The organism is Psychrobacter sp. NPDC078501 (genome assembly GCF_044900935.1).
Classification (GTDB): domain Bacteria; phylum Pseudomonadota; class Gammaproteobacteria; order Pseudomonadales; family Moraxellaceae; genus Psychrobacter.
Genome location: NZ_JBJDOS010000006.1, coordinates 115,344 through 166,628 on the forward strand (window position 1 = coordinate 115,344; position 51,285 = coordinate 166,628).

Genomic DNA, 51,285 nt, shown 5'->3' on the forward strand with positions numbered 1-51,285 from the left:
CTAGTGCCAAACGAGTATCGCTGACTACCAATTGTGGAATAGCATTTGGGCCGGACAACGAGATAGGACGCGAGACAACAGCGGCAACTGCGCCTTTTGATATTGCTGTCTCGATATAATCGTGACCATCAAAATTATCGCCGCTTAACGCCAAAAATATATCGCCTGGCTTTATCGTGCGGGTATCGGTGGCTATACGTTTACTGGACAAGGCCGTCTGTTCTGCATGGCCTTGTGGTAGTTGCCACTGCCCATCGAGCGACGTGGTCGCTGCGAGCAGATTGTCCATTTGCCAGACATAGAGCCCTTGCGACTGGGCAGTATTATCGGTGTCGGCTGTCATAATGATTACCTTATATGATGACTACTTAATTTTTATATTTAATGATCAATTTTTACTAATGCATGTATCGAAAGTCAATCAACTACACGCGGCCAGCTTGACTCAATGCCTGCTGCAAAACAACACTGTCATCGAAATCATAACGAACGTTGTTAATCTCTTGATAGGTTTCATGACCTTTGCCTGCGATGACAACGATATCATCCACACCTGAGTGACTAACTGCATATTCAATAGCAGTTTGGCGGGCAGGCTCAATATGGGTTCGTTGATATTGCTCAGCTGTCATACCAGCCTGCATATCTTGCAAAATCATCTTGGGGTCTTCGGTACGTGGATTATCCGCAGTCAAAACAACTTGATCAGCACCTGCCAGACCTGCTTGCGCCATCAACGGTCGCTTGCCTGCATCGCGATCTCCGCCGCAACCAAATACCGCCCAAAGCTGACCTTTACAGTGGGTTTTTAAACTTGCAAGCACTTGGCTTAAAGCATCTGGAGTATGCGCATAATCAACGATAAAGCAGCCATCATTTGATGGTACACGCTGCATACGCCCAACCGCACCTTGCAACTTTGCAATAGCAGGCACAATACGCTCGATATTCATAGCCAAGTCATCATCAAGTGCTACGACAGCCGCTATCGCTGCGAGCAAATTGGCAACATTGAAGCGACCTAATAATGGACTGACAATCTCTATGTTGTCAGTTCTCTCATTACCAAACTCAATACGCAGATTGATTTGGACGCCTTGCAGACTCGGCGTAATATCAGCGGCAACAAAAGTAGCAGCTTTTGATGAATCCAAACTGTATGTCCATACCGTTAAACCGCTGGCATTTGCCATATCTAACATAACCTGAGCGTGCTCATCATCGATGTTGATAATGGCATGGGTCAAATCTGGGAAATGAGCTTTATCGAACAGCTTTGCTTTGGCAGCGGCATATTCTGCCATATCGGCATGATAGTCTAAATGGTCACGACTCAAATTGGTATAAATCGCCACAGTGACTGGCATACCTTGTAGACGTTGCTGATCCAACCCATGAGAGCTGGCCTCTAATGCCAATATTTCTGCTTGCTCTGTTCCCATTTGATATAGGAACTGCTGGACAGCTAACGCATCGCCCGTGGTATGGCTGGCTTGCACCAGAGCGCCAAGTCTACCATTACCTGCAGTACCCATTACTGCGCTACTCTGACCCATCAACTGGGTAAGCTGTGCTGCTAATTGGCTGATGGTTGTTTTGCCATTCGTACCAGTCACCGCAACCACGGTCGGTAGAGTCGCTGGCTGCTGATATTGCAGGCGCGCTTGAATTAAGCTACCTAAAAAGTCGCGGATATTGGGAACGTATAAGACAGGGCATGGCAATGCTGCTAGTTGCTGCATACTAGCGATACTATCTGTCTGCGGTTCATTAGTGGTATTTGAGGAATTATCTGCTTCGCTAAGCGAAACACTAGGGTCAATTTCTGAGAGAATAAACGCAGCTTGTTCAGCGGCTTGTAGTAGATAATCGCGACTTTTTTGAGGGTTGGCTGTTTGACTTTTTAACAGGACAAATACGTCATTCGCTTCCAGTTGGCGATTGTCTAAGCGAAATTGTTGAAACGGAATATGGGCAATAGATTGGGCTTGAGCTAAACCCGCCTGCTTGAATGCTTCCTGAATCGATGTTGCTATCATCGCTGTAAGCTGCTCAGCCAGTTTTTGCTGTTGGCTTTTATTAGCATCTATAAGCTGTTGTAAAGTCACAGTAGCGCTATCTAGCGATGATATAGTCATAGATAAATCCTAAACAGTTAAAACGTGTCAGCTCAGTAGAACTGGACATTTAAAATAATTGAACGCTTACTGCGCTTCCGTTTTTAGTGGCTTATCCAAAGGCACATTATACAATCGCAATGCTTCTTTCATCACATTATGGAAGACAGGGGCGACCGTTAGACCAGCATAAATCTGACCACGTGGGTCTTCGATAAGCATTACGCCTACCAGCTTTGGATTGGATGCAGGTGCCATGCCAGCAAAGACGTTACGATACTGATCGGTATAGTAACCACCGTCTGGATTGATGCGGCGTGACGTACCCGTCTTACCTGCCACGCGATATCCGTCAATGGCAGCGGCTTTTGCCGTACCACCAGGCTCAGTCACGCTCTCAAGCATCTGTACAATCGACATTGCCTGCTCATGCGCCATAATACGTTTGCTTGGCTGCGACTTGTCATCTTTAATTAAAGTTAATGGATGCATGACCCCACCTGCTGCTAGGGCTGAGTACGCCTGTGCAACCTGTGCCAATGTCACTTGTAGACCATAACCATAACTGACCGTTGCACGGCGCGAGGTTTCTTTCTCTTTTGGCGTGACGATCAAACCACTACCCTCACCTGGGAACTGCAAAGGTGTCTTTGAGCCGAAGCCAAACTGTCGTTGCATATTACTAATAGCATCGGCTGGCAGTGATAGCGCAATCTTGGTAGAGGCAACATTACTAGATTTCTGTAGTAGCGTGGCCATGTTAATCATGCCCAAGTTGTTATGATCTCGAATGGTATAGCCACGTACGCGAATCGAACCAGGATTGGTATCAATCAAGGTCGTTGGCGTATATTTACCCGAGTCTAGCGCTGCTGCAACAGTAAACGGTTTCATCACCGAGCCTGGCTCAAACACATCTAGCAGTGCGCGGTTACGCTGGTTTTCACCCGTCATCTCATTAAGGTTGTTTGAGTTAAACGACGGCCATGTTGATAATGCCAACACTTCACCAGTCTGTACATCAACAATCATACCCGTTGACCAACGTGCTTTTTGCAAACGCCCAGCTTTTTCTAGCTCTTTATACAGCAAATACTGTAAACGCGAATCAATCGTTAACGCCACATCCTTGCCAGGTACTTCTGGCTCGATTTGTTTGATTTCTTTTAGGCTATTTTGTTTGGCGTCTTTTAGAACTAAAACTTTTCCGTCATCACCTGCCAGATCTTTTTCGTACTGACGCTCAATACCAGCACGGCCTTCGTAACCGCCTTCAGGATCTTTGGCGTTTTGACCCATAAAGCCCAGCAGCTGCGCATTAGATTGTGGCTGTGGATAATAACGCTGAAAGAAATTCTTTTCGTAGACACCAGGGAAATCAAGCGAGCTGACGCTTTGGGCAATCTCAGGTGTGACCTTATTAAGTAGTGGCAAATAGTGTGAGCCCGCACCAGATGGCAAAGCTGCTTTTACGGCTTTCTCATCGGTCACATCGATACTGTCATCAATAGCAGTGACTTTTTTCAGTTCATCGACCGAGATATTGGCAGCAGCGGCTAGCTTTGTCAGGTCCATATTATCTAGGCGCTTTTGCATACGCGCCTGTAATTGTGGACTGCTAGGGTTGGTGATGATAATGCGCTTTAGCTCGTAATATTCACGCGAATAATCATGCGGACTAAACGAAACCGTCGCGAGCGGTGCACTGACCGCAAGCGGTAGATTATTGCGATCGGTAATCATACCGCGATAAGACTTTTGGGTGCGCTCACTGGTAATGAGCTCATTACCTTTGTCTTGATAGAACTGTGCGTTAGCAACCTGAATATAATAAGCGCGGCTAATCAGTAGCGCTAATATGACCAGCGCTAGACCCCAGACCATACGAAAACGGTTTTTGTCTTGTTCGAAACCACCGAGAGCAGAAGCACCTGACGCTTTGCTCGAAAAAACCATTTTACTTTTGCGGTTTTTTACACTGGTATAAGCGCCTTGGGTGTCGCTTTTTTTGATGCGACCAAACAATTTAGCCTTACGATTACTTGCAGCTTTATCAGGCTTGCTACTTGTTTGACCAGACTTAGCAGCACTGGCTCGGCGGAGAGGTTTGGTTACCTTGCCGCTGGCTGGTTTCTTGCTAGTGTTTTTTACGGTGGATTTAGGCTTCTTCTCACTCATTGTCCTGCCTCCGTCGCTGGTTCTTCAGGAGAGATGTCCGTAGAGGCCCGTGGCCCAATCACGTCAGACATATCTTCATCTGAGTCTTCCGTAACCACTGGCACCAAGGCAGTAGCGACACCAGGCTGGATAATCAGCTTATCCTTTAATGTTGGCGAATACATACCCAATTCAGCAACCGCTCGACTGGCAATCTGCGGAGTGGCGCTAAAGGTTTGTTGCTCAATCAATAGACGCTGATGCTCTACTTGTAGCTTACGTTCTTGTTTTTTCATGTCTTGCAAGGTTTTGTAGTCCTGATGATATTGCTGAACTTCTTCGGCAGTTTTGATACCACTCCATACAATCGTGGCTGCCAATAGCAGTAGCACGACCACATAAATGCTCACCACATTAAACCGGCGCACGAACAGCTCGCCGACATCGGTATTATAAGGTGTAGCAGTGCGGCGATTCGCAGGTTTGTCAGATATTGCCATGACGATCTCAAAAAGGTGAACGTAAACGGTAGAGTAGATAACGGATTGCGAAAGATGAACGTGTCATTATTCGGTCATACCATTGATAAATATAAAACCAAAGACACTTATAAATGTACAAACTAAACTTAAAAAACCGAACATAGAAAATATATTCGATAGCTAATTTATTCAGGAGCCATAAATCATTACAACTCATGGCTATCAATAGGTCATACCACAACCAAACACGTTGCATGGCTATACTACATATAAATCTGTGCAACTATCATGCAGATAAAAAACCAACTGCTGAGCCTAACAGACAATATTTACAGATTTTTAACAGTGGCGTAGCCATTAGGACATTTGCGCATCATTTAGACAAACATTAGCAATCTTAGACAACTCACCAATTTTATTCGACTATGATTTGTGGCAGCATGATGTTCTATGGTGCTGTTATCTGCTCATAAGCTGTGTCAGTACGCGTTGCCATACGCAACCATGCGCTACGCGCGCGCGGGTTTTGACTCGTCTCAGCTTTACTTGGGCCAACACGTTTTGGTTTGCTAAAATAGCGCGGACGATTCGGCGGCATTGGCAGGTTTTCGTCTTCTGGATACTGCCCTTTGCTATGTCGCTGCAAGAACTGCTTGATACGGCGATCTTCTAATGAGTGAAAACTAATGACCCCAAGCTGTCCGCCTGACTTTAAGATAGGAATGCTTTGCTCTAAAAAGTCATCAACATCGCCCAGCTCATTATTAATAAAAATACGCATGGCTTGAAAGCTTTGCGTCGCTGGATGTTTACCGCGTTGCCAGTTGGGATGCGCTACTTTAATCACTTCTGCCAACTCAAGTGTAGACTCGTAGCTCTCCATCTGTTTGATAGCTCGCGCAATACGGCGGCTGTGACGCTCTTCACCAAACTCATAAAGCACATTGGCCAACGTTTCATCATCGACTTTCTCGAGCCATTCGGCAACTGACTGGCCACGACTGGTGTCCATACGCATGTCTACTGCCCCGTCACGCATAAAGCTAAAGCCGCGACTACCATCGTCGATCTGCGGTGATGAAATGCCTAAATCTGCCATTAAGCCATCAACTTCACTGATACCCATAGCAGCCAGACTGTCGGTCAACGTCGCAAAACTATCGTGAACCACACGCACACGGCTGTCTTTGCTTGCCAGCTCTTGCGCCACACTAATGGCTGTTGGATCTTTGTCGAAGACAATTAGTGTGGCGTCATCGGCGAGTTGACTTAATAGTAGTCGGCTATGGCCACCACGGCCAAAAGTTGCATCAACGTAGATACCACTTATATTTAAGCTATTTTGGTCGCCTTCTGTTTGCTTAGGCAAGGATTTTACGCCGAGTACCGCAGCGACAGTCTCTTGCAGCAGCACCGCATCATGGACAAAACTCAATTCATCAGACGTGATATCGCCCTCATGACGGGTGTGAGTAACATCCAGATCGACATCTTGCATAGACGTATCCTTTACAGCAGAAGGATTAGACGCTGACTCAGAGAGGTCAGCGGCGGCAGAAGGACTGGCTTTCGATTTTGGCTTAGACTTTGATAGGGACACAAACAACTCAATAGATGACGACCGTACTGGCCAGTAATTAGATGAAAATAAACAAGTTATGACTTGCTTAGCATTATTATCGCAAGGATACACCTGTAGTCAAGCACTAGAAGGGCTTTTCATTAAAAATATCACATGTCTCTGTTATACTAGCGCTATATTTTACGCTATTTCTTAACATCGACTTCATATCTTTCATCGCTATTTATACTGATAGCTTATATCGATAGCAAACTTTGAGACTTTTATCATGCAAACCTCTACTGACAGCACGCGCCCTGTACGTACGCGTATCGCCCCATCACCAACTGGCTTCCCGCACGTAGGTACTGCCTATATTGCTCTATTTAACTTGGCTTTTGCCAAAGCTCACGGCGGCGAATTCATCTTACGTATCGAAGACACTGATCAGACTCGCTCGACTGAGCAATCAGAACAAATGATTTTGGATGCCCTACGCTGGGTTGGTCTAGATTGGAGCGAGGGCCCAGATATTGGCGGCCCACACGCCCCTTATCGTCAGAGCGAACGTAGCGATATCTACAGAAAACACGCTGAGATACTCATAGAAAAAGACCATGCGTTCCGCTGTTTTTGTACCAGTGAAGAGTTAGATGCTATGCGTGCTGAGCAAATAGCCAATGGCGAGACCCCTCGTTATGATGGTCGCTGTGCCCATCTTGCACCAGAAAAAACTGAGCAATTGGTAAGCGAGGGCAAGCCGCACGTGATTCGTATGCGTGTACCGACCGAAGGCACTTGTCAGGTACAAGACATGCTGCGCGGTACGGTTGAGTTCCCTTGGACTCAAGTCGATATGCAAGTACTGCTAAAAACAGACGGCATGCCAACGTATCATTTAGCCAACGTCGTCGATGACCATCTGATGGAAATCACTCATGTGATGCGCGGTGAAGAGTGGCTGAACTCTGCGCCTAAGCATCAACTGCTGTATGATTATTTTGGTTGGGAAATGCCGACCCTCTGCCATATGCCGCTCCTACGCAACCCTGATAAGTCAAAACTGTCTAAACGTAAAAACCCAACCTCTATCACCTACTATCGTGATGCAGGCGTGCTACCTGAAGCGCTGCTAAACTATCTTGGTCGTATGGGCTACTCAATGCCCAATGATGCTGAGCAGTTTACGCTAGAAGAAATGATTGCCAGCTTTGATATTCAGCGTGTGTCGCTTGGTGGCCCTATCTTCGATATCGAAAAGCTAAACTGGCTCAATGCCGAATGGCTACGTGCGCTTAGCCCTGAAGAATTAAAGAATAAAATCCTTGAATGGGCCAGCAACAGTGACAAACTGACCGCGATCGCAGCGGCGATTCAGCCACGTATCGAGCTATTGTCTGATGCGGTTAATTGGGGTGGTTTCTACTTCCAAAACCTACCTGACATCAATGCTGAGAGCTTCACTCATAAATCGCTCACCCCTGAGCAAATTATCGAGATGCTGCAATTAGCGCTTTGGCAGTTAGAAGTCTTGCCAACGTGGTCAGAAGAAAACATCTATGCCACGCTAAAAGGCCTTGCTGCTCATCTTGATATTAAGATGCGTGACTTTATGGCGCCGTTCTTTATCGCTATCGCTGGTAGCACCTCATCGACGCCAGTCATGAACTCTATGGCGATTATCGGCGCTGACATGACATTGACTCGCTTGCGTCATGCAATTGATGTATTAGGCGGCCTCGGTAAAAAGAAACTGAAAAAACTTGAGAAACAAGCGGCAGAATTGCCAGATTTCTTAGCTGCTGCTGAATAGTTTAGAAGCTGAACAACTTATCTACTAAACAGTTAATTAGCTCAACTTGTCGAGTGTAAAAGGGTCAGACCATCTCTGACCCTTTTTTCGTTGTTAATAAGTATTACTACTCTCAGAATATAAAAACCTCTTACTCAATATTTTAATTGGAAATAAACATGGCCGCCAAAACCGTCACGATAGAAAGCAAAGACTATGTCTTTAATACCCTAAAAGAAGCACAGAAATACTATGATGCCATTGTAAAGGAGCTTTTTGATGCAACTTTGACCCTGACCAAGGGCCAAGACTTCGAGGATTTAAAATGGATATACAGCACTTACTGTGGTTACACCAAGCATAATCTAGATAAATTGGGCAAATATGACATCATTGGCGTCAAAGGCATAAGAACGATCCGAGAAAAAGGCGGTCAATATATGCCAACTGAATGCTGTGCGATTATTTTTTCTGATGGTAGCGAAGAAGAGTTTTATACCGATAAAGCCATCAAAGAGATCGCCCTTAAGCAAAATCCACGCTAATTTGGTCTTATTGAGCCTTTAAAATAGGCTAAATCGCTTTTTTTTGCATATTTATGAATTATTTTTAAAATAGTGGTTGACAAGACTGCCGCTCTTACATAAAATACGCACACTCTTAGCGAGGGGCTATAGCTCAGTTGGTAGAGCACTTGCATGGCATGCAAGGGGTCAACGGTTCGACTCCGTTTAGCTCCACCATACTTATTTATAGCAACGCTCAGTATTACTGAAACGTAATAATAAATACTCGCTAGTAGGACGATATCAGCACCTAGGCAATGCTTATTTACTAAGCTATCTGATATTGTGAAGTACCGTTGTAACCACTGGTTATAACACTCTATGCGTCCCCATCGTCTAGAGGCCTAGGACACCGCCCTTTCACGGCGGTAACGGGGGTTCGAATCCCCCTGGGGACGCCACTATTCGGCGTCACTTATTAGCACTTTTGCTTAGCATCAGGTTAGACTAATAAGCGAACAATAAAAAAGCCCAGTCATCATACGGTGACTGGGCTTTTTTATGTCTATCGTTTCTCAAAACCCTCTATTCTGTTGTCGTTAGCTTATTATTAATAGCTGCTAGCTTACTGTTGATAGCGCTATTGCCAACCTACCTAATACTCGCTAATATCGACCTGACGAGCGTATTTACAAAGTGCAGCCACATACTATAAATGATGGGCTTAGCGTAATTAAAGGGAAGTGATTGCGATGTTTGGTATCGAGAATTATCTGGGGTTTATCTTAGCGGCTATTTTGTTAAACCTCACGCCAGGTACGGATAGCATGTACATCATCACCCGTAGTATTTCACAGGGGCAAACAGCAGGATTTTATTCTGTTCTTGGCATTACTTCGGGTATTTTGGTACACACCCTATTGGCGGCGCTAGGATTGTCCGTATTGCTTGCCAATTCCCCTACTGCTTTTATAATTGTCAAATATATTGGGGCCAGCTATTTGTGTTATTTAGGCTTTAAAATGCTGACGAGCAAAAACTCTAACTCGATTGCAAACAATTTATCCAAAGATCAGGACGTGACTAACCAAAAGGCTGTAGATGGTTGGCAAATATATAAGCAAGGTGTATTGACCAATACTTTTAACCCAAAAGTCGCTTTATTTTTCTTGGCGTTCTTTCCTCAGTTTATCGACGCTAGTTATGCTTATGGCATGCTGTCATTTTTGATGTTGGGACTGACTTTTGCCACCACAGGCTTTATATGGTGCTTGAGTTTGGCACTGCTGGCGTCAAAGTTCAGCAAAAAACTAAGAGAGAATCCAAAAGTTGAATCCATGATGAATAAAATAAGTGGTGTCGTATTTATGGGGCTAGGAATTAAGCTGTTGACTGAAAAGGCTTAAAAAGTAAAGTAACAAGAAGAAAAAACGTCTTCCATAGAAAAGCCCAATCCCCTACTTTAAAGGAGATTGGGCTTTTTTCATACTAAGTCTAATACATTACTAGCCTGCTTCTTTGCTCTCAGCAGCCAATTGACGTAGTACATAGTGCAATACGCCGCCATGACGTACATATTCGCGCTCTTTTGGCGTTTGTAGACCGACATTTACCTCAAAGGTTTCTGCCGAACCGTCAGCACGTGTAGCCGTAACCGTGGCTGTTTTACTCTCGCCATTATCTAGCCCTGTAATGCTCAGCACTTCAGCACCATCTAGTTTGTAAGTCTCCGCATTTTGACCGTCTTTAAACGTCAATGGCAATACACCCATACCGACTAGGTTTGAACGGTGAATACGCTCAAACGAACTGGTTAACACGGCTTTTACGCCTAGCAGGATTGTACCTTTGGCTGCCCAATCACGGCTCGAACCAGAACCATATTCTGACCCACCAAGCACGACGAGCGGACGCTTATCTTCTTTATACTTCATCGCTGCATTATAGATAGGCATTTCTTCGCCATCTTGTAGCGTAGCGCTGTCATCTTTGAAATAATAGGTATAACCGCCTTCTTTACCACCCATCATAGTATTTTTGATACGGATATTAGCAAAAGTACCACGGGTCATGACTGCATCATTACCACGGCGTGAACCATAGCTGTTGAAGTCTGCTTCCATTACACCGCGCTCTTGCAAGTACTTACCTGCTGGTGAGTCTGGATCGATATTACCTGCTGGTGAGATATGATCGGTGGTGATTGAATCACCGAACAGACCTAGGATACGCGCGCCTTCGATATCAGGGATACCTTCTGGCTCCATGGTCATACCATCAAAGAACGGTGGGTTTTTAATATACGTTGACCCTTCATCCCATGGATACAGTTGGCTATCCGCTGAACTAATTGCGTTCCACGCTGCACTACCGTCAAATACTTCGCCGTAGTTTTTGCGGAACATATCAGCATCGATATTGTTGGCAATTAACTCGTTAATTTCTTCTGAAGTTGGCCAGATGTCTTTTAGGAATACATCGTTGCCATCTTGGTCTTGACCTAGTGGATGAGTAGTCAGATCGATATCGACTGTACCTGCTAGCGCATAAGCAACGACCAACGGTGGTGATGCTAAATAACTGGCTTTGACATGCGAGTGAATACGACCTTCAAAGTTACGGTTACCAGACAGTACCGCTGCCGCGACTAAGTCGTTTTCTTCAATGCCTTTTTCGATCTCTTCTGATAATGGCCCTGAGTTACCGATACAAGTCGTACAACCATACCCTACTAAGTAGAAGCCTGTTTTTTCTAGCTCATCCATTAGATGGGTTTTTTCTAAATAATCGGTTACGACTTTAGAACCCGGTGCGAGCGATGTCTTAACCCAAGGTTTGGCTTTAAGCCCTTTGGCAGCCGCTTTTTTGGCCACTAGACCTGCACCAATCATTACTGCTGGATTGGAAGTATTGGTACAAGAAGTAATAGCAGCAATAACTACCGACCCGTCTCGTAACTTGTGCTGCTTATCATCGATGCTAACATTTGAGAAGACATTGTTTGCTGGCGCATAACTTGCATTGTCATCACTGGTATCAACTTCGATATTCGGTTCAGCTGCCAAGTGTTCAGCTTGCTCTTGCTCGCCGCCTTCTTGATCAAAGCGTACTTTGCCTTCTACTTCTGACTTGCGATCTTTGGTCATTTTTTCTAGCGTTTCGCCGAACTTCTCATGCATATCAGACAAATTGATACGCTGCTGTGGCAAGTTCGGACCAGCAAGTGCTGGCTGTACTGACGACAGATCTAGTTCTAATTTGCTTGAATAAGTCGCCGCAGGTGTATCGGCATCGTGCCATAAGCCTTGCGCCTTAGCATATTTTTCAACCAGCTCAATCTGTTCTTCTTCACGGCCTGATAGACGCAGGTAATCAATCGCCATTTGGTCAATAGGGAAGATACCGCAAGTCGCACCGTACTCTGGTGACATGTTGGCAATGGTAGCGCGGTCCGCTAGCGGCATACTGTGTAAGCCTTCGCCATAAAACTCGACGAACTTACCTACCACACCATGTGCACGCAACATCTCAACCACACGTAATACCAAATCGGTTGCCGTGACGCCTTCGGTTAGCTTACCTTTTAGCTCAAAACCGACCACTTGTGGAATCAGCATCGAAGACGGTTGACCTAGCATCGCAGCTTCAGCTTCGATACCGCCCACACCCCAACCAAGTACACCGATACCATTAATCATCGTGGTATGACTATCTGTACCAAACACTGTATCTGGATAAGCTGTCAGCTCGCCATCGACGTCCGCTGCCATCACGACACGGGCTAAATACTCAAGGTTCACCTGATGCACGATACCTGTCGCTGGCGGTACCACGACGAAGTTTTCAAAGGCTTGCTTGCCCCAATGCAAAAACTCATAGCGCTCATTGTTACGCTTAAATTCAATCTTCTCATTCAAATCTAGCGCATCTTCGCGGCCATAAGCATCAACCTGTACAGAGTGGTCGACGACCAGCTCACTAGGGATAAACGGATTGATCTGCTCAGCCTTACCGCCAAGCTCGACCACTGCATCACGCATCGCAGCCAAATCAACTACCGAAGGTACACCAGTGAAATCCTGCAATACCACACGCGCTGGCATAAAGGCGATTTCTTTTGATGCCTCAGCCCCTGCATCCCAGTTGGCAACCGCTTCGATATGGTTTTTACCAACCGACTGGCCACCGTCTTCGTTACGCAATAGGTTTTCTAATACCACTTTCATACAAAATGGTAGTGTCTTGATATGCTCATAAGTTTCGGTCAGCTTTGGCAGGCTGTAGTAGGCATGTTCCTTGCCAGCAACCGAAAGGGTGTCTTTTACATCAAAAATATCACTCATGATAGCTTCCTTATCGTTGTTATAAATCCTGGACATAAATTATTATAAGTTTATGTATGACTGGTGGCTCAATAAATGATTGATCTGTCTTGAATCAATATCGCAGTTTCGCAAAACTGTCTGATATAAGCCTGTGTTAACAAAAGAGATAATCATATCTGTAGTGATTAACAGAAACTCCCTTTTACCATAACAAACATACAAGGCTTTGTTAACGTCTGGACGTTGTCGAATCGTGGCACAATCGTAAACGTAACAACGGTTTAGCGAGCTATTGTTAAATGATTTATTCCTATTCAATTTTTATCTTTTTTACGTCGTCCACTGCGGAATACATAGTTGTCCTCATAAAAGTCAGTATCGGCATTCTCTGTCCAAAAGTGCGGCACCCCCAAAATTGGTAACGGCGCAAGCTGGCGCGGTTTGACATCATTATTTGATAATAATGTATCCATGTATTCGGCAACTTTGTCATCCAAATAGCGCATACGTTCAGCTAATGATAAGGTAAAGAATTCTTGTGCAACGTGAATGACAATGCTATGAGCGCATAGAGGTTTGCGTGGGTGTACCAACTGTTCAAGCAGGGCATGGCCAAAGATATAGACTGCGGCTTGAGCGCTGTTATCAGGCTGGGTTGGGTTGTCCCATTTAGCACGTGGTTTCACCAAACTTGCCTGCCAGTCAAAATCAACTAATGCCTTACCTATACTAGCATCTGAAGTTACTAGCACTGCGCCATTTTCATCAAAGACAGTAATAGTGTCGCGCACACGTCCTCGACGCTCACTAATACCCTGCTTTGCGATTTCTAGCATATGGTAGTAATTGAGCATAGCTTTAGTCTTCGGAAAGGTCAGCCAAATACTGCCATTAAACAAGTCATGCAAATTATCTCGCGTCGGGATGTTGCCAGTTGTGCCGATGAAATGCTCATAGGCCTCCCCTTCAGGCAATGCATTTTGAGAGACGAACTGTAGCGTCTGAGATTTGTGGTCATGAGCAGGTTTAGTATGTGGTAACGGCTGTTTCAAATGTTCAGCCTGCTGTACCATCGCCGTTTTTAAGACCTTAGCAATCGTGTCAGGCGTATTGATGTCAGAAGCATTTATATCGTGCTTATTTAGACTTTTCACATTATCCAAACTTTCTGAATCACCCAAATTACCTAAACCATCCAAGCTATTTCTCTGTGATTTCGAACGACTAAGGTGTTCAATCGTGTTGCTGATATAACTCAATTGAGTGATATGCGATAACCAAGGTACTTGCCAGTCAATGGTAGCAAAGCTGTTATCAAGCTGACCTTCTACTACAGGCAGCTGCTTAGTATGAGTATCAGAGTTAAGTGTGGCGGGTAAATCACTGGCAGGCATAGAAGCTCTCTCTTACAGGCTATCTCTATTAGACGTATGGACGGTCTATGGTATCATGGTGCGCTTTTTTACTGCTAGATACGACGCTCGAAAGGACTTTTTGAGCGCTATGGATGAATGAGTTTTATGGCAAATTTTAATACCCACTTAAATGTCGCCTTTATGGTCAGCGGCACACTGAGTTTGACGGTTTATAAAGCTGGATTGATTGATGATTCAGGGTTTTTGGTGTGCGTGGCGCTTGGTACTATCGGCGGGTTGCTGCCAGACTTGGATTCTGATAATTCAACACCGATTAAGCTCGGTTTTAATATCACCTCGTTTATATTTGCCTTTGGGCTAGTCATGCATTGGCGGAGTGATTTAAGCTTACTGGCATTGATAGTATTGTGGCTAGCAGGCTACGGTTTTATGCGTTATGTGGTTTTTCATATTTTTACTACTATGACGGTGCATCGCGGCGTCATCCACTCTGTGCCGTATATGGCAATACTGGGATTGGGTCTGACGTGCCTAAGTTACTATGGCTTGCACCTGCCACTGACGACCAGTTGGTTTTATGGTCTGTTTTTATTTGGTGGCGCGATGGTGCATTTGTCATTGGACGAGCTGTATAGCGTCAATTTGTCCAATATGAAAATGAAACGTTCATCGGGTACAGCGATGAAGTTTTATCAGCCAAAAGACAAATGGTGGTATCTGCTTTTATATACTATCCTTGCGCTACTGGTGTATGCCGCCCCACCTTTTGAGATGTTTTGGTCACGATTAAGTGATCCTTCTGCATGGGCGCAGCTCAAAGTCGGCATATTGCCAGAATTAATAAAAAGCATGCTGCAATAAAGTTATCATAAGACCACTGAGCCTAAACGAATAAGCCCAAACAAAAATTAGAGTAAAACATGCAATCTTACCCAGATACTTGCCCTTGCCAAATCAATCCAACAGCAGAGACGGCAAGCTCTGCTTTATCCTATCAAGACTGCTGCCAGCCATATCATGATGCTTTTTATAATGATGAGGTTGATAAAGCAGATGGTATAAAAGCGGAGACAGCCGAACGGCTTATGCGTACACGCTATAGTGCCTTTGCATTGGTGAAACCAGAGTATATCGTCAAGACCACAGTGCCTGCTCAGCAAGCACTATTTGATGTTGCAGCGATTGAAAGTTGGGCAAAAGAGACAGATTGGGCAGGATTAGAGATTGTAGAGCACACGCCAAAACTCGGTAAACGTCATGCACAGGTTGAGTTTAAGGCTTATTTTAAAGGTTCTGAGAAAACAACAAGTGGTTTAGCAGTAGAAGTACAAGCGCATCATGAGCTGTCCACCTTCGTAAAGGTTAAAAACAAGGCTAATAACGATGTGCGCTGGTATTTTTTAGACCCGACGGTTGCGATGACTGTCAGCCAAAAGCAACCATGTTTTTGCGGATCTGGTGAGAAGTTTAAGCGTTGTTGTGGGAGTTATATTTAAACAGTATTGGATATTCATTAACCGCTAAACACTCGCTCCAACGGCTCGTGCGATTGTAATGCCTTCATCAACCGTCAAAAACTTGCGCTGGCTTGGGCTATCTTTATAAATGACATCACCATCTTGAAAGATTAAGCATTCATTGACAGCCAATTGCTGCCATTTCTCATTTTCAGTAAGTGGCACAGTGACTAAGATAGTGACTTTATCTGTGTCTGTGGTCACATCGCCAAAGTTAATCGCCATATCATCATCAGCCAGTTTAGCTTCACCAAATGGCGCTTTACGTGTGAGATAAAACAGTAAGCTACCGGCATAAGCCAGTTGCCACCTGCCATTCGATATCAAGCAATTAAACAACCCATTGGCAGAGAGATAGCGACACTGCGTGGTCAAAAAATTAAACAGCGTTTTGTCATCAGGGCGTGACTTAAAGCTACTCTTTAGACGGTTGACCAAATAACAAAATGCCATTTCAGAGTCAGTTGAACCGACTGGCTGACAGTGTGAGGCATTGCCGTTGTCTTGTAGGCGCTGACAGCGTTTGATAAATTCGCTATTCATCTGTCCATTGTGCGCAAATACCCACTGCTCGCCCCAGACTTCACGGACGAATGGATGCGTGTTTGCCAAACAGTTCTGCCCTTGCGTCGCCTTACGAATATGCGCAATGACATTCATGGCTTTGATTGGATAGTTATTGACCAAATCAGCGACTGGCGACAGATGGCTTGGACGATTATCATGAAACAAACGCAGACCCGTTGAGTCATTTGCCGTCTCATCGTTGGTTTTGTCATTATTGCTGCATTCGCTGCGCTCAAAAAAGGCAATGCCAAAGCCATCCTCATGACTGTCCGTCATCCCGCCGCGCTTGCGAAACCCTGCAAAGCTAAAGCCAATATCCGTTGGGGTATTGCAGTTCATTCCTAAGAGTTGACACATTTAATCATTACCGCCGTTATTGTCGTCTATTATCGAGTTACCTTGAATAGGATTGCTTTGAGCAGCAGATAGCGCATCAAAGTCAGCATCACTCATTTCATCAAGCAAAGCGGCACCATCAGTTGGGATGGTATCCAAAATGCGCTGAGCTTCTGCCAGTTCAGTACTTTCTACCCAGAGAACGATACCCGAGTTCATACCTGGGATAGCGCTAAGCGGCTGCAAGGACGCGGTAATGCCGTTATTACGTAGTAGGTTGGCGTGCAGCTCACCTTGCATATTGGTATCGTAGCGCGCCAGTTTGTGCCAGTTATCAACTTGATCGGTCATGGGGTCGCCTCTAAGGTTTCGGTGCTAAAATTGGTACTAGAATAAATGAATCAGTAATGCTTAAGACAATTGATCTAGCGTATATTCTTTGATTGCAAACTCACTACTATTTAATGTTTCCTGCGCTTGCTCAGCTTGGGTAATACTGCTAAATACACCAACTATTTGATTATCTGGTTTGCTTAATAGTACAAATACGGTATTTTGCGACTTTTCAACATGCGCCCAATGGTAAGCAGCCAAACGTTTCATCAAGTCAGGGTTTTTGACCATGATGTTATCACCCGTACGACCTTCAGTACGGTTGTAGTGAATCACGTTTAGGCGTAATAACCAGAAAATCACTGCCGCCTTTGCCAGCATAACAGGTAGTGCACGGTTTTCATCGTTATTTAACGGGCGTATCGATTCATAACCTTGTAAGAACGCTGCCATTTTACTACGGTCAAAGTTAACGGATTCACCTTGTTCTGCAACGCCCCACGTGGTACAAAAATCATTGATAGTAATGGCAATATCCATCACATAGTGCTCGACACTGACTTCGGTAAAGTCCAACAGGCCCGTCAAACGCGCTTCGCCTTTTTGTAGATTCCATAAGGTATTGTCGGCAAACATATCTAAATGGCACAGGCCTTTTGGCAAGGTTGCCAGTGGTAATTCTGAATAAGAGCGCCAGATATCGCTCATCAGCTTGGCTTCGTCACTTGGCATGAACTGCATTTCACGGTCGCGCACATCTGCCCATGGGTACAAAGGCACGCCGTACTGCTCACTTGGCTGCAATGCTTGTAGCGTTTCATGCAACATTGCTAATGCCGCGCCAATGTCATGACACATCGCTTGCGTGGTTTGATCAGGATGTGAACCTGCTAAACACGGTACTAAAGTAATGGCTTTGTCTTCATAATGGATGACATAGCGCTTATCGTCGCCGTCCGTTTGCGAACCATTTGATTCGATAACGGCTAGCGGCGCAGCGACTGGTAACTTGCCATTTAATTGATTGAGGATAACGGCCATTTTTTCGATATCAGCAGGCGGACGCTCTTCAAATAAAGTAAACACGTAAGAGTATGTGCCATCTAAATCGTCAGTCGTTTGAATAAACCAGTTTGAGTTTTTAATACCTTGAGTGATCGGAATCGCGCGGGCAAACGACACGCCAAAGCTTTGGCAAAAGGCGGCAAACTGGTCATCGGTTAACTGGGTATAGACGGACATGACATCTCACTTATAGCAATTGGATAAGAAGTTAAATAGGATAAATTTATTCGGTAATGACAGCAATTGTACCGCGCATGATAAAACTATGGTGAAAAGCGTAATAATCTTGCGAAAACCTGCCTGAAATAGCAGTGATTTTGCTAGACTAGCGCCTATGAATTGATTATAAGGTGAAAGACCCTATGTTAGCAAAGCGTATCATTCCTTGCTTGGACGTTGACAATGGCCGTGTGGTCAAAGGCGTGCAATTTGTCGATATAAAAGACGCAGGCGATCCTGTCGAAGTAGCCAAACGTTACAACGAACAGGGCGCTGATGAGATTACTTTTTTGGATATTACTGCGACCAATGATGAGCGCGATACCACTTATCATACTGTTGAACGCATGGCAGAAACGGTATTCGTTCCGCTGACTGTTGGCGGCGGCGTGCGTAAAATCGCTGATATCCGCAATTTGCTCAATGCTGGCGCGGATAAAGTCGCGATTAACTCAGCAGCCGTATTTACGCCAGAGTTCGTTGGTGAAGCCGCGCAGAAATTTGGTAACCAGTGTATCGTCGTTGCTATCGATGCCAAACGTGTCGCTGATATCAATGTCGATGGTATTGTCGTGCCACGTTGGGAGATTTTCACTCATGGTGGTCGTAAGCCAACGGGTATCGATGCTGTTGTTTGGGCGAGCAAAATGGCAGAGCTGGGCGCTGGTGAATTACTGGTCACCTCGATGGACGGTGACGGTACCAAAAAAGGCTACGACTTGGCGCTCATGCAGCAAATTACGAGCCGCGTTAATGTACCAGTTATCGCTTCAGGCGGCGTCGGTAACCTACAACATTTGGCAGAAGGCATACTAGAAGGTGGCGTAGATGCCGTACTTGCCGCCAGTATTTTTCACTTCGGTGAGTACACGGTATTGGAGGCCAAAGAGTACATGGCAGCGCAAGGAATACAGATGCGTCTTTAGCACGCTCGTAATATACAAATAAAACCCAAAAAAATGCTATCATAGCGCTAACCATTTATTTTCGTTCAATTAACTAGGGCAACGCCAAAATAATAGGCGACCGAGTCGATTGAACGCATCAGACTATTTAGCTATTTATTGACGCCTATATTTCAATTGAACGCTTATTAAGCAAAGGATTTTTTATGTCGAACTTACAACAGCAGCGCAACGACGTGACTCATATCGATGGTAACCTACATCAAAACGCTGATGCTCGCATTGGTATCGTTGTTGGTCGTTTTAATGGTTTTGTCGTTGAGTCATTAGTCGATGGTGCAATCGATGCCCTACTCCGTCATGGCGTATTGGGTAGCAACATTACTGTTATTCGTGTGCCTGGCGCATTTGAGCTACCACTTGTGGCCCAACGTGCTGCTGAATCAGATCGTTTTGACGCAGTTGTGGCACTGGGTGCAATCATCCGTGGCAGCACGCCGCATTTTGATATTGTAGCTAGCGAGTCGGCCAAAGGTTTGAGCGCTGTGGCAATGGATTATAATATCCCTGTTGCTAACGGTATCATCACTACTGACAGCATCGAGCAAGCTATCGAGCGCTCTGGTACTAAAGCGGGCAACAAAGGCTCTGAAGCTGCGATGGTCGTACTAGAAATGATCGCTGTTTTGTCACAGCTAGATATTGATGATATCGATGAAGCGTAAGCTTTAAAGCTCAAATTTATTAGTTTAACTGGTGCTGCTATTTAGTAATAACAGTACCTCATAGCACTAGCCAGCTATCGAAACAATTGGCTACTTTTTGAATTTTCGCCGTATTTCTATACCCTTTAAAGATTTGAATCAGCATAGCTAAAAAACTACTTTGCTAATCTATATTTTGACTGGGTATCATCTCAAAAATTTAGGTACAGACCCCCTATGACTGACCAACTCAAGCGCGCTATTAGCGCTGCGAAAACCGCACAAGCCAATGATGGACAAGCTGAAGCTACCCGTATAGCGAGCAGTAGTGCGGGTGATCAAACATTCGATATGAGTGAGTCTTCTTACAAGACCAGTCACACTGCTATCCGTAAGGCACGTCGCTTTGCTATGCAAGGCCTATACGAATGGCTCGTTACTGATCGCCGCTTTGATGTAGATGGTAAGCTTGGCTGGAAAGCCAATGCTCCGCACGATATTGCTGCTCGCACGCGTGCAACCAATGCCATGCATACCGTCCATATCGGTTATTATCATGAAATGATGCGCGACATCCCAGAGCAAATTGAAGCTCTCGATGCGCTTATCAGTCAGCATCTCGATCGTGAGGTTGATAAGCTAGATACTGTTGAGCACGCGATCTTGTTGATTGGCGCGTATGAGTTACAAAACCGTGTAGAGATTCCTTATAAAGTCGTGCTTGATGAAGCGATGAAGCTAAATAATCACTTTGGGGCGACTGACGCTCACAAACTGATTAATGCGGTACTGGATAAAATGGCCGGTGAGCTGCGCGCTTTAGAGGTGCAAGCAGATACCAATGCCAATCTACGTACGTCACAAAAAGCGGCGGCTAAACAGTCTGAAGCAAATCCAGTCGATAGCATCGAAACTGCTGCTGAAACAGAAAGCGCGATCGTCGATGAACCGACTGCATCAAACAAACCGCGTATCAGTGCTAATAAAGCCAACGTTAAACGCAGTAGTGCTAGTAAAGCCAGTGCAAATATCAGTGACTTTAAGGCGAGCAAGAAAAACGCTAACGATACTAAAGATTAAGACTAGCCATGAACGAGTTTGAGCTGATTGAGCGTATATTCTCACAGATGCAGGCCACGCATGCACCATCAACTGGTATCGAAAAGGGTATCGGTGACGATGCAGCTGTGATGGCATTGCCAGCAGGATCACGCTTGGTTAGCTGTATTGATACATTGGTTCAAGGTCGTCACTTTCATGCTGACTGGCAAAAAGTTGATGAACTAGCATTTGCCATTGGCTATAAATCAGTGGCGGTTAATGTCTCAGACATCGCTGCTATGGGTGCATCGCCACATAGCATTATGCTAGCGTTGGCACTACCTGAACGTCTGGCAAAACACGAATGGCTTACTGAATTTGCCAAAGGGCTGTTTCATGCGTGCCAGCTGTTTGGCGTGACGCTGATAGGTGGTGATACGACTCGCAGTGAGCGCTTAGTGCTCAGTGTCAGCGCGCAGGGATTACTGGCCACAGATACACCAGCCATTTACCGCTCAGGTGCACAAGTGGGTGATAAGGTTTATGTGTCAGGCACACTTGGTGATGCCGCTTTCGCCTTAAAGTATCCTGACAGCGCACAAGGTATCGAGTTGGCGCATCGTCTACATATGCCAACGCCGCGTATTGCGCTAGGTGCAGCATTGGCAAAGATGGGTGCCACAGCGATGATAGATATCTCTGACGGCCTTTCTCAAGATCTTGGTCATATCTGTCAGCAAAGCTCTGTCGGCATGCGCATTCATTTAGATAAGCTACCGAGTAGCGAATCATTGTCTACTGTCGATTTGTCTGATCGTTTGTTAGGTCAACTAGCGGGCGGGGATGATTATGAATTGGCATTTACTTTGCCTGCTCATATCAAACCGCCTATAGGCAACACACCTGTCACTTGTATCGGCGAGGTAGTTGCACTAGCAGACCCTATAGCGACAGATACTAAGTCTTCTGATAACTCACGTCTTGAACTGTTTTATAAAAATCAGCCAGTGACGCCAACTCAGCCCGCACCGTTTGCAATATGGCCCAATCTTACTGGCTACCAACACTTTACAGGCTAATCCATGACTGATCACGACTTATCTAAGCCTGACATTCGTAAAGCAAATGACTGCCCACCATTACCGGTCGGTGCCAGTATGCTTGACCGTGTGGTTTATTGGCTTGGGCTAGGTTTAGGTAGTGGTCTGCCGCGCCGTGCACCTGGTACTTGGGGTACCGTTGGTGGGCTGATTGTGGGCGTGCCCCTCATGAGTCTAGGTTTTATTCCTTTTTTACTGCTGACTATTTTATCTTGTTTGGTTGGTATCTGGATCTGTGGGCGTACTTCTGAATTAATGCAGGTGCATGATGATCCACATATTGTGTGGGATGAATGGGCAGGCATGTGGATTACCTTATTACCGTTATCTTACATTTTGTCTTATTTATTTCCTAAGCCTGAAAACACATTGTCGTTAATGATGATGCCTATGTTTTGGGGCTGGCTACCGACCGCCTTTATCCTATTTCGCGTATTTGATATCTTGAAGCCGCCACCGATTGGCTGGGCAGACAAAAAAGTTGCTGGCGGTCTTGGGGTAATGTTAGATGATATTATTGCAGGCATCATGGCAGCGGTCATTTGGTTGGTTATTTACATCATTGTGATGATGTTCATGTCTTTTTGATATTAGCGCACAGAAATATTTACTACAGTTTTAGCTGTCTTATATATTTGATTTTACTTACTTAAGTTATTGGTATTCAAATTACAAAGCCTGCACATCACAGCGTTTTTATAAATGAACATTTGCGCTATAATCCAATATTATATTTTGTTACATTTGTGAGCCTATTATGACATCTCCTCTTTCTGTGATTATTTTAGCTGCCGGTAAAGGCACACGTATGCAGTCGGCAAAGCCAAAGGTATTGCAGACATTGGCTGGGAAGTCTTTATTAGGCCACGTGCTAGATACTTGTCATCAGCTAACTGTTGATGAAACCATCATTGTTCATGGCTTTGGTGGTGATCAAGTAAAGTCAGAAATTACCAATCAATATACACAAGCATCGATTACTTGGGTTGCTCAAACTGAGCAATTGGGAACTGGCCATGCGGTCAAGGTGACACTGTCTGATTTACCTAAGTCAGGACAAAGTCTTATTCTTTACGGTGATGTACCATTGGTCAGCTGTGAGACACTAACAGCATTAAAAACTGCCAATACTGATGGTATGTCGATGCTGACGCTGACAGTCGATAATCCATTTGGCTTGGGTCGTATTAAACGCGACCAAGCGGGTAATATTGAAGCCATCGTTGAGCAAAAAGATGCCAATGCTGAAGAGCAAAGCATTAAAGAAATTAACAGCGGTATTTACTGTGTCGACAATGCGCTACTGCACAAATATTTGCCTGAGCTCTCTAACGATAATGTACAACAAGAATATTATCTGACGGATATCGTTAAAATGGCAGTCGCCGATGGTATTACTATCGCGGCGATTGAGCCTGAGCATACGTTTGAGATTGAAGGAGTTAATAATCGTCAACAGCTTGCTAGTCTAGAACGCACTTGGCAGCGCAAGCTAGTTGCTGACTTACAAGAAGCTGGCATACAGTTTGCCGACCCTACTCGTGTCGATATTCGTGGTACATTAACCGCTGGTCAAGATGTGTTTATTGACGTTAATGTGGTATTTGAAGGTGACTGTACCTTAGGTGACAACGTCTATATCGAAGCGGGCTGTGTTATCAAAAATGCCAAGATTGGGAATGCTTGCTATATCAAACCTTACTGTGTGATCGATCACGCTGATATCGGTGCTGGTGTTGATATCGGGCCTTTTGCGCACTTGCGTCCTGATACCGTACTATCTGATAACAGCAAAGTTGGTAATTTTGTCGAAATTAAGAAATCCACTATTGGTCAAGGCAGTAAAGTAAATCACTTAAGCTATGTCGGTGATGCAACTGTCGGTACAGGCGTGAATATCGGCGCTGGTGTCATTACTTGTAACTATGACGGTGCCAATAAATCGCAAACCATCATTGAAGACAATGCGTTTATCGGCTCTAATGCTAGCTTAGTCGCGCCAGTGACGATTGGGAATACAGCGACCGTTGCCGCTGGTTCTGTGATTACCAAAGATGTTGATAGTAGTGCATTGGCATTTGGTCGTGCGCGTCAGGTACAAAAAAATGACTTTCAACGACCAACTAAAAAATAATTGCTCATTGGTGTTTTAGCCAACCTCAGTCATTTTTGAACCAATTTAAGCAGTGCGGCAATTTTTGTGGTACTGCTTCACTATATTTGTCATTTGATGATTCATCATTAATGACCAACCAAATTTTTTGGTCTTGCACCATTATATATTGAACTACTAAAAATCGAATCTAAGGAATAGCCATGTGTGGAATTGTAGGCGCCGTTGCTGAGCGAAATATCGCTAATATCTTACTTGAAGGCCTAAAGCGTTTAGAATATCGCGGCTATGACTCAGCTGGCCTGACGGTTATTCGTGATGGTGAACTACACCGTGAGCGCCAAGTAGGTAAAGTACAGGCACTGGTTAATGCCGTCGCTATCAATCCAGAGTTTTTTGATGGTCATATTGGTATTGCTCATACGCGCTGGGCAACTCATGGTGAGCCAGCACAGCGTAATGCGCATCCACACGTATCAGGCAAAATTGCAGTCGTACATAACGGTATCGTCGAAAACTACGCTGAACTAAAAGAAGAACTAATAGCCAAAGGCTACGTGTTTACTTCACAGACAGATACTGAAGTTGTGGCGCATCTAATCCATGATATCTACAAAAAAACGCCTGACTTGTTGGAAGCGGTCCGCACCATTATCCCGTTACTGCACGGTGCTTTTGCATTGGGTATTGTACACGTAGACTGCCCTGATGAGCTTATTACTGTACGTCTAGGCTCACCTTTAGTTATTGGTGTCGGTATCGGTGAGAACTTTATCGCGTCAGATCAGTTGGCGTTGCTGCCAGTGACTAACCGCTTTATGTACCTAGAAGAAGGTGATATCGCCAAATTAACTCGCAATAGCATTCAGGTTTATGCAGATGGTGTTGAAGTCCAACGTCAGATACATGAAATTGATGCAACCCAGCACAATGCTGATAAAGGCGAATTCAAACACTATATGCTCAAAGAAATTTACGAGCAGCCAGATGCCGTCGCTCGTACGATAGAGATGGCTTTGGACAATGGTGAAACGACTCAACTACGCGACGATTTTTTACAGCGTCATGAGACACTGTTGGCAGGTATTCGTCATGTACAAGTGATTGCTTGTGGTACCAGTTATCACGCTGGTATGGTCGCAAAATACTGGTTTGAGAGCCTTATTCGTATACCTTGCTCGGTCGAGGTTGCCAGCGAATTCCGCTATCGTAATCCTGTTGTCGTCGATAATACTTTGGTCATCTGTATTTCGCAATCTGGTGAAACGGCAGACACCTTATCAGCATTACGTGATATCCAAAAGCAAACGCCAACAGGCTTAGTCAGCTTGGCATTATGTAATGTACCGACGTCATCGTTGGTACGTGAAACAGACATCTTCTTGCCAACGTTGGCAGGACCTGAGATTGGCGTCGCCTCTACCAAAGCATTTACCACTCAGCTTGTGGCATTGATATTGTTGATATTAAAAGTTGGTGTCACGCAGAAACGCATGACTGACAAACACTTAAATACGTTATTAAGTGAGTTACATCAATTACCAGGACAACTCTACGCCAGCTTAAACCTTGATGCTCCTATCAAGACCATGAGTGAAAGCTTTGAAGATAAGAAAAGCTGTCTATTTTTAGGTCGCGGGCTACAGTTCCCGATTGCGCTAGAAGGAGCCTTAAAGCTAAAAGAAATTTCTTACATTCATGCCGAAGGTTATGCAGCAGGTGAACTCAAACACGGTCCATTAGCATTGGTCGATAAAGACATGCCCATCGTTGTATTGGCGCCCAAAGACAGTATGTTTGATAAATTAAAAGCCAACATGCAAGAAGTGCATGCGCGTCATGGTGAGCTATTTGTATTCGCTAGCGAAGCCAGTCAAATGGTCGCTGAAGATAGACTACACTTAGTATATGTACCCGATGTTTGCGAGACGCTTGCCCCTATCGTCTACAGCGTGCCTGTGCAGCTGTTGTCATACCATGTAGCAGTAATGCGTGGCACAGATGTCGACCAGCCACGCAATTTGGCAAAATCAGTCACGGTAGAATAAGCAAAATTACTCTACGACAGCTCTGAAAAGACAATTATTTCCCCCTGCTATTGTGAACTCAGTAACAGGGGGTTTTTATAATTTTAAAACGACCTACCAGCAGTTTAGAAAAAAGTAGTAATAATTGTCTGAGCAAAAACTAAATAAAAATACTTAGACCCAGTTCCAAATAGTTCGCATATATTAAAAACTGGTGAAAAGTAGAATTACGATACAAAAAAATAGTGACACTCTATCTATTAATTAGAGTATCACTATTATTGTGCTTATTTGGTGGCTACATTTAGTTGCCTGTAACGACGTTTAGTCTCTTTCTAGCACCACTCTATAGCGAGCATTACCACTCTCTAATCGCTCAAACGCTTCATTAATCTCAGACATTTTGTATGTTTCAGTGACTGGCTGAATATTATGGCGAGCAGCAAAATCTAGCATTTTACGCAGCGTCGCTGGTGAGCCAACTGGCGAGCCTGATAGACTGTTCTGAGCCATAATCATTGGTGCAGCCGATATCTCTAATGGCGCTTCTAACAGTCCAACAAAATGTAGCTTACCTTTTGGTCTTAGTGTCTTGATCACGACGTCCCAGTTCATATCGACGTTTACTGTTGAGATGATTAGATCGAAAGAACCTGCGGCTTTTTCAATTTCGCTATCGTCTCTTGAGTTTAGTGAATGATGAGCGCCCATCTCTTTTGCTTCTTCCATTTTTGATTCACTGGTAAATGCCGTCACTTCACAGCCCCACGCGTTGGCAAATTGCAATGCCAAATGACCCAAGCCACCAATACCAATTACAGCTACTCTAGAAGTTGGTTTGATGTCGTACTGCATAAGTGGGTTAAACACTGTGACACCGCCACATAACAGTGGTCCTACCGCGTTAAAATCAAGCCCTTCAGGTATCTTGATGACACTAGTATCTTTTGCGCGTACTTTATCTGCAAAGCCGCCATGATTACCAATAATCGTACCTTCTTGCTCAGGGCATAGGTTGTGGTCTCCATCAATGCATAGATCGCAGACGTTACAGTATCCTTTATGCCAGCCAAGGCCGACTTTATCGCCCAATTCTAGATGCTTGACGTGCTTGCCCTTATTAAGGACTTTACCTGCAACCTCATGTCCACCGACAAACGGATATTGGGTCATACCCCATTCGTTTTGCCACATTGATAAATCACTATGGCAGATGCCGCAGCTATGTAATTCGATTTCTACTTCGTGATCGCCTAGAGCGCCTGGGTCATATTCATAAGGCACAAATTTGCCACCTTTCTCTTTTGCTGCATATGCGTTAATCATAGTTATTCCTTATTTTCTAGTTTTTTTAGAGGTTAGTTTATAGAGATTGGTTTATCGTTCTAATAGCTACTTATCTATTAGTAAAATTAAAATAGTGCTATAAGAGATAAACAATTTCTTCAATAGATTTGATTGGACAGACTATAGCAAAAACTGTCCCAACTAATCCATTCAACTTACCAGTTTTAGACTAACGTCATACAAAGAGTCATACTTAGCAGGCAGTCACTCATCAAAAATACTGCTTGTTATCAGCAACATTGTTTTACTAATTATTTGATTACTTATATAATGCATGTCTTCTTCGATAACCTGTCAGTTTTGGCGTCTTCATTACCTGCAATAAAAGACAGATTATCATGAGTGACATTCCTAGCCAGCCGATAGGAGAGAATGTTTCACCGATTATAATGATAGCCAATATAGTGGCCACAATAGGTTCTAATAACGTGATAAGCGTCGCCTTACTCGCCTCAATCACTCTTAACGCTTGACCAAACAGTAAATAACCAAAGAACATCGGCGCAATTGCCAGATATAGGGCAACGCTTATATGTTTTACATCTAAAAACAGGTTTTCCCCTGTTAATAATAATGATGGCAACAATAAGATTGCCGACAGACCAAACATACTGGCCATCGCTGATTTCGAGTTTACCCCGTTCTCTATCATCTGACGTGCTGTCCATGAATATGTGGCATAGGTCAATCCTGCGACTAATCCTAACAACACGCCTAATATCTGACTATTTGCTTGTGCGTTTATATCTAAATATTGGGTTTTCCCTAAAGTCAGCAAAATAACGCCAACCACACCAAATATAAAACTTACTACCCATCGACTAGTGACTCTTTTATTGCTAATCAGACGCTCCATGATAACAGTGAAACATGGTGCGCTAGCAATTGAGATCACTGTGCCGATAGCAACACCAGCCAATCTCATAGAGGAATAAAAAGCTAAAGGATAGATAGCAACGCATAAGCTACCGATGAATAAGAGACTAGGCTGAGAAAGTAGTTTCTGTCTATCGCTTAATAAATTATTCTTAGCATTCAATACTAGCAATACACCGCCTACCCCCATCGAAAACGCACCAACGGCTAACGAACTAACGTCAGGTATAAAAGCAGAGGCTGTACCTGTCGTTCCCCAAAGGACACTGGCAGCTATCACACATAAAATAGCACTTAGACTAGATTTATTCTGCAGCATAGTAGCTACCTCTAACGTTATAATGAATAATATTATTATAGAGAGTTATAGACTACTATTTGTGCAGATTAGACGGTCTGTATGTCTGGTTAGACGTGTTTTAATTTGGAAGGGGCAATACCAAAATATTTAGAAAAGCGGCGGCTAAAAGCACTAACATCCGTATAACCAACCAGTTCGGCTATAATAGCGATAGGTGAATCAGTATGCAGTAACAGAGCTTGCGCCTTTTGCATTCTGATCCTTGTGATGTATTCAGTGACGGTCTGGTTTGTTTGCGATTTGAAGTTCTTTTTAAACTGTTTAGCACTGAGACAAGAGATATCCGCCAACACTTCGATAGAAAGGTTTTTAGCAAAATTGTGGTGAATATATGCGACGACTTCTCTAATTCGAGCGTCATATTGCACAAATAGATTTTGTTGGTCTAGGATTTTATGAAAGGTATCAAACATCAACTTCTCAACTTCAGGATTGATTTGATACCTTAACTGACTCTCTGAAAACTCCAAAAATGCCAACAATGGCGAACTTATAGAAAAGACAATTTGTGATGAATGAAGCACATTTTCTGGCAATAAATCTGTATCCACAACGATAAACTTTGCATTCTCCTCAGCGCTAAAGTAGTGCTTTTCATTTGCCTTGACCACAACACATTCGCTCGGAATAACTTTTCCAGTATAGCTTCCAACTTCGATATTGATTGCCCCTCGCAAAGGCAAAACAATCTGATGAAAGTCATGAGAATGCCCTCTAGTTTGACGAGTATATGACCTAATTGAGAGCGTGTTAATCATACATCGTTTTCCAGATTGCTATTATTGTGTCGTGTCTTGGCTCATTAGTTGGTTAGCTATTTGGCTCTCTATGAGAAGTGACTATTAAAGGTCACTAGGTTTGCCATGTGGAGCTAGCCATTTAGCAAACCATCCTGATAGGTCATCCATCAAAGTATAGACGACAGGAATAACAACCAAGCTCAATAGCGTAGAGGTTACCAGACCACCCAGTACCGCTGCTGCCATCGGTCGCCTAAAAGTAGGATCTGCATCGCCCCAACCAAATACCAATGGCAACATACCTGCACCCATCGCAATAGTTGTCATGATAATAGGCCGTGCACGCTTGCGACATGCATCTACGATAGCCTCAAAGCGTGCCAACCCACGTCGCTGGGCAATCAATGCATAATCGACCAGCAGGATTGAGTTTTTGGTCGCAATACCCATGAGCATAATGAAGCCAATCATCGAAGGCATCGATAAGCTGCTATTAGTAATAACCAAGCCGACAAAGGCACCACCAATAGATAATGGCAATGCCATCAGAATGGTAAAAGGCTGCAATAAACGACCAAAAAGTAGAATCAGTACGCCTAAAATACAAACCACACCGACGGACATCGCAATGATAAAACCACTAAAAAGGTCTGCCATGTTTTCGGCTTGGCCCTGATCGATGATGGTAATCGAAGGTGGCAGTTGCTGCATGGTCGGCACTGCTTTGACCGCTTGTACCAAATCACCAAGCTCGCCACTCGCAGGTTGTACCGTGATACTAATAGCACGCTCTCGATCCAGTCTGCTAATCTGCGCAGGCCCAGTGCCAAAGTCTAGCGTAGCAACCTCACCGACGCGCACGCCTTGACCGGCAGGCATAGTGCTCGGCACGTACAAACCTTCTAGTTGGCTAACATTTTGCTTAGCCACGTCAGGTAAACGTACGACGATTGGTACTTGGCGTGTATCAAGATTAAGCTTGGACAATTGCTGTTCATAGTCGCCTACGGTCGCCACACGTAGAGTCGTAGCGATATCTTGCGTAGTGACCCCTTTATCAGCCATTGCCAATCTATCTGGCGTTACCGTTAGCTCTTGGCGTGGTAGACTGCGATCACTCGTCACAGCGCCTGCACTTGGTAGCCCCCGAATCTCAGACATGATTTTTTGTGCAGTTTGTTCAAGCAGTTGCGGGTTAGTACTGGTTAATGAAAAGTTATAGCCACTTTCACCACCACTCGATAAGCCAACGGTAAACCGTGCTCCTGGCACTTCTGTCATCAGCTTACTAATTTTGCGCTCTATCTCTTGCTTAGTGCCTCGTTCTGCACGCGGGGCAAGTACGATATCCAAGCCTGCGATGTTTTCAGCCTTACCGCCACCACCATCTGACGCACCCATCGACGCCTGCGCCTCTCCCACTGAGGTAAAGATATTGGTCACCTCAGGCATGGCCAAAATGCGAGCACTCGCTAGTGCCGCCACGCGCTCAGTATCTGCCAACGACACGTCAGGTGTCAGCTCAATAGCCACTCGAGTTTGATCAATATCATTATCAGGGATAAATGACGTGGGTAGCAGCTTAACCAAAGCTAATGAGGCTACAAATAAAACAAGCGTTGCACCCATGGTTATCCAGCGATGATGTAGAGTCCAAGACACAATCTTAAGATAGTACTTCATCATCGCGCTTTGTTTTTCGACGTGCTTTTTCTCAGGCCGCAAGATATAAGCTGCCATCATAGGGGTAATCAGGCGCGCTACCATCAGCGAAGCAAAAATTGACAAGGCAGCCGTCCAACCAAACTGACGGAAGAACTGTCCAACGATACCGCCCATAAAGGCCGTTGGTAAAAACACCGCAATCAAAGTAAAAGTAGTGGCGACAACGGCCAGACCAATTTCATCAGCGGCTTCCATCGCCGCTTCATAAGGCGTCTTACCCATGCGTAAATGGCGTATGATGTTTTCGACTTCAACGATTGCATCATCGACCAGCACCCCAATGACCAATGACAATGCCAGTAATGAGATGATATTTAGACTAAAGCCAAACAGATACATACCCAAAAAAGTTGGAATGACTGATAACGGCAAAGCGACCGCGGCAACGATAGTCGCGCGAATATTGCGCAAAAACAGGAAGACTACCACTACAGCCAAAAGCCCACCTTCGATGAGCATTCTTAATGAGGCTTCATAATCTTCTGCAATGGGTGTGGCTCGGTCATAGACTTTTTCAATACTGATATTACCGACATCAGCAGTCAGCTTGGCAAGCTCCTCATCGACCAGATCCATCACGTCGACCTCACTGGCACCGCGCGATCGAGTAATGTTAAATGCCACCACTGTTTGACCGTCCAGCTTAGCAATTGAGCTTGGATCTGCTGCGCCATCAGTGATTTTTGCCATCCGACCTAAAGCTTGTGTGCCCCCCGTAGGGACAGCCACTTGCAAATCGTTTAGCTCATTTGCTCGCTCAACAGCACCGAGAACACGGATGGTCTGAGTCGTATTGCCAACTTCCGCCTCCCCACCAGAACTGTCTTGCTGGATACCAGCGATTTGCTGCGATAATTGCGAAATAGAAAATTTCAGACCACTTAACGCAATTGGGTCGGCAGCAACCGTGATTTCACGCTGCAACCCACCAACGCGGCTCACGGTACTTACGCCTGGTATGTCAGATAGCCGCTTGGTAACGGTATCATCAACAAACCAAGATAGATCCTCTACGCTCATATTTTCAGCAGCGACAGAGTAAGTAACTACTGGAAACCCAGCGGTAGATACTTTAGTAATGATAGGATCGTTGGCTGCAGCTGGTAGATCACCACGTACTTCGCCGACTGCTGACCGCACATCGTCTACCGCTTCTTGAATATCTTTTTCTAAGGTAAATTCAGTGGCAATGGTCGCCGCACCCGTCTGTAGCGTGGTACGAATATGGCTCACGCCTTCAATACTGGTCAGTTTGTTTTCGATCTTCTTTGCAATATCGTTTTCGAGCTGTGAAGGCGCAGCACCGGGTAGCGTGACCGTGACTACCACCGCTGGCAAGTCTATATCTGGAAATTGCTGGACTTTCATTTTCATGAAACCGTAAATGCCGCCCAACGTCAGTAGCACAAATAGCAAGATAGCAACGAGCGGGTTCTTTATCGAATAAGCGGAGACGTTTAAGCTCATGGTTGTGCCTGCACTGGCTTACTGGTTTGGGTTACACCATTAACAACACGCACTAGGTCACCATCATTTAAGAAGCTACCGCCCTGTTTTACGATACGACTGTCGTTTGGCAAAGGCTCTAACACTGCTACGCTCTCGCCCAATCGCTCACCCAATGTCACTCGCTGCTGCTTGATACGTCCCATCGATCGATCGTCTCGAGTAGTCGACTCGGTAACGAGCATTACATAGTCATAACCATCATTGCTGACCACGGCGCTATTAGGAATCGTTTGCGTACTGGTACTTCCCAATAGGAATTCGCCTGTTTGATACATGCCTGCACGTATCTTTGAGTTGGCAGCTAGGCTGGCATAAATCGTAATTTGGCGGTTGTTGTCTGCGGTGGGTGCGATGCGGTTTACTTGCCCCATCACTGTATCACCACCCGGCAGACTGACTTGTACAGGCGTACCGACGTTTATATCACCGACAAGCTTAGGATCTATATCTGCTCGCCATTCCAAAACCCCGCCTTTGATAATCGTAAATAACGGATCCCCGCCTGCCACCTGCCCAACTTCTACCATTTTTTCACTAATAATACCGCTGACAGGAGCGACAACTTTTGCGTTCTCTAATGTCAAACGCTGATTGCTCAGACGAGCTTTGGATGCTTGCAAAGAAGCTCTGGCACGTACTTCCGAGGTACGGTAACGATCGGCTTCTTGTTTGCTGATGGCATCGATATCGATCAATGGCAGCACACGTGCAGCATCAGCGCTGGCATTGGCCAGGGTGGCTTCCGCTTCTGCGACATCTGCTTGCGCCTGTAGCACTTGCTGCTCCATAGCATCAGTATCGAACACGGCTAAGACTTGACCTGCTCTGACGCGGTCGCCTTCTTCGACCAAAATACGCTCGATAGCCACACCATTGACTTTTGCACTGACGTTCGCAGTATCCTTAGCATTGATGGTTCCATCGGCACTGAGCGTGCTACCGATATCATCCTGGCTTGGACTGACTGTTTCTACTGAGAGTACTGATTGCTCAATACTGGCATCGCTACCAGTTGCCTGATCGTTTGCGACAGAATTAGAAGTTGCTGACTCATCTGTAGCTGCATTACTATCATTGCCCCAATACTTGCCAAGCAGCACCCCTATCACTAGCACGGCTGCCAACACGGGCCACAACCATATTGGTGGTTTTGCAGATGGCCTTTTAGATACAGTGTCAGTTTGACGATACGGCGGCAACTCAGATTCAGCTGACGGCTTAGAATGGGTTTCTTCAAAATCGCTCATGATAACTCTCTGTAGGTACAGTCAATATTGAAATACTCGATATAGAATGACTAAAAATCTCAATCATTCACAGCAATAATAAAAAGTGGCACGCAATCGAAGCAATGTTTGGACAGCCTGATATATGGCTATGAGCGTTACTTACAGCGAGTATTACGATGTTCTCTAAAGCACTGTTTATTATTATAATAGTTCATCAAATTATCGAGAATAGCATATATTTGGTCATCATCTTATTTTTATATATAGTGTCTAGCGTTCATAAATTTAATTGAAACTTAGACCGAATATATATGCAGTATTAAAGGCATATTGACCAATTTAAGGCAATAAGATCGCGTATAGCCAGTCGCTGAATATCTGATGTATTCAACGACTGACTATGGATGGAGTGTTGTCTATAAAGAATTTTAACGTTGCGGCCATGCTGTTTGATTATATCCAGAGCTAGGTTCAATGACGCAATGAACCTATTTGCCAATACCGGTACTACACACTAAGCACTGATCACTAGACACTAAGCATTGGTATAGCGACTTGCCTCAGGCATCCAGCGATGAATCAATTGACTGACATCTGCTTTTCGCGCAGGGTCTGCTATCAAATGCTTCGCTAACCGCTGAGCAATAGCGAATAATTGCTCATCACGGATCAGATCAGCCAGATAGTAGCCAACGTTACCTGTTTGACGTTTGCCTAACAGCTCTCCTGGCCCACGTAGCTCTAAGTCTTTTTGAGCAATGACGAAGCCATCAGTACTATCGCGTAGAACATTTAGTCGCTCTGTGCCAGTCTCCGATAGCGGCTTTTGATATAACAGTACACAGAAGCTTTTGGTCGAGCCACGTCCGACTCGCCCGCGCAGCTGATGTAATTGCGATAGCCCCAAACGCTCCGCATTTTCGATAACCATCAATGATGCATTGGGCACATCGACCCCTACCTCGATGACAGTCGTCGCAATTAACAAATCCAGATTACCTGCTTTGAACTCCTGCATGATGGCTTGCTTATCAGCAGACTTCATCTTGCCATGTACCAGTCCAATACGAATATCTAGACGTTCATTTAAGTCCTCATAAGTGGCTTCGGCTGCCTGCGCATCCAAGACACTAGACGCTTCTACCAGTGAGCATACCCAGTACGCTTGCCTGCCCGCTTCGCAATTGATCGCGATACGTTCTATTACTTCATCGCGTCGATTGCGATCGATGGTTACTGTCGTAATTGGTGTACGCCCCGGTGGCAATTCATCGATGATTGAGGTATCCATACCGCCATAGACGCTCATCGCTAGGGTTCTTGGAATCGGTGTTGCGGTCATGATTAGCTGGTGCGGAGTGCTATTAGCCACGCCTTTATTGGTCAATGCCATACGCTGCTCAACACCGAATCGATGCTGCTCATCAATGATAACCAGGCCTAATTTAGCGAACTGAACTTGCTCCTGAAACAGTGCATGAGTACCAACGACCACTTGCACGGTATTTTCTGCAACCGCTTCCAATGCTTCGCGGCGCTGTTTGGCCGTTTGCTTACCTGCGAGCCAACCGACACCAATGCCCAATGGCTCAAACCAGTGTTTAAAATTCAGTAGATGCTGCTCTGCCAAAATCTCAGTCGGTGCCATTACCGCGACCTGCCAGCCACTATCGAGCGCATAGCCTGCCGCCCCTGCTGCCACCAATGTCTTGCCAGCACCCACATCACCCTGTACCAATCGTAGCATCGGAATTGAGGTTGCCATATCCGCAGTGATGTCTTTCATCACTCTTTTTTGCGCACCCGTTAAATCAAAAGGCAATGCAGAAAACAGCTTGTCAGCAAGAGGACTGTTGGTAGTGCATTTAGGCGCTTTATGCTGATGTAGCTGCTGGCGACGATATAGCAAACTGAGCTGATGCGCAGTCAATTCTTCAATAATCAAGCGCTGGCAAGCAGCATGCGTACGGGCACTGAGTTGAGTGAATAGTTTGTATTGTTGAGACGCGCTAGTATAAGTAGGCGGCGTATGCAGCAGTACCAATGCTTCAAATATCGTTAAATTATAGACATTGTGCTGAGCAATACTGGCAGCGACGTTATGTATGTCATTATCTGCCTGATAGTTAGAGGGACTAGGCTTGTATACGCTATTGCCAAGAGCATTATCAGGCACGCTGCGTGCTAACGTTGAGAAAATATCTTCAGTATATTCGGCCTCTGACACCGCTGATTTAGTTGGCTCAAAAGGCACTAATGGCAAATCAGATACAACTGCAAAATCTTCAGCCGTAAACAATGTCATAGGCAAACCTTGGCTCCGAACCGTTTGCAATGCTAGCTTAATTAAAGTACGCAGCTTGTTTTGATGTAAGCCTTTGACTGTAGGATAAATAGGCTGCAATCCCGTATCGGTCATGACTGTATTATCAGTGATAATTTGATATTCAGGATGATGTATCTGCTTGCCGTAGCGGCTAACTTTGACTTCACCAAATAGCTGTAAGCGTGTCCCCAAATTCATGGTTTGTACCAGACCACGATAGACCTTAAAAAACCGCAACGATATCGTACCCGTATCATCGTCCACTGTTACAGTCATTCCACTGCGCTTGGTATCGACATGGACGATGTGACCGGTAATTAGGGCTGATTGTCCATGCTCTACATCGGCGATTGATACCAGTCGACTACGATCTTCATAATCACGAGGCAAATGTAATAGCAAATCGAATATCCGCTTGATATTCAATTGCGCCAACTGCTCTGCCACTTTTACCCCCACACCTGCTAGCGCAGACACTGGCATATCTAGTGCTGACAGCGGCATGTCAGATCTAAAGTGATCTAATGAGTTGGCTGAGGCATGACTCTCCGATATTGGCATTAAAGATCCTAACAATATTATTTTTAATTTTTGTATGCTAAATCGAGCATTTTTAGTAGGCTGCATATGATGACTTGTAGCACAGAATAGCTATAACGATAGTACGTATAAAAAGTCGGTTCATTTCATTATAGCTGACAATACAATTGCTTATGCTAGGCTATTTAGTAAAATAGCATCTATACAGTCCATCTACTATAAATAAGCCTCTTCTCCTCATCATACCAATAACTGATTTTTTGAATTCTGGCAATTTCGTAAGGTGTTTTTCTATGCTTATTTCTATTTTGCCTCGTCAGTTTCGTCATAATTTAAAACTACTGAGGTTGAGCTTAATACCAATTCTCGGTTTGTATATTAATGCGTGTAGCACGTTGCCATCGACTATTCCTGCCACACCAGAGCCAGTTATTAAAGCCCCTACTGTCGCACTGGTATTGGGTGGTGGCGGTGCAAAAGGGTTTGCCCATGTAGGCGTCATCAAGGCGCTAGAAGAAAACGGTATCAAACCAACATTGGTAGTCGGGACGAGTGTGGGTAGCTTGATTGGCAGCTTATACGCCAGTGGTTACACGCCTGCACAGCTTGAGCAATTGGCATTGACCACTACTGATAGCCAGCTCACAGACTTTACCTTGTCCAATCAAGGATTTATCGAAGGCATTAAGTTAAAAAACTTTATTAATAGCAAAGTGAATGCGCGAGCCATAGAAGACTTCCCCATTGCTTTTGCGGCAATAGCAGCAGAAAAGCGCACTCTAAACAAAACAGTCTTTACCACTGGCGATGCAGGGCTTGCCGTACAAGCATCCTGTAGCGTACCCAATATTTTTATTGCCCCACGCATTCCTGAAAAGGTCGGTAAAAAATATATCGATGGCGGTGTGGTCAGTTTAGTACCAGTAGATAGCGCCTATGACTTGGGTGCTGATATTGTCATTGCTGTAGATGTGACGGGAGCTCAAGGCAGTGATAATACGAGCCATCAAATACCGACTATTAACTCATTGAGTGATTTTTGGGGATTTCTCGAAACCAATATTCTAGCTACTAACCTGACTGCTAATCGCTCCGCATCAAACCAGAGCGAACGAGATCGAGCGGATATTGTTATTACTCCCAATGTCGGTCGTAACAGTTCGATAGATACTAGGCAGCGGCGCAGTCTAATACAAGCAGGCGCTCAAGCTACAACGCCGCAAATCAATGCTATTAAACAACTTATCCAAGAGAAATCTAGTAGTAAATATGCCACGCTGTAGCTCAGTATTTTTACTTACTTATCAGCAAAATTATCAAACGTCCTGACATACAGTAAAAAAGCACCGCAGCTATAAACTGTGGTGCTTTTTTATTGGTAGTTTTCAGTACTAAATGGATAGTTTTTAGTGCTAACTGTATCGATGCTAGCTAAATTCTAATCCAGACATTCAGGACTATTTAACGCGCGCGCGATATTTTACAGCGACGGTATCATTTAGACCTACGCCTTCTAGGTCCCAACGTACCGCTTTATAGTACTTAAGCGCGACGTCTTGTAGCTGATTATCAACTTTGGTACGTAGTGGCATACGAGCAAAGTTATTGCCATCTACACTGCCATATGGGAATTCAGGAGCAACCGTCTTTAATAGTTCTACCTGCTCTGGGATACTCATCGTAACAGTCATTTTACGGACGCGATCTGCGTTGGTATTGGTAAAGTAACCTTGATATTCCAATACATTGCCTGACTGCAAACGAGTATTGGTATCTACAGGGACGAGTACTTCTTGACCATTGGCATCAACGCTGACCAACGACGCTGTAATTCTGCTGTTAACGGCTTGAGCACTTGAGTTGCTGCTCTTGTTGGCATTTGTCTGAATAGCCATCGAGCTATCAACCGCTTGCTCTGGTGTTGGTAGCATCGCTGAGGCTTGTGTAACGACCATTGCACCGATGAGCGTACCGGCAACAACGTGAAATAAGCGGTGGCCGCTCCAAGCACTGAACGGGCTAGCAAACTGGTTACTTTTTTTCATGATTTTCATTATCCCTGGTTGATATATCGGTAAAACACAGATGGTGCAACTTAAGTTATTTTTATAATTTGTTCAACAGATAAAACGCATTACGATGTACATAAGATATCGCTGTGAAATAGTTCATACAATCTATGAAAAACATGAACTCACTTATCTAACCTGATTATCTTCGCTCAGCATCTGTAAAGCAATAGCGCTTAGCATAACAAAAAGCATTTGTACGTACATTAACCCAGTGTTGAGGTTGTGTATATCAGCGATTGGCAATCAGAATGCTTGAATACAGCTGAAATAAAAGATAGCTCATAACCGCGTTTTTTGCTATGGTAAATCTTTAGCGTTAGGCATTTTTTTGCTGCGCCCCTTTTCTTATTCTAACGACTACTGCTCCCATTATGACTACTAGCTCCATGCCCCAGATCAACCCTGAATACGTCCATTGGTTCCGTAACTCTGCACCCTACATTAATACTCATCGCGGCAAAACTTTCGTGATTATGTTTGGTGGTGAAGCGGTCAATCATGCGAACTTCAGCACACTTATTCATGATTTTGCCTTGTTGCATAGCTTGGGCATCAAGCTAGTACTGGTACACGGGGCACGACCGCAAATCGAGAAGAACTTAAAAGACGCTAATATTGAATCGCCGCTACATCAAGACATCCGTATTACGCCACGTGCAGCGATGCCATCTATCTTACAAGCCGTTGGTGCTATTCGTTTACAGATTGAAGCTCAGCTATCAATGGGGCTGGCCAACTCTCCGATGTATGGTTCGCGTATCGATGCGATTTCAGGTAATTTCGTGACAGCGCGCCCATACGGTATCCGTGAAGGTATTGATTATCAAATGACGGGTGAAGTGCGTTCTATCGATGTGGAAGCCATCAAAAATAACCTACTTCATGACCATATCGTTGTACTAGGCTCGATGGGCTACTCTGCAACTGGCGAAGTATTTAACTTGTTGGCGGAAGATGTTGCCCTAAGCGCTGCCGTAGCACTGGGTGCTGACAAGCTTATATTCTTAGGTGAAGAAGCGGGTATCAACGACGATGATCGTTTATTACGTGAAATGATTCCAAACGAAGTTGATCGCTTCTTACGTGACCGTGATTTAAATTGCGAAATCAATTATTTCTTGAACTGTGCAAGTTTGGCCTGTCGTCAAGGCGTCCATCGCACGCATATTATCTCGTATGCCAAAAACGGCGCATTACTAGAAGAGCTATTCACACGTGATGGTTCTGGTACGTTGATTAGCCACGACCCTTATGAAGAAATTCGCCGTGCCAATATCGATGATGTGGTTGGTCTTATTGAACTGCTGTCACCTCTAGAAGAGCAAGGTATCTTGGTCAGTCGTTCACGCGAGCGCTTAGAGCAAGAGATTGATAACTATAGTGTGATTGAGCGCGATGGTATGATTTTGGGCTGTGCAGCATTGCATACACTAGATTCAGAGTCAGCGGAAGTTGCCTGTGTTGCCGTGCGCCCTGAGTACCGTAGTGGTAGCCGCGGTGCAGATTTACTAGCGTTTCTAGAACAGCAAGCGCGTAGCCATGGCTTGTATAAGTTGTTTGTTTTGACCACTCGTACTGCGCATTGGTTCGTCGAGCAAGGCTTTGCTGAAGTTGAAGCCAGCGCTTTACCTGAAGCACGTTTAGAGAAATACCATAATGGCCGTAACTCTAAAGTCTTTCAAAAGAATCTATAGTTTATTACCAACTTGATATCGGCTTTATAAGCTCGGTATCAAGTTGACATAAATACTTAACCTAAAAAAGCCTTCATAACTATATGAAGGCTTTTTTAGGTTAAGTATTTAAATCAAACAATTCTGCTTTAGATACTTATTTTACTTTTAATAGCTCAACAGTAAAAATAAGGGTACTGTTAGGCTCGATACCAGCGTTACCCGCTTCGCCATAAGCGATATCTGATGGGATATAGAACTCGTATTTTCCGCCTTCTTTCATCAACTGTAGACCTTCAGTCCAGCCAGCGATTACTTGGTTCAGTGGGAACTCGATTGGCTCACCGCGCTCATAAGAGCTGTCAAATACTGTACCATCAAGCAATTTACCTTCGTAATTTACTTCAACCACGTCAGTTGCTTTTGGCGATTTACCAGTACCTGCTTTGATAACTTTATACTGTAAACCAGACTCTGTTTGCTTCACGCCTTCTTTTTTGGCGTTTTCTGCTAAGAACGCTGTACCAGCGGCTTTATTTTCTGTCGCTTTGGTTTCCATGTCTTTAACGAATTGCTCTTCTTGCTCTTTTTGATAGTCCATCAATACTTGTTGCATTTGCTCTTGGGTCAATGCTGATTCATTGCCTTCGTAGCCATCACGGAAGCCTTTTTCAAAAGTATTTAGGTCTAAATCTTTGACAGCGTCTTTGTTGCCTTCTGCCATCATGAAACCTAAGCTATAACCTACTTTTTCACTAGCTGAGCTTTGTTCAGTAATGGAAACGCTTTGAGCGGCTGTTTCTTGATTGCCATTGTTGGTGCTACAGCCTGTTACTAACAACATAGCGCTAGCAAGTGCACTAACGCCTAAAGTAGTGATTTTTTTCATAAAGTACTCTCTAATTGTAAGAATAGTGGCGAGATGTCACATTCCTCTATAATAACAAATCTTAGTTTTGGGAACCACGCTTTGCACGAAATTATCGGGCTAATGTATAGTCTATGTTAATATCTTCTATCATAATAACAAGTTATCACACAAATATAGTAACAGGTAAAGCTTTCTGTCTTTAAATCCATCAATACATCAGCTAAGCTGAATTAGTTGAGGAGATAAGTAACCGAGCGTTAATTTTTATCAAAAATAAGCAGATATCGATAGCGAAGTCACTGTAATATAAATAAAAGATACTGCTGATAATGATTTATGCTCAAAAACGATAATATCTCTATATAACTGATTCTAAAAATACTATTTATGACAACCATCTGTATGTCTTGCTCACTAATCGCTGTATGAACATTGTTTTTGGCGAGTTATATAAGATGCTTCAAGGAGGATAAGATGAACCCAATGTACACATCTTTTAACGGCTATCTCGGTGGACCTATCGGTTCCATCATTGGTGCTATTTTGATATTCGTTATTGGTTGGCTAGTAGCCCTTGGTATCGCAGCACTAGTACGCGGCGTACTCTCTAAAGTTAATCTCAATCAGCGTATGAACTCTTCAACTGGTAAGACCTACGACCTTGAAGGTATCATTTCTAAAATTGTTTTCTGGTTTATTTTCATCATTGCTATCTCAGGCGCACTTAGCCAATTAAACTTAAACTCTATCTCAGCACCATTCGCAAATATGGTTAATCAAGTATTGGCATTTATCCCTAATCTTATCGGCGCTATCGCACTTGGTGTAATCGGTTGGGTCGTGGCTACTGTTGCACGCACAGCGATCAACGCAGCACTCGCAAAAACCTCTATGGATGAGCGTTTAAGTGCACAAGCTGGTGTAAAACCAATGAGCAGCACGATTGCTGATATGGTTTACTGGTTCATCTTATTGGTTGTATTGACCATGGTACTTGGTCAATTAGAGCTTGATGGTTTGTTTGCACCATTAACTAATATGGTCGACAAAATCTTTAGCTTCATCCCTAATATCTTGATTGCTGGTGTGGTCTTCGTCGTTGGTTATATCATTGCCAAAGTCGTACGCGGCATCGTTACCAACCTTGTTTCTACTTTTAATGTACAAGAATTGGCATCAAAAGCAGGTTTAAGTGAGCAAAATAGCTTACCTAACATTGCTGGTTCATTAGCATTTCTTGTAGTTATCATTCCAACCATTATTGCTGCTCTAAATGCACTAAAAATTGAAGTAATTGCTCGCCCTGCGACCAATATGCTTAACAAAATCATGGAAGCCTTGCCAAACATCTTTATGGCAGTCGCTATCCTAGTAGTAACTTTCTATGTTGTACGCATGGTTGCCAACATCATCAAAGGTCTGATTGAGAACACTCAAATCAATCAATTACCTGCGAAAGTTGGTCTACAAGAAACCATGGGCGACAAGAAAATCTCTGACTTAGTTGGTTATGCGATTATCTTCTTCGCTATGCTATTTGCTGCTATTGCAGCTGCTGACTTGTTAGGTTTCGAGCCTATCTCAGCGATTATTACGATGTTTATCGCATTCGGTGCAAACATCATCCTAGGCGCAATTATCCTATTCATCGGGTTCTGGCTTGCCAATATCATTGCAGGTGTGGTTGAACGTTCTGAGCAAGGTTCACAATTCCTAGCAAACATCGTACGTGTATTAATCATGGGCCTAGTATTAGCAATGGGTCTAAAAGCGATGGGTATTGCCGATTCAATCGTTAACCTAGCATTTGGTCTAACACTAGGTGCGGTAGCCGTTGCTTTTGCTCTATCATTTGGTCTTGGTGGTCAAGAAGCTGCAGCTCGCTTCCTACGTAAAATGCAGGACAAGATGGATCATGAACGCAATGAAGCGAAAGCAAAATCTGCGCTACAGCCAAGTTCATCAACTCAAGAAAAGGTTGCTGATTCAGTTCGTGAAAACACGCCATCTGCTGCTAGTACACCTACCACTGATTTACGTACTGATGTAGTTGATACACCACGTGTTGATACTAATGACATCTACAACAGTGATGACGTACTTCCTGGTAGCGGTCTCAATGACGATATCAATAAATAAGTATTTTTAATTGTTTAGTTTAGATACGAAAAAGACAGCCTAGGCTGTCTTTTTTTATGTCAGTAAATATATTAATAAACCTGTGATTCTTCTTATTAATAAATGGGTAGAAAGCTAACTACGTCTATCTACTGCTTATTTTTTCGCGCTGGTATCGTTAAGCTCATCTGTACTTGAGGTAAGTTTTCTTTTTGCGCCTTCACAGGTTTACTATCTTCTACGCTACTAGCAGACGGCGTATTCTGTTTATCTAATTCTTGTTGTTTTAGCTTCTGCATTTGCTTAGTAAGTTGGCGCTCCCTTTGAGTCATCGCATCAACTGGCTGAATCCACAAATCAATATCAAAAAAATTCTCATTATTTTCAGTGATAAAATCGATACCAAGCACAACTACATGATGTAGTTCAATAATTGGCAAACGTGTGGCAACGTCCTGTACGATCTTCGCTAGCTTTGGTTGGACAGCGGCTTTACTATTAGGCCCTTTTGACTCCTGACTATAAAAAACCAGTACATAATGTCGTCCCAAACTCTCATAAGAATGTTGATGTACGACATAGCCATCTTTTTGCAGCGCTGCACTTTGTTTAGGGTGTCTATATAGCGTACGAATAAGCTCGTGACGTGAAAACAAAGATTCATCTAGTAATTGTTGTTGCCAGTGAGCGAGCGGTGTTCCTGTCTGTTCGTCACTGTTAGTTATGTGCTTTTTACCATACGTATCTATCATCTGCATACTTAGCTGAGACCATATCGTAGCCGCTTGTATCATATGCTGATGGTACATCTGAGCAGTTGAACTTTGGTTCTTGTAGGCAAGCGTAATGGCGACCAGTGCTGAGTTAGGTTCGTCTTGTACTTCGTTTTTGATGAGCGCATTATCAACTACAATGGCAGGGGCAAACAAATCTGGGCTTTGTAAGAAGCGCTCAACCAAAGCATCTTCCGATTCAAAACTTGGAATATGATTTACAGCCGACTGTTGAAGCTGTTCTAAATGATAAGCTAAGAAACGCCACAACTCACATGGGGTTCGTACCGCTGCTGCTATCGAGTACCAGTCGTCCCAGCTAAAGACCTGCAGCTGCTGCATGCTTTCGCTCATGTCGACAACTAAGTCTTCTAAAAAGTAACGAACCCCAAAATTGTGTTTGAGTCGCTGTAGAGCACTGTTTGAATCATTTGCACTGTCATTGTTATCATCTTGATTGAGACTGTTACTTCCTCCGACAAGCTGAATGTCAAAGATCATAGCTTCATAACCAATTGAAGCATTGTCTTCATTTTGAGTCGATAATGACCTGTACCACGTAAGTGCTGACTTGACCGCAGTCATACGTACAGCCTCAATATCAACTGACTCTGTATCATAGGGTAAATACAGTGTCAGCTCTAACAGCTGTAGCTTGCCAAGTGGTAACTGATATTGGTAGTGACGAGCGATATACTGAGCATTGTACTCATGCTCAATCGTATTCATGCCTGCTAAGGTCACAGCCATAGCATCTGCTTGTAAATAACTGACTAGCTCAGTCGTCAGATAGCCCCAGTCGGGCATGGTAGTAATCGAATGGGACACAAGTTCCAACCTTCTATTATCGTATGGTGAATATCGCACATAACAGCTCATGATAATAACAACATCATTATCGCGTATTATAAATATCTGAATGATGCAAAATTATGCTACATAAGCACTATCAGAGACAGTCGCTTTCAGAGCGATCACTTGTTATGATGATATCAAAGCAGTATTGCTTGCGTGCAAGTTTATGGATGACGAACTGTACTTAGTTGTATTTATCGAAACCGTAGTCATTGAAATTTTAATCATCGAAACTTTAATGACTATTATATAATAATAAGGATTAAACATTATGAAGCGTTTTAAAGAAAAGACCGTCGTTGTAACGGGTGCAGGTTCTGGTATTGGCCGTGCAACTGCCATTCGCTTTGCCGAGGAAGGCGCTAGCGTGGTTCTAGTAGGACGTACGGCAGCAACACTAGAAGAAACTGCCAAAGAGTTGCCACAAGATCGCACTTGGATTCACACCGATAATTATCTCATTATTACATGCGATATCAGTGTCCAAAGCCAAGTACAAGAGATGGTTGAGCGCGCTATCGACAAATTTGGCAAGATTGATATCTTGGTAAACAATGCTGGTAAGGCAACCCAAGGTAAAATCACAGAATTATCTGCCGATGATTGGCGTTCTGCTATCGATGTGAATCTAAATGGGACTTTTTACGTCTCTCAAGCGGCTATGCCTCACTTAATTGCATCAAAGGGTAATATCGTCAATATCTCATCGCTCTCAGGTGTAGGTGGTGACTGGAACATGGCTGCCTACAATGCCGCTAAAGCGGGTGTGACCAATTTGACCCGCACATTGGCATTGGATCATGGTTCAGATGGTGTTCGCGTCAATGCGGTCAATCCAAGCGTCACCAAAACCGATATGACTACGGCTATCCAAGACAATGAATCTAAAACGGATAAGTTCTTAGTTCGCTGTCCGCTTGGACGTTTGGCAACTCCAGAGGATATCGCCGCTGCCATTACTTTCTTAGCAAGCGATGACGCCTCTATGATTACTGGTGTCAATCTACCTGTCGACGGCGGTGTTAGTGCCTCTAACGGCCAACCACAGTTTTAGATTTTTGCACTGATAAACATTCAAATATTACTCAAAAAAAGCCCCTGATATCATCATATCAGGGGCTTTTTCAATATCAATTATTAGAACTTAGTCGTAGGTGGCTGTTAGCCTGCGTACCCGCAATACAGCCAGTTCTGTTGAATTAACTAATTGAACTGATATTTATACCATTTGGCTTATTCAGCTGCATTATTGATATCTTGTAGTGGCTGCGACAAACGCTCAAGGTGTCTTGGTAGCACCCCTTTATACTGAGAGTATATTTTTGGCAAATCTGCTTCGATATCACCTGTAGGATAAACCAGTGACATAAACCGTATTTCTTTAGTATTGTAGTCCATCGCTACTGGCAAAATCGGTACACCAGCACCCACCGCTAAATAATAAAAACCTGTCTTCCACGACTCAGTATATTGCCGTGTACCCTCTGGCGATAACCCCAGAAATAATGGTTCACCAGTTTTGAACTTATCAATACTGGCTTGCAGTACAGAGCCTTTATTACCACGATCGATAGGAATAACCCCTATCCAATTTAATAACTGTGCAAACACAGGAACTTTAAATAGCGTGTGCTTGCCCATAATGCTGATTTTGATATCTAATGCAAACAGACTTGGAATCGCATAAATACCATCCACATTAGAAGTATGTGGTAGAGCAAGCACTACAGCTTGTGAGATATTTGGAATCTCGCCTACCGTACGCCAACCTGATGCCTTTAACAGCGCGGATGCAATAACAGGCGCAAACTTGTTGCCACGCTTAGGAACCTTATCTGCCAAATGCTTTTTGCTAAGTTTTGGGAGTACTTTGGAACGCGCAGGTTTAGAAACAACAGACTTAGAACGGTTAAAAATCTTCGGTATCATGACAGCACAATATAATGAAAGGTACTGACATAATACCATTAAGCCTTTGTGGCTAGGCTGAATTTTGCGTGCTTTTATTATGTGATAGATCGTTTAGCCATAAATATAAGTAATGACCTATTTCGATATTCTGCACCCATATTTCTTTAGATTCATTGCTAAGTGTTAAGAAATATCGGCCAAATCACCTTTACTCTCAAGCCATGATTTGCGATCAGAGGCACGCTTTTTAGCCAGTAGCATATCCATCACACTATTGGTCAGTACCATGTCATCCATATCTAACTGTACTAAACGGCGTGTATCACGGCTCATCGTCGTCTCACGTAGTTGCTCAGCGCTCATTTCACCAAGTCCTTTAAAGCGTGTAATCTGAGCTTTTTTATTGCCCGGTACGTTAGCCAAGATATGTGCAAGCTCCGGCTCATCCAGTGCATAGTGAACTTCTTTACCCACATCCACTCGGTACAATGGCGGCATGGCCACAAATAAATGACCCGCATCCACTAGCGCAGGGAAATGCTTCACAAACAAAGCGCAGATCAATGTCGCAATGTGCAGTCCATCAGAATCAGCATCCGCTAAAATACATATCTTGTCGTAACGCAGCTCGGACAAATCATCAGAGGCAGGATCCACACCGATAGCAATGGCAATATCGTGAATCTCTTGACTTGATAGCACCGTATCTGATGATACTTCCCACGTATTTAAGATTTTGCCACGCAGAGGTAATATCGCCTGATAATGACGATCTCTGGCCTGCTTAGCACTACCACCCGCAGAATCACCCTCTACTAAGAACAGCTCAGCGCCATCACGTAAATCACCACGGCAGTCTGCCAACTTACCAGGCAATGCGGGGCCCTGCGTAATCTTTTTACGAGCGACTTTTTTAGCAGATTTCAGACGACGTCCAGCTTTATTAATCGCCAATTCAGCGATTTGCGTGCCCATTTCCGCATGCTGGTTTAACCATAGGCTAAAGGCATCTTTTGCCAATGTCTGTACAGCGCCTGCAGCTTCACGGCTAGATAAACGCTCTTTGGTCTGTCCAGAAAACTGTGGCTCAGAGAACTTTAGAGACAGGATATAGTTCACCCCATCCCAGACATCTTCTGCGGTTAGTTTCACACTACGTGGTAGCAAATTATGAATGTCACAGAACTCACGCAGTGCTTCTAAGATGCCCGTACGCAGTCCGTTGACGTGCGTACCGCCCTGAGCTGTCGGAATAAGGTTTACATAGCTTTCTTGAATAGGCGTGCCACCATCAGGCAACCAAGACAAGGCAAAGGTAATAGCAGCTCGTTCGCCCGCTTTCGCATCATAATTATAATAAAACGGTGCTTCAGGTAAGGTTTCCAAACCATCTAATTGTTCGCTTAGATACTCGACTACCCCATCTGTAAACTGCCAAACGACCTTTTCATCATTGATATCGTCAGTGAATTCAATCGTCAGTCCAGCCGCCAAAACAGCCTTTGCTTTTAAATTATGTTTGAGCTGTTTTACATTAAATTTGGGCGTATCGAAGAAACTACCATCTGCCCAAAAGTGCACTCTGGTGCCACGTTTGCGTTTGTTTGAGCTGACTGCTTCAGTCAATGGCGTAACTGGTGCACCATTTTCAAATGCCATATCAAACTGCGTACTGTCACGCCATACCGTAACCTCAACGCGAGTTGATAGCGCATTGACGACAGAGATACCCACGCCATGTAGACCACCTGACACTTCATAATTAGAGGTCGAAAACTTTCCACCTGCATGCAAGCGGGTCAAAATCAGCTCAATACCAGATTGACCAAACTCAGGGTGAATATCAGTTGGCATACCGCGTCCGTCATCTTCGACAGACAACGACCCATCACTATGCAATTGCACCTTGATGGTTTTCGCATAACCAGCTAACGCTTCATCCACTGAGTTATCAATGACCTCTTGCGCCAAATGATTCGGGCGCGTGGTATCGGTATACATACCTGGACGACGACGGACTGGCTCAAGACCTTCTAAAACTTCTAACGATTGCGCATTATATTGACTCACAAATGCATCCTTAACTGTTCGCGTGCGTTTAATTCTATTAAACCATTATAACGAAAAATAGCGACGTTAACGTCAATACTCCATCGCTTACGTCATATAATGTCGTCTATTTAAGGTTGTACTCAACTCTGTAAGATATTCATCACCATCGGTAGCTGCTCATCAAAGTCACTAAAGCGATGATCGCCACCTGCTTGTACCGTTACCGATGCGCCATGACTTTGATAAAAATCTCTAGACAATTCAGAATTTAACAGCTCGTCGCCTTCTTTTAGCAGTACAGCAACTTTATCAGGATAATTTACTGATAAAAGCTGATGATCTGCAAACCACTGTAAATCAGCAGGCGTAATACTCCAGCCACCCGCTGTCGTATGCAGGACTTTGCTAGTAGATGACTCATTTAAATTATCTTGGCTTGATACTGATTGATTAGAGAAACGCTGTAAAGTGATATGGGGCTGGATACTAGGGTTAAGCAATAAAACTGGGCAGCCTATCTGATTGCTTATCACAGTAGAAAAATACCCACCTAGCGAGCTGCCGATTAATACCGTATTTGATAACTCAGTCTGCTTATCTGCTGATTTTCTATCTTCACTATTATTTAGCGCTTTGATTAAAGACAGTAGTTGCTCACACACTTGCGCAGGGGTTTTATTTAAATCAGGACGCAGCACATTAGTATCAGGATAATGAAGCTGGCAATATTTTTCTAACAACACCCCTTTGGTCGAGTTGGCATCACTGTCCAATCCATGGATATAAATCAAGTTCACGTATCATCTCACTTATTAATTTTGTTATGATTATCTTATAAAGGCTATCAAAGCTAAGCATAGCACCCGCTAGACGGAAATAATAACAATAAAATGGCACACTATTAGTCAGTATTTGCGACATAATAATGTTGTACAGTGATTTTATGCAGGTCAAAGGAATGACGATAGTCATCATGGAGGAGTCATGAATCAACAGTTTGAGCTGTTCGAAATTGCCAACCCATGTATTGGTCTTTGTCAGAGCAATAAGAAGGGTTATTGCTTTGGTTGCCTGCGTAGTCGAACTGAGCGCCAGCGATGGCATGACATGACGACAGAGCAGCAACGCGAGGTGCTAAGGCTTATCGCAGGACGTAAGCTACGTATAGAGCAAATGAGACAGCGTAAAGATGAACAGTTAGGATTTGATTTTGAAGAGATACCTGAGATAGGTGAGTTGTTTTGAAAAATAATTAATCAGACCAGATATGCCAACAGTATCCTTAGAATGCGTTAAATTTCGCTAAAATATATGCCCAATAACCTAAAAGTAGAATCAGTAGTACCCACGGTACGGCGAAACACCAATAATATAAGTCACTAGTAGTAAATACATAAAAATAAACAGCCATTCCAACACTGATTACAAGTGAAGCTGCATATCCAATCAGTAAGGTAAAGAGAATATTATTCTCAATTTTGGTTAAGCTTGGGCTTCCCTCTGCACACATATAGAAAAGAAACCCGAAGGCAAAAGCCCCGCCAATAGTAATATGCATAAATGATATTAGAACTAGCAACCAAATTGACACACATACTTCCTTATTAGTCTAATGACGGCTTTGTCTTTAATACAGTGCTTTCTACAAGTTATAAGCGCTTTTAATAGAAAATAGCATACATTCAAGTTCTTTTATAATAAACATAGTAATACGCTTACTAGAATAAATTAGACTGAAATCAGTAGATCCGTCACCAAACCGCACACAAAGAAAAGCCCCCTCCGCGTTAGCGAAGGGGGATATTTCAGAATAGAGAGCTGACGATGACCTGAGCGCCGTAAAAATTGCATGCCAATTTTAGGCAGCGCAAGAGCAAATCCTTTAGATAGGATTTGCTACGTAGGTCACTAGGAATAAAAGATAAAAAAAAGAGCCACCCAATTAAGGATGACTCTTTTTAAGTATAAGGAGCTGACGATGACCTACTCTCACATGGGCGAACCACACTACCATTGGCGCTACGATGTTTCACTTCTGAGTTCGGGAAGGGATCAGGTGGGGCC

The 51,285-nt window shown here is 44.0% G+C and carries 40 protein-coding genes, 2 tRNA genes and 1 rRNA gene (1 of these 43 cut by a window edge); 19 read left to right on the forward strand and 24 right to left on the reverse strand.

What is annotated here, in order from left to right; all coding sequences use genetic code 11:
• From murF to rsmH, 5 genes are all read right to left on the reverse strand, one after another.
• Positions 1–343, reverse strand: the start of a protein-coding gene (murF, locus tag ACI2IW_RS10960; RefSeq protein WP_404693650.1) for a UDP-N-acetylmuramoyl-tripeptide--D-alanyl-D-alanine ligase. The gene continues 1,103 nt to the left of window position 1, outside the view; only the first 343 of its 1,446 coding nucleotides appear in the window; its start codon is at positions 341–343; the stop codon falls past the left edge of the window.
• An 82-nt stretch (positions 344–425) separates the two neighbouring features.
• Positions 426–2,138, reverse strand: a complete 1,713-nt coding sequence (locus tag ACI2IW_RS10965; RefSeq protein ID WP_404693651.1) for a UDP-N-acetylmuramoyl-L-alanyl-D-glutamate--2,6-diaminopimelate ligase — start codon at positions 2,136–2,138, stop codon at positions 426–428.
• Positions 2,139–2,204: 66 nt separating this feature from the next.
• Complete coding sequence (locus ACI2IW_RS10970) at positions 2,205–4,295, reverse strand: peptidoglycan D,D-transpeptidase FtsI family protein (RefSeq protein WP_404693652.1); 2,091 nt, start codon at positions 4,293–4,295, stop codon at positions 2,205–2,207.
• Entirely contained in the window at positions 4,292–4,774 is a 483-nt protein-coding gene (locus ACI2IW_RS10975) for a cell division protein FtsL (protein WP_057762053.1), read from the reverse strand. Before ACI2IW_RS10975 ends, ACI2IW_RS10970 begins: the two co-directional genes overlap by 4 nt.
• A 430-nt stretch (positions 4,775–5,204) precedes the next feature.
• Positions 5,205–6,254: a 16S rRNA (cytosine(1402)-N(4))-methyltransferase RsmH gene (rsmH, locus tag ACI2IW_RS10980; RefSeq protein WP_404693682.1), complete on the reverse strand. Its 1,050-nt coding sequence runs from the start codon at positions 6,252–6,254 to the stop codon at positions 5,205–5,207.
• Between the two features lie 349 nt (positions 6,255–6,603).
• On the opposite strand from rsmH, the gene gltX reads away from it, so the two are divergent.
• The 5 genes from gltX to ACI2IW_RS11005 all read left to right on the forward strand — a co-directional run bounded on the left by gltX (position 6,604) and on the right by ACI2IW_RS11005 (position 10,021).
• Positions 6,604–8,130 carry a glutamate--tRNA ligase gene (gene gltX, locus ACI2IW_RS10985; protein WP_404693683.1) on the forward strand — a complete coding sequence of 509 codons (1,527 nt, stop codon included), beginning with the start codon at positions 6,604–6,606 and terminating at the stop codon, positions 8,128–8,130.
• 158 nt (positions 8,131–8,288) lie between these two features.
• Positions 8,289–8,654 (forward strand): hypothetical protein, encoded by a 366-nt coding sequence (locus tag ACI2IW_RS10990; RefSeq protein WP_394212023.1) that lies wholly within the window; start codon positions 8,289–8,291, stop codon positions 8,652–8,654.
• 122 nt (positions 8,655–8,776) lie between these two features.
• Positions 8,777–8,852, forward strand: a tRNA-Ala gene (locus ACI2IW_RS10995).
• A 148-nt stretch (positions 8,853–9,000) separates the two neighbouring features.
• A tRNA-Glu gene (locus ACI2IW_RS11000) sits at positions 9,001–9,076 on the forward strand.
• Between the two features lie 291 nt (positions 9,077–9,367).
• Entirely contained in the window at positions 9,368–10,021 is a 654-nt protein-coding gene (locus tag ACI2IW_RS11005; protein ID WP_404693653.1) for a LysE family translocator, read from the forward strand.
• 99 nt (positions 10,022–10,120) lie between these two features.
• On the opposite strand, the gene ACI2IW_RS11010 is transcribed toward ACI2IW_RS11005, so the two are convergent.
• Both ACI2IW_RS11010 and ACI2IW_RS11015 read right to left on the reverse strand, forming a co-directional pair.
• A complete protein-coding gene (locus ACI2IW_RS11010; RefSeq protein ID WP_404693654.1) occupies positions 10,121–12,958 on the reverse strand; it encodes an aconitate hydratase in 2,838 nt (945 codons plus the stop codon).
• A gap of 296 nt (positions 12,959–13,254) precedes the next feature.
• Positions 13,255–14,334 (reverse strand): DUF3025 domain-containing protein, encoded by a 1,080-nt coding sequence (locus ACI2IW_RS11015; protein WP_404693655.1) that lies wholly within the window; start codon positions 14,332–14,334, stop codon positions 13,255–13,257.
• Between the two features lie 126 nt (positions 14,335–14,460).
• Between ACI2IW_RS11015 and ACI2IW_RS11020 the strand changes: the two genes are divergently transcribed.
• Positions 14,461–15,177: a metal-dependent hydrolase gene (locus ACI2IW_RS11020; RefSeq protein ID WP_101205981.1), complete on the forward strand. Its 717-nt coding sequence runs from the start codon at positions 14,461–14,463 to the stop codon at positions 15,175–15,177.
• 59 nt (positions 15,178–15,236) lie between these two features.
• A complete protein-coding gene (locus ACI2IW_RS11025; RefSeq protein WP_404693656.1) occupies positions 15,237–15,812 on the forward strand; it encodes a YchJ family protein in 576 nt (191 codons plus the stop codon).
• Positions 15,813–15,836: 24 nt separating this feature from the next.
• Here the strand turns inward: ACI2IW_RS11025 and ACI2IW_RS11030 are convergent, their stop codons facing one another.
• From ACI2IW_RS11030 to ACI2IW_RS11040, 3 genes are read right to left on the reverse strand one after another with little or no spacing between them, the layout of a single operon-like run.
• A complete protein-coding gene (locus tag ACI2IW_RS11030; protein WP_404693657.1) occupies positions 15,837–16,757 on the reverse strand; it encodes a class II glutamine amidotransferase in 921 nt (306 codons plus the stop codon).
• Entirely contained in the window at positions 16,758–17,087 is a 330-nt protein-coding gene (locus tag ACI2IW_RS11035) for a hypothetical protein (protein WP_404693658.1), read from the reverse strand.
• 60 nt (positions 17,088–17,147) lie between these two features.
• Entirely contained in the window at positions 17,148–18,311 is a 1,164-nt protein-coding gene (locus ACI2IW_RS11040) for a homoserine kinase (protein WP_404693659.1), read from the reverse strand.
• A 185-nt stretch (positions 18,312–18,496) separates the two neighbouring features.
• On the opposite strand from ACI2IW_RS11040, the gene hisF reads away from it, so the two are divergent.
• The 7 genes from hisF (at position 18,497) to glmS (ending at position 26,264) form a co-directional block, all read left to right on the forward strand.
• The gene (gene hisF, locus ACI2IW_RS11045) at positions 18,497–19,279 is read left to right on the forward strand and encodes an imidazole glycerol phosphate synthase subunit HisF (RefSeq protein WP_404693660.1); all 783 of its coding nucleotides are present in this window, start codon (positions 18,497–18,499) and stop codon (positions 19,277–19,279) included.
• 185 nt (positions 19,280–19,464) lie between these two features.
• Entirely contained in the window at positions 19,465–19,983 is a 519-nt protein-coding gene (gene ribE, locus ACI2IW_RS11050) for a 6,7-dimethyl-8-ribityllumazine synthase (protein WP_404693661.1), read from the forward strand.
• Between the two features lie 216 nt (positions 19,984–20,199).
• Entirely contained in the window at positions 20,200–21,042 is an 843-nt protein-coding gene (gene nusB, locus ACI2IW_RS11055) for a transcription antitermination factor NusB (RefSeq protein WP_290177041.1), read from the forward strand.
• Between the two features lie 8 nt (positions 21,043–21,050).
• Positions 21,051–22,082 (forward strand): thiamine-phosphate kinase, encoded by a 1,032-nt coding sequence (gene thiL, locus ACI2IW_RS11060; RefSeq protein ID WP_404693662.1) that lies wholly within the window; start codon positions 21,051–21,053, stop codon positions 22,080–22,082.
• A gap of 3 nt (positions 22,083–22,085) precedes the next feature.
• A complete protein-coding gene (locus ACI2IW_RS11065; protein WP_404693663.1) occupies positions 22,086–22,691 on the forward strand; it encodes a phosphatidylglycerophosphatase A in 606 nt (201 codons plus the stop codon).
• Positions 22,692–22,860: 169 nt separating this feature from the next.
• Entirely contained in the window at positions 22,861–24,237 is a 1,377-nt protein-coding gene (glmU, locus tag ACI2IW_RS11070; protein WP_404693664.1) for a bifunctional UDP-N-acetylglucosamine diphosphorylase/glucosamine-1-phosphate N-acetyltransferase GlmU, read from the forward strand.
• Between the two features lie 182 nt (positions 24,238–24,419).
• The gene (gene glmS / locus ACI2IW_RS11075; RefSeq protein WP_404693665.1) at positions 24,420–26,264 is read left to right on the forward strand and encodes a glutamine--fructose-6-phosphate transaminase (isomerizing); all 1,845 of its coding nucleotides are present in this window, start codon (positions 24,420–24,422) and stop codon (positions 26,262–26,264) included.
• Between the two features lie 303 nt (positions 26,265–26,567).
• Here glmS and ACI2IW_RS11080 read toward each other — a convergent pair whose 3' ends face one another.
• The 6 genes from ACI2IW_RS11080 to recG form a co-directional block, all read right to left on the reverse strand.
• Positions 26,568–27,569 carry an NAD(P)-dependent alcohol dehydrogenase gene (locus ACI2IW_RS11080; RefSeq protein WP_404693666.1) on the reverse strand — a complete coding sequence of 334 codons (1,002 nt, stop codon included), beginning with the start codon at positions 27,567–27,569 and terminating at the stop codon, positions 26,568–26,570.
• Positions 27,570–27,849: 280 nt separating this feature from the next.
• Positions 27,850–28,785, reverse strand: a complete 936-nt coding sequence (locus ACI2IW_RS11085; RefSeq protein ID WP_404693667.1) for a DMT family transporter — start codon at positions 28,783–28,785, stop codon at positions 27,850–27,852.
• Positions 28,786–28,874: 89 nt separating this feature from the next.
• Positions 28,875–29,585 carry a helix-turn-helix domain-containing protein gene (locus tag ACI2IW_RS11090; RefSeq protein ID WP_404693668.1) on the reverse strand — a complete coding sequence of 237 codons (711 nt, stop codon included), beginning with the start codon at positions 29,583–29,585 and terminating at the stop codon, positions 28,875–28,877.
• Between the two features lie 84 nt (positions 29,586–29,669).
• Positions 29,670–32,759: an efflux RND transporter permease subunit gene (locus ACI2IW_RS11095; protein ID WP_404693669.1), complete on the reverse strand. Its 3,090-nt coding sequence runs from the start codon at positions 32,757–32,759 to the stop codon at positions 29,670–29,672.
• On the reverse strand, positions 32,756–34,048 hold the full coding sequence (locus tag ACI2IW_RS11100; protein WP_404693670.1) for an efflux RND transporter periplasmic adaptor subunit: 1,293 nt from the start codon (positions 34,046–34,048) through the stop codon (positions 32,756–32,758). Before ACI2IW_RS11100 ends, ACI2IW_RS11095 begins: the two co-directional genes overlap by 4 nt.
• A gap of 517 nt (positions 34,049–34,565) precedes the next feature.
• Positions 34,566–36,917 carry an ATP-dependent DNA helicase RecG gene (recG, locus tag ACI2IW_RS11105; RefSeq protein WP_404693671.1) on the reverse strand — a complete coding sequence of 784 codons (2,352 nt, stop codon included), beginning with the start codon at positions 36,915–36,917 and terminating at the stop codon, positions 34,566–34,568.
• A 272-nt stretch (positions 36,918–37,189) separates the two neighbouring features.
• Here recG and ACI2IW_RS11110 point away from each other — a divergent pair, with 272 nt between their 5' ends.
• Complete coding sequence (locus ACI2IW_RS11110) at positions 37,190–38,179, forward strand: patatin-like phospholipase family protein (protein ID WP_404693672.1); 990 nt, start codon at positions 37,190–37,192, stop codon at positions 38,177–38,179.
• Between the two features lie 174 nt (positions 38,180–38,353).
• Here the strand turns inward: ACI2IW_RS11110 and ACI2IW_RS11115 are convergent, their stop codons facing one another.
• Entirely contained in the window at positions 38,354–38,941 is a 588-nt protein-coding gene (locus ACI2IW_RS11115; protein WP_114701925.1) for a hypothetical protein, read from the reverse strand.
• A gap of 398 nt (positions 38,942–39,339) precedes the next feature.
• Here ACI2IW_RS11115 and argA point away from each other — a divergent pair, with 398 nt between their 5' ends.
• The gene (argA, locus tag ACI2IW_RS11120; protein ID WP_057762129.1) at positions 39,340–40,662 is read left to right on the forward strand and encodes an amino-acid N-acetyltransferase; all 1,323 of its coding nucleotides are present in this window, start codon (positions 39,340–39,342) and stop codon (positions 40,660–40,662) included.
• A 136-nt stretch (positions 40,663–40,798) separates the two neighbouring features.
• Here the strand turns inward: argA and ACI2IW_RS11125 are convergent, their stop codons facing one another.
• Positions 40,799–41,530 (reverse strand): FKBP-type peptidyl-prolyl cis-trans isomerase, encoded by a 732-nt coding sequence (locus ACI2IW_RS11125; protein ID WP_057762133.1) that lies wholly within the window; start codon positions 41,528–41,530, stop codon positions 40,799–40,801.
• 456 nt (positions 41,531–41,986) lie between these two features.
• Between ACI2IW_RS11125 and ACI2IW_RS11130 the strand changes: the two genes are divergently transcribed.
• Complete coding sequence (locus tag ACI2IW_RS11130) at positions 41,987–43,651, forward strand: mechanosensitive ion channel (RefSeq protein WP_404693673.1); 1,665 nt, start codon at positions 41,987–41,989, stop codon at positions 43,649–43,651.
• A gap of 128 nt (positions 43,652–43,779) precedes the next feature.
• On the opposite strand, the gene ACI2IW_RS11135 is transcribed toward ACI2IW_RS11130, so the two are convergent.
• A complete protein-coding gene (locus tag ACI2IW_RS11135; protein ID WP_404693674.1) occupies positions 43,780–45,231 on the reverse strand; it encodes a hypothetical protein in 1,452 nt (483 codons plus the stop codon).
• Between the two features lie 298 nt (positions 45,232–45,529).
• Between ACI2IW_RS11135 and ACI2IW_RS11140 the strand changes: the two genes are divergently transcribed.
• Complete coding sequence (locus tag ACI2IW_RS11140; protein ID WP_404693675.1) at positions 45,530–46,312, forward strand: SDR family NAD(P)-dependent oxidoreductase; 783 nt, start codon at positions 45,530–45,532, stop codon at positions 46,310–46,312.
• A gap of 179 nt (positions 46,313–46,491) precedes the next feature.
• Here the strand turns inward: ACI2IW_RS11140 and ACI2IW_RS11145 are convergent, their stop codons facing one another.
• The 3 genes from ACI2IW_RS11145 to ACI2IW_RS11155 form a co-directional block, all read right to left on the reverse strand.
• Positions 46,492–47,187 carry a lysophospholipid acyltransferase family protein gene (locus tag ACI2IW_RS11145; RefSeq protein ID WP_404693676.1) on the reverse strand — a complete coding sequence of 232 codons (696 nt, stop codon included), beginning with the start codon at positions 47,185–47,187 and terminating at the stop codon, positions 46,492–46,494.
• Between the two features lie 165 nt (positions 47,188–47,352).
• Positions 47,353–49,239, reverse strand: coding sequence for a DNA topoisomerase IV subunit B (gene parE / locus ACI2IW_RS11150; RefSeq protein WP_102092137.1), 1,887 nt, complete (start codon positions 49,237–49,239; stop codon positions 47,353–47,355).
• Positions 49,240–49,361: 122 nt separating this feature from the next.
• Entirely contained in the window at positions 49,362–50,018 is a 657-nt protein-coding gene (locus ACI2IW_RS11155; protein WP_404693677.1) for a YqiA/YcfP family alpha/beta fold hydrolase, read from the reverse strand.
• A gap of 187 nt (positions 50,019–50,205) precedes the next feature.
• On the opposite strand from ACI2IW_RS11155, the gene ACI2IW_RS11160 reads away from it, so the two are divergent.
• Complete coding sequence (locus tag ACI2IW_RS11160; RefSeq protein WP_101206003.1) at positions 50,206–50,466, forward strand: DUF1289 domain-containing protein; 261 nt, start codon at positions 50,206–50,208, stop codon at positions 50,464–50,466.
• Positions 50,467–50,503: 37 nt separating this feature from the next.
• Here the strand turns inward: ACI2IW_RS11160 and ACI2IW_RS11165 are convergent, their stop codons facing one another.
• The gene (locus tag ACI2IW_RS11165) at positions 50,504–50,812 is read right to left on the reverse strand and encodes a hypothetical protein (protein ID WP_379543396.1); all 309 of its coding nucleotides are present in this window, start codon (positions 50,810–50,812) and stop codon (positions 50,504–50,506) included.
• Between the two features lie 379 nt (positions 50,813–51,191).
• Positions 51,192–51,285: ribosomal RNA gene (gene rrf / locus ACI2IW_RS11170) — 5S ribosomal RNA — on the reverse strand; the annotation flags it as partial.

Excerpts from the sequence above, each read along its gene's own strand:
- ACI2IW_RS11110 (WP_404693672.1), top strand. The coding sequence starts at position 37,190 with ATGCTTATTTCTATTTTGCCTCGTCAGTTTCGTCATAATTTAAAACTA.
- nusB (WP_290177041.1), top strand. The coding sequence starts at position 20,200 with ATGACTGACCAACTCAAGCGCGCTATTAGCGCTGCGAAAACCGCACAA.
- ACI2IW_RS11025 (WP_404693656.1), top strand. The coding sequence starts at position 15,237 with ATGCAATCTTACCCAGATACTTGCCCTTGCCAAATCAATCCAACAGCA.
- ACI2IW_RS11130 (WP_404693673.1), top strand. The coding sequence starts at position 41,987 with ATGAACCCAATGTACACATCTTTTAACGGCTATCTCGGTGGACCTATC.
- ACI2IW_RS11080 (WP_404693666.1), bottom strand. The coding sequence starts at position 27,569 with ATGATTAACGCATATGCAGCAAAAGAGAAAGGTGGCAAATTTGTGCCT.
- ACI2IW_RS10970 (WP_404693652.1), bottom strand. The coding sequence starts at position 4,295 with ATGAGTGAGAAGAAGCCTAAATCCACCGTAAAAAACACTAGCAAGAAA.
- rsmH (WP_404693682.1), bottom strand. The coding sequence starts at position 6,254 with ATGCAAGATGTCGATCTGGATGTTACTCACACCCGTCATGAGGGCGAT.
- ACI2IW_RS11030 (WP_404693657.1), bottom strand. The coding sequence starts at position 16,757 with ATGTGTCAACTCTTAGGAATGAACTGCAATACCCCAACGGATATTGGC.
- ACI2IW_RS11035 (WP_404693658.1), bottom strand. The coding sequence starts at position 17,087 with ATGACCGATCAAGTTGATAACTGGCACAAACTGGCGCGCTACGATACC.
- ACI2IW_RS11125 (WP_057762133.1), bottom strand. The coding sequence starts at position 41,530 with ATGAAAAAAATCACTACTTTAGGCGTTAGTGCACTTGCTAGCGCTATG.
- ACI2IW_RS11090 (WP_404693668.1), bottom strand. The coding sequence starts at position 29,585 with ATGATTAACACGCTCTCAATTAGGTCATATACTCGTCAAACTAGAGGG.
- argA (WP_057762129.1), top strand. The coding sequence starts at position 39,340 with ATGACTACTAGCTCCATGCCCCAGATCAACCCTGAATACGTCCATTGG.
- recG (WP_404693671.1), bottom strand. The coding sequence starts at position 36,917 with ATGCCAATATCGGAGAGTCATGCCTCAGCCAACTCATTAGATCACTTT.
- ACI2IW_RS11085 (WP_404693667.1), bottom strand. The coding sequence starts at position 28,785 with ATGCTGCAGAATAAATCTAGTCTAAGTGCTATTTTATGTGTGATAGCT.
- ACI2IW_RS11015 (WP_404693655.1), bottom strand. The coding sequence starts at position 14,334 with ATGCCTGCCAGTGATTTACCCGCCACACTTAACTCTGATACTCATACT.
- glmU (WP_404693664.1), top strand. The coding sequence starts at position 22,861 with ATGACATCTCCTCTTTCTGTGATTATTTTAGCTGCCGGTAAAGGCACA.
- thiL (WP_404693662.1), top strand. The coding sequence starts at position 21,051 with ATGAACGAGTTTGAGCTGATTGAGCGTATATTCTCACAGATGCAGGCC.
- ACI2IW_RS11145 (WP_404693676.1), bottom strand. The coding sequence starts at position 47,187 with ATGATACCGAAGATTTTTAACCGTTCTAAGTCTGTTGTTTCTAAACCT.
- ACI2IW_RS11095 (WP_404693669.1), bottom strand. The coding sequence starts at position 32,759 with ATGAGCTTAAACGTCTCCGCTTATTCGATAAAGAACCCGCTCGTTGCT.
- ACI2IW_RS11100 (WP_404693670.1), bottom strand. The coding sequence starts at position 34,048 with ATGAGCGATTTTGAAGAAACCCATTCTAAGCCGTCAGCTGAATCTGAG.
- ACI2IW_RS11020 (WP_101205981.1), top strand. The coding sequence starts at position 14,461 with ATGGCAAATTTTAATACCCACTTAAATGTCGCCTTTATGGTCAGCGGC.
- ACI2IW_RS10965 (WP_404693651.1), bottom strand. The coding sequence starts at position 2,138 with ATGACTATATCATCGCTAGATAGCGCTACTGTGACTTTACAACAGCTT.
- ribE (WP_404693661.1), top strand. The coding sequence starts at position 19,465 with ATGTCGAACTTACAACAGCAGCGCAACGACGTGACTCATATCGATGGT.
- ACI2IW_RS11140 (WP_404693675.1), top strand. The coding sequence starts at position 45,530 with ATGAAGCGTTTTAAAGAAAAGACCGTCGTTGTAACGGGTGCAGGTTCT.
- glmS (WP_404693665.1), top strand. The coding sequence starts at position 24,420 with ATGTGTGGAATTGTAGGCGCCGTTGCTGAGCGAAATATCGCTAATATC.
- ACI2IW_RS11115 (WP_114701925.1), bottom strand. The coding sequence starts at position 38,941 with ATGAAAAAAAGTAACCAGTTTGCTAGCCCGTTCAGTGCTTGGAGCGGC.
- ACI2IW_RS11010 (WP_404693654.1), bottom strand. The coding sequence starts at position 12,958 with ATGAGTGATATTTTTGATGTAAAAGACACCCTTTCGGTTGCTGGCAAG.
- ACI2IW_RS11040 (WP_404693659.1), bottom strand. The coding sequence starts at position 18,311 with ATGTCCGTCTATACCCAGTTAACCGATGACCAGTTTGCCGCCTTTTGC.
- ACI2IW_RS11065 (WP_404693663.1), top strand. The coding sequence starts at position 22,086 with ATGACTGATCACGACTTATCTAAGCCTGACATTCGTAAAGCAAATGAC.
- ACI2IW_RS11005 (WP_404693653.1), top strand. The coding sequence starts at position 9,368 with ATGTTTGGTATCGAGAATTATCTGGGGTTTATCTTAGCGGCTATTTTG.
- ACI2IW_RS11160 (WP_101206003.1), top strand. The coding sequence starts at position 50,206 with ATGAATCAACAGTTTGAGCTGTTCGAAATTGCCAACCCATGTATTGGT.
- ACI2IW_RS10975 (WP_057762053.1), bottom strand. The coding sequence starts at position 4,774 with ATGGCAATATCTGACAAACCTGCGAATCGCCGCACTGCTACACCTTAT.
- ACI2IW_RS10990 (WP_394212023.1), top strand. The coding sequence starts at position 8,289 with ATGGCCGCCAAAACCGTCACGATAGAAAGCAAAGACTATGTCTTTAAT.
- hisF (WP_404693660.1), top strand. The coding sequence starts at position 18,497 with ATGTTAGCAAAGCGTATCATTCCTTGCTTGGACGTTGACAATGGCCGT.